We start from the raw sequence: 55,052 nt of genomic DNA on the forward strand, positions 1-55,052 counted from the left end.
GCCGTCAGGGAGCGAGACGAGCTGCGCTCCTCGACGCTCCGGCTGACGCTCGCCGCGATCACCAAGGAGGAGGTCGCGGGCAAGACGAAGCGCGAGCTCTCCGACGACGAGGTGCAGAAGGTGATCGCCAAGGAGGCGAAGAAGCGCCGTGAGGCGGCCGACGCCTTCGCGCAGGGCGGTCGGGCCGAGAGCGCCGAGCGGGAGAAGGCGGAGGGCGTGGTGCTCGCCGAGTACCTGCCCAAGCAGCTCGGCGACGAGGAGCTGGAGCAGATCGTCGCGCAGGCCGTCCAGGAGGCGAAGGCGGCCGGGGCCGAGGGGCCGCGGGCCATGGGTGCCGTCATGAAGATCGTGAACCCGAAGGTGGCCGGCCTGGCCGAGGGCGGCCGCGTCGCCGCGGCGGTCAAGAAGCTGCTCGCCGGCTGAGCGGCTCGCGCCTGTACGGCTACGCACCCGCCGTACGACGAACGGCTCCTCGCCTCCCTACGGAGGTGAGGAGCCGTTCGTCATGTGGATCAAGAACCTCGACGGACCGCGGCCCGGCGCTTCAGGACCTGTCAGGCCAGGACCGGCCCGGCGCTTCAGGACCTGTCCGCCCAGGACCGGCCCGGCGCTTCAGGACCCGTCAGGCGCTAACCGCGCCCCCCGTTCCCGTTCCCGTTGTTCCCCCCGTCCTGTCCCTGGATGAAGCCCTCAGGGATGGAGAAGGTCGGGTCGGGGGTGGTGCCCCCGTCGGTTCCGCCGTCGTTGCCGCCGACCGTCAGGCCGCCGATGAGGCCGCCGTTGTCGTTGCCCTGGTTGTCGCCGTTGTCACCGTCGTCGTTCCCGTCGCCCTTGTCCTTGGGCTTGTCCGGCGGGATGTAGGCGAGGCTGAGGTTCTCCACCGGCTTGCCCTCCAGCGCGCCGTTCATCATGTCGCGCCAGATCGGACCGGGCACCTCACCGCCGTACACCTTGGCGTGCGAGACACCGCCGATGGTGATGTTGGTCATGCGCCGGTCGTGGGCCGGGTCGCCGACCCAGACCGCGGCCGCCATGTTCGGGGTGTAGCCGACGAACCAGGCCGCGTAGCGGTTGTCCGTCGTACCGGTCTTGCCGGCGCTCTGCCGGCTGCTGAGGCCAGCCTCGGAACCCGTACCGTCCTCGACCACGCCCTTCAGGAGCGTGCTGACGGTGTCCGCCGTGGTCTCCGACATCGCCCGCGAGCAGGTCGACTTGGGCACCTGGAGCGACTTCTTCTGGTTGCCGACGGTCTGCGTGATCGACTCGATGGCGACCGGCGTGCAGTACATGCCGCGCGCGGCGAAGGTCGCGTACGCGTTCGCCATCGTCAGCGGCGACATCTCCTGGGTGCCGAGCGCGATGGACGGGGCCTGGACGATCTTGTCGCCGTCCGCCCGGTTCACGCCCATCTTCTTGGCCATGTCGACGACCGGGCAGATGCCGATGTCGCTGATCAGCTGGACGTAGTAGGTGTTGACCGACTTCGCGGTCGCCACCCGCATCGAGTACGGGCCGTGCTCCGACTCGTCCTCGTTGGTCAGCTTGGCCGGGTTGTTCGGGTCCGTGCGCCAGGTCTTGTCGTCACAGATCGACACCGGGCTCGGGTAGTTCATCTCGTACGGCGACGAGAACTGCTGGTTCGACGGCGTGCCGCCCTCCAGCGCGGCGGCGGCCACGATCGGCTTGAACGTCGAACCGGGCTGGTAGCCGGCGCCACCGCCCATGTCCTGGTCCACCGAGAGGTTGATCGTGGTCTGGTGGGCCTTGGTGTCGATGCCGTACGGCCGTGACTGGCCCATCGCCAGGATCTTGCCGGTGCCGGGCTGGACGATGGTGGCGGCGGTCGCCACCTCGTCGCTCTGGTAGACGTGCTCCTTGATGGACGCCTGGGCCGCTTCCTGCGACTGCGGGTCCAGCGTCGTACGGATCGTCAGACCGCCCTGGTTCCAGATCTTCGCGCGGGCCGCGCTGGTCTTGCCGAAGACCGGGTCGTTGAGGAAGACCTCGCGCACGTAGTCGCAGAAGAAGCCGGCGCCCTTCACGGCGGTGATGCAGCCGTTCTTGGGCTTGCTGACCTTCAGGCCCAGCGGGGCCTTCATGGCCTTGTCGGCCTCCGCCTTGGAGACGTCGCCGACCTCGGCCATGCGCGCGAGCACGGTGTTGCGGCGCTTGGTGGCCTCGGCCTCGTCGTTCACCGGGTCGTAGCGGGTCGGCGACTGCACGATGCCGGCCAGCAGCGCCGACTCCTGGAGGTTCAGGTCCTTGGCGTGCTTGGAGTAGTAGCGCTGGGCGGCGGCCTCGACGCCGTAGGCCTGCTCGCCGAAGAACGTGATGTTCAGGTAGTTCTCGAGGATCTTCTTCTTGCCCAGCTCCTCCTCGACCTGGATCGCGTACTTCAGCTCCTTGATCTTGCGGCCGAGGGTCTGCTGGGTGGCCTGCGCGACCTTCGTCGGGTCGTCGCCGGCCTCCTCCACGAAGACGTTCTTCACGTACTGCTGGGTGAGCGTGGAGGCGCCCTCGGCGACCCCGCTGCTCTGCACGTTCTTGTTGAGGGCGCGCAGCACGCCCTTCAGGTCGACGGCCCCGTGCTGGTAGAAGCGCGAGTCCTCGATCGCGACGATCGCCTTCTGCATGTACGGCGAGACGCTCTTGAGGTCGACCACCGTGCGGTTGCGGGAGTAGACGGCCGCGATCTGGCCGCCCTCGGCGTCGAGGATCGTCGTGCGCTGGCTCAGCGGCGGGGTCTTCAGATTGGCCGGGAGCTCGTCGAAGCTCTCCACCGAACCCTTCGCCGCGAGGCCGAGCGCGCCGAAGGCAGGCAGCGCGATGCCGGCCAGGACGCCGCCCGCGAGGACACTGACACCGAGGAACTTGGCGGCCTGTTGTGTGGGTGACAGACCACCGCCCGAACGCTTCTTTGGCATGGGGGCAGCCTACGTTCTCATTCGCCGGACACGCGTATATGCCTTGGCCTAAGCTGCTCTCAACTGTCACAGCAGTAGGTCCACGTATCAATACGTCCGGCGACCCCGAATCGTTCCGGAGGTTCCCCGACTTTCTGGTGGGGGCGTGTCCGAATCCGCCTTGTGTGTCACCAGGTGCCCGTTGTGACTCGGCTGAACTGTCCCGGTTTTCCGGGAAAGTCACGTATGTCACCAGCTCACTCCCCCGGGTGATCTGCCGCTTACGCATAGTCCGTTCGGGCCATTCAAGATTGGGCCCGAAGGGGGTGTTGCGCTGTGCCCACCTTCCGTAACGTCCTCAACTGGCAGCGGTGAATATGCCGCTGCCGCCGTGGGGGAGCCTCGATTCGGGAGAGGACGGCGCCGGTATGGGCTGGGTAACCGACTGGAGTGCGCAGGCCGCCTGCCGCACTACCGATCCGGATGAACTGTTCGTGCAGGGAGCAGCGCAGAACCGGGCCAAGGCGGTGTGCACCGGATGTCCGGTACGCACCGAGTGCCTGGCCGATGCGCTCGACAACCGCGTCGAGTTCGGCGTGTGGGGAGGCATGACGGAGCGGGAACGCCGCGCACTGCTGCGCCGGCGGCCGACCGTCACCTCGTGGCGCAGGCTGCTGGAGACGGCTCGTGTCGAGTACGAGCGCGGGGTGGGCATCCTGCCGCTCGACGACGACGAGATCTACGAGAACTACGCGGCGGTGAGCTGAGGCGACCCCTCGGCACCTCGTCGCCCCAACAGCACCACGCCTCAACAGCCGTTGCCGTCGGCTCAGTCGCCGTCGGTCTCGGGCAGCTCCGGCCGGTTGGCCGCGAGCCGGTCACCGATGTCCCGCAGACCCACGAGGTCGTGCACGTCACCGGGCAGCGCGGCCACTTCCGTCACCGCCACCTCGGGGTGGCGAGCCGTGAAGCGGTCACGTGTGCGCTGCTCGCGGGAGAGCACGTGCATACGATCGGCGTGCAGCCTCAACAGGCCCGCGGTGAGCCGGTCGACGCTCTGGTCCTCCTGATCCGGACCGGGGGAGCCGGGATCGGACGTGGTGGACCCGTCGGTCGCGTCGTCGGCGGTGTCACGGGCTGTGGATGCGGGAGATTCTGAACTGCCGTACGTGTCGGGAGAGTTACGAAGACCAGCTTTCCCGCCGTGCTGATCGACAATGCGGGGCTCCGCAAGATTTTCCGCGGCGGCGAGCGCACGCTCGGCCGACAGCCGGTCGGCGCCGCTGCCGTGGACCCGGTTGAGCACCAGTCCGGCCAGCGGCATGTCCTCGGCCGCCAGCCGCTCCACGAAGTACGCGGCCTCGCGCAGCGCGTCCCGCTCGGGCGCCGCGACCACCAGAAACGCCGTCCCGGGCGCCTGCAACAGCTTGTACGTGGCATCCGCGCGCGTGCGGAAGCCGCCGAACATCGAGTCCATCGCCGCCACGAACGTCTGCACGTCCTTGAGCAGTTGGCCGCCGAGGAGCTTGCCCAGGGCGCCGGTCATCATCGACATCCCGACGTTCAGGAACTTCATCCCCGCGCGTCCGCCCACCTTGGCGGGCGCGAGCAGCAACCGGATCAACTTGCCGTCCAGGAAGGAGCCGAGCCGCTTGGGCGCGTCCAGGAAGTCGAGCGCCGAGCGGGAGGGCGGGGTGTCGACGACGATCAGGTCCCACTCCTCCTTCGCCCGCAGCTGCCCGAGCTTCTCCATCGCCATGTACTCCTGCGTGCCCGCGAAGCCGGCCGACAGCGACTGGTAGAAGGGGTTCGACAGGATCGCGGCGGCCCGCTCGGGATCCGCGTGCGCCTCGACGATCTCGTCGAAGGTGCGCTTCATGTCGAGCATCATCGCGTGCAGTTCGCCGCCGCTGCCGGAGTCCTCGATGCCCTTGACCCGGCGCGGGATGTTGTCCAGCGAGTCGATGCCCATGGACTGGGCGAGCCTGCGGGCCGGGTCGATGGTCAGGACGACCACCTTGCGCCCGCGCTCGGCGGCCCGCAGCCCCAGTGCCGCGGCCGTGGTGGTCTTGCCCACCCCGCCCGAGCCGCAGCACACCATGATCCGCGTCTTGGGGTCGTCGAGCAGCGGGTCGATGTCGAGCACGCGCGCGGGGGAGAGCCGGTGGCGTGCGTTCTCCTGGGCGTCGGTGTTGGCCGCCTCCGGGCTCATGACATCCCCTGCTTCCCCTGGTCGCGCTGCTTCCGACTCGTGCTCCGGCCCACGGACCGACTTCCGCCCCGACTCCTGCGCCGGCTCATGACATGCCCTGCCGGCGCAGCTCCCTGGCCAGCCCGTACAGCCCTCCGAGGTCCATGCCCTCGGCGAGCAGCGGCAGTTCGTGCAGCGGCAGGCCCAACTCGGCCAGGACCGACCGCTGTTCAGCCTCCAGCGCGTACCGCTCGGCGTACTCGCTCGCCTCCGCGAGCAGCGGGTCCACCAGCTTCTCCGCGTTCCCCCCGCGCCGCGCCCCGCCGAGGCCCGCGGCGGACAGGGACTTCGCGAGGGCCGTACGCGGTGTGCTCCCTACGAGTTCCAGGTCTGCCGCGTCCAACACCTCCGGGCGCACCATGTTCACCATGATCCGGCCCACCGGCAGCCGCGCGGCGCGCAGTTCGGCGATTCCGTCGGCGGTCTCCTGGACGGGCATCTCCTCCAGGAGCGTCACCAGGTGCACGGCCGTCTCCTTGGACTTCAGCACCCGCATCACGGCCTGCGCCTGATTGTGTATCGGGCCGATCTTCGCCAGACCCGCCACCTCGTCGTTCACGTTCAGGAAGCGGGTGATGCGGCCCGTAGGAGGCGCGTCCATGACGACGTAGTCGTACGCGAAGCGTCCGCTCTTGTCCTTGCGGCGCACCGCCTCGCACGCCTTGCCGGTCAGCAGGACGTCCCGCAGGCCCGGCGCGATGGTGGTCGCGAAGTCGATCGCGCCGAGCTTCTTCAGGGCCCGTCCCGCGCCCCCGAGTTTGTAGAACATCTGGAGGTAGTCCAGAAGGGCCAGCTCGGGGTCGATGGCGAGGGCGTACACCTCCCCGCCACCCGGAGCGACCGCGATCTTCCGCTCCTCGTAGGGCAGCGCATCGGTCTCGAAGAGCTGCGCGATGCCCTGGCGGCCCTCGACCTCGACGAGAAGCGTCCGCTTCCCCTCGGTCGCGAGGGCCAGCGCGAGTGCGGCGGCGACCGTCGTCTTGCCGGTCCCGCCCTTGCCGCTGACGACCTGGAGCCTGCTCACGTCTTCGAGCCTAACCAGTCTGTGCGCAAGCTACGCGGCAGCCTGTGGACAACGTGGCGACAGTCGCCCCCTGAGCCCTGTGGACCAGCCGCTAAAGTCGGCCACATGACCAAGTGGGAATACGCAACCGTGCCGCTGCTCGTCCACGCCACGAAGCAGATCCTGGACACCTGGGGCGAGGACGGCTGGGAGCTCGTCCAGGTCGTGCCCGGGCCCAACAACCCCGAGCAGCTGGTGGCCTACCTGAAGCGGGAGAAGGCATGAGCGCCGTCGAGGCGAAGCTGGCCGAACTCGGCCTGACCCTGCCCGAGGTCGTTCCGCCGCTCGCCGCCTACCAGCCCGCCGTGCTGTCGGGCGTCTACGTCTACACCGCGGGCCAGCTCCCGATGGTGGAGGGCAAGCTGCCCGTCACCGGCAAGGTCGGCGCCGAGGTCACGCCTGAGGAGGCCAAGGACCTCGCCCGCATCTGCGCCCTGAACGCGCTGGCCGCCGTCAAGTCCGTGGCCGGCGACCTGGACCGCATCGCCCGCGTGGTGAAGGTCGTGGGCTTCGTCGCCTCGGCGTCGGACTTCACCGGCCAGCCGGCCGTCGTCAACGGCGCCAGCGAGCTGCTCGCCGCCGCCCTCGGTGAGAAGGGCGTGCACGCGCGCAGTGCCGTCGGCGTGGCGGTGCTGCCGCTGGACGCTCCGGTGGAGGTCGAGATCCAGGTCGAGCTGGCCCCGTAACCCGCTCTGACCTCGGGCACCTCTCGAACATTCGCGCACCAGGGGATAGCCTCCGCCCATGGCGAATGGGCAGTGGTTCCCCCAGGACTGGCCGGACCGCATCCGCGCGCTGGCGGACGGCACGCTCACCCCGGTCACCCCGAAGCGCGCGGCCACCGTCATGCTCCTCAAGGACACCGACGGCGGCCCCGCCGTCCACATGCTGCGCAGACGCGCCTCCATGGCTTTCGCCGGAGGCGCGTACGCGTATCCGGGCGGCGGCGTCGACCCCCGCGACGACGAGCACCACATCCGCTGGGCGGGCCCCACGCGCGCGTGGTGGGCGAAGCGGTTCGGCGTCGACGAGACGGAGGCGCAGGCGATCGTCTGCGCGGCCGTCCGGGAGACGTACGAGGAGGCGGGCGTCCTGCTCGCCGGTGAGACGCCCGACTCCGTGATCGGCGACACGACCGGCCCTCAGTGGGAGACGGACCGGGCGGCCCTGGTCGACCGCGAGCTGTCCTTCGCCGAGTTCCTCGACCGCCGCGGCCTGGTCCTGCGCTCGGACCTGCTGGGCGCCTGGACCCGCTGGATCACCCCGGAGTTCGAGACCCGCCGCTACGACACCTGGTTCTTCGTGGCCGCCCTGCCGCACGGCCAGCGCACCCGCAACGCCTCCACGGAGGCCGACCGCACGGTGTGGATCCGACCGGAGGAGGCGGCGACCTCGTACGACAAGGGCGAGCTGCTGATGATGCCGCCCACCATCGCGACCCTGCGTCAGCTGCTGCCGTACGCCACGGCGGCCGAGGCGCTCGCCGCGGCCCCCGACCGCGACCTGACCGCCGTCCTGGCCCGCGCCCGGCTGGCGGACGGCGAGATCGTGCTGTCCTGGCCGGGCCACGACGAGTTCACCAAGCACATCCCGACCGACCATCAGACCGACCTCTCGACCGGTGGAGCCACGGCATGACGGACGCAGCAGCCCTTCCCGGTCAGCCCAGAGGCGGGGTCCTCTCGGGTCCCGCCACCGCCCGCGCCGTCAACGTCCTGGCGCCCAACGCCTCCGCGATGACCCTCGACGGCACCAACACCTGGATCCTCGCCGAGCCCGACTCGGACCTGGCCGTCGTCGTCGACCCGGGCCCCCTGGACGACGGGCACCTGCGCAATGTGATCGACACCGCCGAGAAGGCCGGCAAGCGGATCGCGCTCACCCTGCTGACCCACGGCCACCCGGACCACGCCGAGGGAGCCGTCCGCTTCGCCGAGCTCACCGGCACGAAGGTGCGGGCCCTCGACCCGGCACTGTGGCTGGGCGACGAGGGGCTGGGCGCCGGGGACGTCGTCCGGGTCGGCGGCCTGGAGCTGCTGGTCGTCCCGACCCCGGGGCACACCTCGGACTCCCTGTGCTTCCATCTCCCGGCCGATCGGGCGGTCCTGACCGGGGACACGGTCCTGGGGCGCGGTACGACGGTCGTGGCCCACCCCGACGGCCGCCTCGGCGACTACCTGGACTCCCTGCGCCGCCTCAGATCCCTCACGGTCGACGACGGCGTCCACACGGTGCTCCCGGGCCACGGGCCGGTCCTGGACGACGCTCAGGGCGTCGTCGAGTTCTACCTCGCCCACCGCGCCCACCGCCTCGCCCAGGTCGAGACGGCCGTCGAGAACGGCCACCGCACCGCGTCCGAGGTCGTCACGCACGTGTACGCGGACGTGGACCGTTCGCTGTGGCCGGCGGCGGAGCTGTCGGTGCGGGCGCAGATGGACTACCTGAAGGAACACGGCCTCATCTAGGCGCCTTTGCCCACTCAGGCGCTGTGCGCACGCGAAAACGGGGCCCCTCTTAAAGAAGGGCCCCGAAGTCGTACCGCCAAGACCGGCGTCAGCGCGACCGCTTGGCCAGCCGCTCGACGTCCAGCAGGATCACCGCACGCGCCTCCAGGCGGAGCCACCCGCGCTGGGCGAAGTCGGCGAGCGCCTTGTTCACGGTCTCGCGGGAGGCGCCGACCAGCTGGGCCAGCTCCTCCTGCGTGAGGTCGTGGACGACGTGGATGCCCTCCTCGGACTGCACGCCGAAGCGGCGGGAGAGGTCCAGCAGGGCGCGGGCGACGCGGCCGGGGACGTCGGAGAAGACCAGGTCGGACATCGCGTCGTTGGTCTTGCGCAGTCGGCGGGCGACGGCGCGCAGCAGGGCGCCGGCCACCTCGGGGCGCGCGCTCAGCCAGGGCTGGAGGTCGCCGTGGCCGAGGCCCAGGAGCTTGACCTCGGTGAGCGCGGTGGCGGTTGCGGTACGGGGGCCCGGGTCGAACAGCGACAACTCGCCGATCAACTCGCCGGGGCCGACGACGGCGAGCATGTTCTCGCGGCCGTCGGGGGAGGTGCGGTGCAGCTTGACCTTGCCCTCGGTGACCACGTAGAGCCGGTCTCCGGGGTCGCCCTCGTGGAAGAGCGAGTCTCCGCGCGCGAGGGTCACCTCGCTCATGGAGGCGCGAAGCTCCGTGGCCTGCTCGTCGTCGAGCGCCGCGAAAAGCGGGTTCCGCCGCAGAACGTCGTCCACGAGTTCTCTCCTTGTCGACCTGCGCAGGGGATCTTGCGCCCCCTTGGTACCAGGGGACCGTGCTCCCCATCTTGCCGGACGGTCCAAACAGTGTGATCTGTCACAAGGATGCCGCACTGGTGTCCCGAGGTAAGCGGCAGGGGTCCAATTGGGGGCTGATCTCCTGGGTCCGGGGCGGATGTCAGTGTCGGGCTCTAGGCTGGCCGGGTGTCCAAATCGCCGGTGAGAGCACAGGCCAAGGGGGCTGGGCGGGTGGCTGTACGTCGTGATTCCGCTGTGGGCGAACAGGACCCTGGTGGCGGAAAGAAACCGGCAAAAGTGACAAAGAAGGCTGCGGTGAAGAAGGCGACTCCGGCGACGAAGACGACGGCCACGACGAAGACGACGGCCACGAAGAAGGCGGCGACGGCGAAGAAGGTCGCGCCCGGCACGAGGACCACGGCCGCGAAGAAGGCCGTACCGGCGAAGAAGGCGGCGCCCGCAAAGAAAGCCGCGGCTGCGAAGAAAGCCGTACCCGCGAAGAAGGCGGCCGCCGTCGCCAAGCCGGCAAAGGCCGAGTCGCACACCGCCCTCGTCCGCCGGGCCCGCCGGATCGACCGCGAGCTCGCCGAGGTCTTCCCGTACGCCCACCCCGAGCTGGACTTCGAGAACCCCTTCCAACTCGTGGTCGCCACGGTCCTGTCGGCCCAGACCACCGACCTCAGGGTCAACCAGACGACACCCGCGCTCTTCGCCAAGTACCCCACCCCCGAGGACCTGGCCGCCGCCAACCCCGAGGAGGTCGAGGAGATCCTCCGCCCGACCGGTTTCTTCCGGGCCAAGACCAAGTCGGTCATAGGGCTGTCCAAGGGGCTGGTGGAGCAGTTCGGCGGCGAGGTCCCCGGCCGCCTCGAAGACCTCGTCAAGCTGCCCGGCGTGGGCCGCAAGACCGCCTTCGTGGTGCTGGGGAACGCGTTCGGGCGGCCCGGCATCACCGTGGACACCCACTTCCAGCGGCTGGTGCGGCGCTGGCAGTGGACCGATCAGACCGACCCGGACAAGATCGAGGCCGCCGTGGGAGCGCTCTTCCCCAAGAGCGACTGGACGGACCTCTCGCACCACGTGATCTGGCACGGCCGCCGGATCTGCCACGCCCGCAAGCCCGCCTGCGGCGCCTGCCCCATCGCCCCGCTCTGCCCGGCGTACGGAGAGGGCGAGACGGACCCGGAGAAGGCCAAGAAGCTCCTCAAGTACGAGAAGGGCGGCTTCCCGGGCCAGCGCCTCAACCCCCCGCAGGCCTACCTGGACGCGGGCGGCAAGGCGGCACCGCCGCTGGGGGCGGCCGGATGACGGACCGCTCGCCGGGTTCGCCGGGTTCTCTGGAGGCCGCACACTGTCCGCCGGGGACCCGGACTCCGTCTCAGGGGTGTTCTCGGGGGCGATCTCAGGGTCGTCGACTGGAACGATCAAGGGGGCGGCGGGCGTTGGAACCAGCAGGACTTCGGGGGTGGCGATGACGCGTGCGAGCAATACGCGGGGCGGGCCGGTGACGCTCAGCAAGGAAGGCCTGCCCGGCTGGCTGGAGCCGGTGGTGCGGGCGGTGGAGACGGTGCAGCCGCCGCAGCTCAGCCGCTTCCTGCCGCCCGAGGACGGGGGCGGCCGGCAGTCGGCGGTCCTCGTGCTGTTCGGCGAGGGCGAGCGCGGCCCCGAGTTGCTGCTCATGGAGCGGGCCAGCTCGCTGCGCTCGCACGCCGGCCAGCCGTCCTTCCCCGGTGGCGCCCTCGACCCCGAGGACGGCGATCCGGCGACCGACGGGCCGTTGCGGGCCGCCCTGCGCGAGGCCGAGGAGGAGACCGGGCTCGACCCCTCGGGCGTCCAGCTTTTCGGCGTGCTGCCCCGGCTCTACATCCCGGTCAGCGGCTTCGTCGTGACCCCTGTGCTGGGCTGGTGGCGCGTGCCGACCCCGGTCGGGGTGGTCGATCCGAACGAGACGGCGCGGGTCTTCACGGTCCCCGTGGCGGATCTCACGGACCCGGCCAACCGCGCCACGGCCGTGCACCCCCAAGGCCACCGAGGTCCGGCATTCCTGGTCGAATCGGCCCTGGTGTGGGGCTTCACGGCCGGAATCATCGACCGACTGTTCCACTACGCCGGCTGGGAGCGCCCCTGGGACCAGGACAAGCAGGTCCCCCTCGACTGGAGGTCATGACAGGGTGTCTGCCGTGAACGTGCTGGACATCCTGTTGCTGGTCGCCGCCGTGTGGTTCGCGATCGTCGGTTATCGCCAGGGCTTCGTCGTCGGAATCCTGTCGGTGATCGGTTTCCTGGGCGGCGGTCTCGTGGCGGTGTATGTGCTGCCCGTCATCTGGGACGCGCTGACCGACAACGCGGAGGTGAGCACGACCGCCGCCGTCGTCGCGGTCGTCGTCGTCATCGTCTGCGCCTCCGTCGGCCAGGCCCTGACGACCCATCTGGGCAACAAGCTGCGCCGGTACATCACCTGGTCCCCGGCCCGCGCCCTGGACGCGACCGGTGGCGCCCTCGTCAACGTCCTGGCCATGCTCCTGGTCGCCTGGCTGATCGGCTCCGCCCTCGCGCAGACCACCATGCCGACGGTCGGCAAGGAGGTCCGCAGCTCCAAGGTGCTCCTCGGGGTGTCCGAGGTGCTGCCCACCCAGGCCGACACCTGGTTCAAGGACTTCACCTCGGTCCTCGCGCAGAACGGCTTCCCGCAGGTCTTCAGCCCGTTCTCGAACGAACCGATCAAGGAGGTCCAGCCGCCCGACCCGGCGCTCGCCAACAGCCAGGTCGCCACCGGCGCCAAGCGATCCATCGTCAAGGTCATGGGCACCGCCCAGAGCTGCGGCAAGGTCCTGGAGGGCTCCGGCTTCGTCTTCGGCGACCGCCGCGTGATGACCAACGCGCACGTTGTCGGAGGCGTGGACGAGCCCACCGTCCAGATCGGCGGCGAGGGCAGGAAGTACGACGCGACGGTCGTCCTGTACGACTGGAAGCGCGACATCGCCGTGCTCGACGTACCCGATCTGAAGGCGCCCGCGCTGAAGTTCACGACCACGGACGCGAAGAGCGGCGACGGCGCGATCGTCGCGGGCTTCCCGGAGAACGGGTCGTACGACGTCCGGGCGGCACGCGTGCGGGGGCGGCTGCCGGCCAGCGGTCCGGACATCTATCACCGCGGCACCGTCCGCCGTGACGTCTACTCGCTGTTCGCGACCGTCCGTCAGGGCAACTCCGGCGGCCCGCTGCTCACACCGGAAGGCAAGGTGTACGGCGTGGTGTTCGCCAAGTCGCTCGACGACGCCGACACCGGATACGCCCTGACCGCGGACGAGATCCAGGAGGACATCGTCAAGGGGCGTACCGCCAACCAGCAGGTGGACAGCGACAGCTGCGCGCTGTAGACCGCCGTACCGGGAAAGATTTTCGAAGCCCTGCGAGGGGCTCGGAGAAGAAGGCGCTCAGCCTCGGGGATGGCGCAGGCGCACCGAGACCCAGCGGGCCCGGCGGCGCAGGATGCGCGGAATGCCCACCCGGAGATCCGTGCCCGCCATCTGCGGGGCGCTGCCTCGCTGGTGGGGACTCAGGCCGCCCACCGAGCGGCGACTGCGTGCTGTGTCACTGTAGTCGTGCGTCCAGCCCATACCCCGACGTCTGCCCCTGCCCCAAGGTCGATAACCGCCCCAGGGGCCCCCAATCGGCCTATGCGTCAGGCAAGTGGCTGTTCGTAGGACAGGTGTTCAGTTCCGGATACCGGGCGCATCGGCGCGGTCACCGATCGGGTTCGGGGTCCTTCAGCCAGTTCACCAGTTCTGTACTGAAAGCGACCGGATCCTCCTCGTGCGGGAAGTGCCCGAGGCCGTCGAACAGCCGCCAGCGGTAGGGCGCTTCGACGTACTCGCCGGAACCGGCCGCGCTGCGGGTGCGCATCACGGGGTCCAGCGAGCCGTGGAGGTGGAGGGTCGGCACGCGCAGCGGGCGCTTCATGCGCCGGTTGAACTGGATGCCGTCCGGGCGGGCGATCGAGCGGACCATCCAGCGGTACGGCTCGATCGCGCAGTGCGCCGTCGAGGGGATGAGCATCGCGCGGCGGTAGGTGTCCACGGCCTTGTCGTCCGGGGCGTTCGGCCCGGACCACTCCCGGATCAGCTCGGCGACCAGCGCGCCGTCGTCGGCGGTCAGTTGCCGCTCCGGCAGCCAGGGGCGCTGGAACCCCCAGATGTAGGAACCGGCGCGCGTCTGCTTGACGTCGGAGAGCATCGCCGAGCGCCAGCGCCGGGGATGCGGCATCGACGAGACCGCGAGCCGCCGCACCAGCTTGGGGCGCATCACGGCCGCCGTCCAGGCCAGATATCCGCCCAGATCGTGGCCGACCAGTGCGGCGTCGGGCTCGCCGAGGGAGCGGATCACGCCGGTGATGTCGAGCGCGAGGTTGGCGGGGTCGTAGCCGCGCGGGGTGCGGTCGCTGCCGCCGACGCCCCGCAGGTCCATGGCGACGGCCCGGAAGCCGGCGTCGGCGAGGGCCGTCATCTGGTGCCGCCAGGTCCACCAGAACTGGGGGAAGCCGTGCACCATCATGACCAGCGGCCCGTCGCCGATCTCCGCGATGTGGAAACGTGCGCCGTTGGCGGCGACGTCCCGGTGCGTCCAGGGGCCGTCGACTCGGACGACCGACGTCGGTTGCGCCGAAGGTGTGGCGGGGTCCGTCATGATGACGAGCGTGCCACAGCCTCGAGGGCCGCGGGCGCACGGTCCTCCAGAGCCGGGGCCTCCGGACGTGTGTGCGGCTTCGCGTTCTGCAGCACGCCGGCCGTCTCCTTCACCGACGCGGCCACCTTCTGCGGGCCCTTGCCCTTGGCGGCCTTCTTCGCGAAGACCACGCCGACCAGCACGAGGACCACCGCGACCAGTACGTTCGCCGCGAAGGACAGCAGGAAGCAGATCGCCAGGTTCCAGTCGCTCCAGGTGCGGATGCCGTACGCCAGCGCGAAGTTGAGCATCGGCAGGGAGAACACCAGTACGCCGGCGGCCACCGTGAACGCGCCGCCGCTCATCGCGCCGCGGATCACGTCCTGCTTGAGCTGCGCCTTGGCCAGCGCGATCTCGTCGTGCACCAGCGCAGACATCTCGGCCGTCGCCGAGGCGAACAACTGACCGATGCTGCGTTCGGCGCCGACCGGGCTGCCCTCGGGTGCGCTCATCGCCGTCTCCCTCGTAAGTCTTTTGTACCGTCCCGTCAGATCATGCCGGACGGTGGTCCTCGACGCCTGCCCCGCCCGCCACTTCGGCAAGCCCGCGTCGTCCCGGTCGCCTACCGGGCCTCGGCCTCCCCGCGCGCCTCGGCCTCCTTGAGCGCGGCGATCCGGCGGTGCTCGGCGGCCTTGCGGTCGAAGATCTCGGCCATCCGCAGGTGGTACGCCGGGTCGTCCTGCTCGTAGATGTCCGGGATCCCGTCGAGGTCCTCGTCGCGCTCCTCGTCCTCGCACATCCTGCGGTACTTGGCGTTGCGGACCTTCAGCAACACGGTCGCGAGGACGGCCGCGATCAGCGAGGCGGTCAGTACGGCCGCCTTGACCTCGTCGGTCAGTACGGCATCGCCGTCGAAGGCCAGTTCGCCGATGAGCAGCGACACGGTGAACCCGATGCCGGCCAGGGTCGCCACCGCGAACACGTCGGCCCAGGCGAGTTCCTCGCTGAGCGAGGCCCTGGTGAAACGTGCCGTCAGCCACGTACCGCCGAAGATCCCGACCGCCTTGCCGACGACCAGGCCGAGGACCACGCCCAGCGTCTCGGGCCTGGTGAAGACATCGCCCAGCGCGCCGCCCGACACGGTGACACCGGCGCTGAAGAGCGCGAACAGCGGGACGGCGAGGCCCGCCGACAGGGGGCGCACGAGGTGCTCGACGCGCTCGCCGGGCGCCCGCGCCTCGCCCTCGTGGCGGTGGCAGCGCAGCATCAGGCCCATGGCGACGCCGGCGATGGTGGCGTGGACGCCGCTGTTGTACATCAGCGCCCAGATGACGAGCGCGAGCGGGACGTACACGTACCACCCGCGTACGCCCCTCCGCAGCAGCAGCCAGAAGACGACCAGGCCCACGGCGGCGCCGCCGAGCGCGGCGAGGTCGATGTCGCTGGTGAAGAAGATCGCGATGATCAGGATCGCGAAGAGGTCGTCGACGACGGCGAGCGTGAGCAGGAAGGCGCGCAGGGCGCTCGGCAGCGAGGTCCCGATGACCGCGAGCACGGCGAGCGCGAAGGCGATGTCGGTGGCGGTGGGCACCGCCCAGCCGTCCAGGGAGCCGTTGCCGGTGAGGTTGGTGAGCGTGTAGACGAGCGCCGGTACGGCCATGCCGCACAGGGCCGCCACGACCGGGAGCGCGGCCGCCCTGGGGTCGCGCAGGTCACCTGCGACCAGTTCGCGCTTGAGCTCGATGCCGGCGACGAAGAAGAAGACCGCGAGGAGGCCGTCGGCGGCCCAGTGCGCGACGGAGAGGTCCAGGCCGAGGGCGGAGGGGCCGAAGTGGAAGTGGCTGACGCTCTCGTAACTGCTGTGCAGCGCCGGGATGTTGGTCCAGATCAGCGCGGTGATCGCGGCCACGAGCAGCAGCACACCGCCGACCGTCTCGGCGCGCAGGGCGTCCGTGACGAAGGTCCGCTCGGGCAGGGACAGCCGTCCGAGGACCTTGCGGGCGGGGGTGGTGCGGGGCGCGCTCACGGGTGGCCTCCGGGTGGTGGGCAGGGTTGAACCGTTCGCCGACCAGACTTCCCGGCACACCTTGAGGGTCACGCAGTTTTGCTTAGTTTACCTAAAAGGGGCGCCCGGCGCTTTTCGCACCGGGCGCCCCTCGTACGGTCGTACGTCTTACGGTCGTACTGCTCCTGCTCAGTCCTCGCTGGGCGCGGCCGGCAGCTTGGCCTGGATGAGGTCCATGACCGTCGAGTCGGTCAGCGTCGTCACATCGCCGAGCTGACGGTTCTCGGCCACATCACGCAGCAGGCGGCGCATGATCTTGCCGGAGCGGGTCTTCGGCAGCTCCGCGACCGGCAGCACCCGCTTGGGCTTGGCGATCGGGCCGAGGACGCTGCCGACGTGGTTGCGCAGGTCGTTGACCAGGTTCTCGTCCTCGGCGTTCGCCGTGCCGCGCAGGATCACGAAGGCGACGATGGCCTGCCCGGTCGTATCGTCGGCGGCACCGACGACGGCCGCCTCGGCGACGGCCGGGTGCGAGACGAGCGCCGACTCGACCTCCGTGGTCGAGATGTTGTGGCCGGACACCAGCATCACGTCGTCGACCCGGCCGAGCAGCCAGATGTCGCCGTCGTCGTCCTTCTTCGCACCGTCGCCGGCGAAGTACTTGCCCTCGAAGCGCGACCAGTACGTGTCGAGGAAGCGCTGGTCGTCGCCCCAGATGGTGCGCAGCATCGACGGCCACGGCTCGGTCAGGACCAGATAACCGCCACCGCCGTTCGGGACCTCGTTGGCCTCGTCGTCGACGACGGTCGCGGAGATGCCGGGCAGCGGGGTCTGCGCGGAACCGGGCTTGGTCGCCGTGACGCCCGGCAGCGGCGAGATCATCATGGCGCCGGTCTCGGTCTGCCACCAGGTGTCGACGATCGGGGCCTTGTCGCCGCCGATGTGCTTGCGGTACCAGATCCACGCCTCGGGGTTGATCGGCTCACCCACGGACCCGAGGACACGGAGGGAGGACAGGTCGAACTTCGCGGGGATGTCGTCGCCCCACTTCATGAACGTACGAATGGCCGTGGGCGCCGTGTACAGGATCGTCACCCCGTACTTCTGCACGATCTCCCAGAAGCGGCCCTGGTGCGGGGTGTCCGGGGTGCCCTCGTACATGACCTGGGTGGCGCCGTTGGCCAGCGGCCCGTAGACGATGTACGAGTGGCCGGTCACCCAGCCGACGTCGGCTGTGCACCAGTACACGTCCGTCTCCGGCTTGAGGTCGAAGACGGCGTGGTGGGTGTAGGACGCCTGGGTGAGGTAGCCGCCGGAGGTGTGCAGGATGCCCTTGGGCTTACCCGTCGTACCGGACGTGTACAGGATGAAGAGCGGGTGCTCGGCGTCGAAGGCCTCGGGGGTGTGCTCGGCCGACTGGCGCTCGACGATCTCGTGCCACCACACGTCCCGCTCGCCGTCCCAGGCGACCTCCTGGCCGGTACGGCGGACCACGAGCACGTGCTCCACGTTGTCGACCTTGGTGACCGCCTCGTCGACGGCCGGCTTGAGTGCGGACGGCTTGCCGCGCCGGTAGCCGCCGTCGGTCGTGATGACGACCTTGGCGTCGGCGTCCTGGATGCGGGTCGCGAGCGCGTCGGCCGAGAAGCCGCCGAAGACCACCGAGTGGGCGGCGCCGATGCGGGCGCACGCGAGCATCGCGACCGCCGTCTCCGGGATCATCGGCATGTAGACGGCAACCCGGTCGCCCTTCTGAACTCCCAGCTCCAGCAGGGCGTTCGCGGCCTTGGAGACCTCGTCCTTGAGCTCGGCGTAGGTGATCGCGCGGCTGTCGCCGGGCTCGCCCTCGAAGTGGATGGCGACCCGGTCGCCGAGCCCGGCCTCCACATGGCGGTCCACGCAGTTGTACGCGACGTTGAGCGTGCCGTCCTTGAACCACTTGGCGAACGGCGGGTTCGACCAGTCCAGCGTCTCGGTCGGTTCCTTGGCCCAGGTCAGCCGACGGGCCTGCGCGGCCCAGAAGCCGAGCCGGTCAGCCTTGGCCTGTTCATACGCCTCCGCCGTGACGTTGGCGTTCGCCGCCAGGTCCGCGGGGGGTGCGAACCTGCGTTCCTCTTTGAGCAGGTTGGAGAGGGAGGACGACTCACTCATACTTCCCTCTCCTCCCGCAGCAGGTTGGCCAGGCTTTCGTTGCTCACGGCATCTGCCTTTCCCAGGGTGTCCGTTGTGTCCCGGGCCAGCTCATCAGACCCGGGGGTCCGATGACAAGAGTCGACCTGGAATTGGTTTAGACCTGTCATCGGACTTGTGCGGCCAGGGGTTGTCCATAGCCACGGACGCCGGGTGAGGGGGGTTCAGGCGAGGGTCCGGGCGGAGGCTCAGGCCGGAAGGTCCGCCGCGCTCACGTGGTCGAACACCTCGTCCTGGTTCTCCGTGTTCTCCCCGTTCTTCGGAGTCCCCTCGGTCAGCAGATAGGCCTGTGCCTCGCCCACGTGGAAGTACATCCCGTGCAGCTCCAGCGCCCCGTCCCGCAGCGCACGCGTCACCGACTCGTGCGCCCGCAGATGCTCCAACTGCTGGACCACGTTGGTCAGCGACAGCTGCTCCACGGCGTCGGCCGGCGCCCGCCCGGCGAGCCGCGCCCACGGTCTGCCGTCGTCGGCCATCCGCTCCAGACTCGGCAACCCGTGCCGCAGCCACCGCTTGAGCGGCGTACGCGCTGCCCCCGGTTCCGAGTTGAGCAGCGCCTGCATGGCCCCGCACCCGGAGTGCCCGCACACCGTGATGGACCGCACCTTCAGCACGTCCACCGCGTACTCGATCGCGGCCGCCACCGAGTCGTCGCCGCCCTCGTCGCCGGGCAGCGGGACGAGGTTGCCCACATTGCGCACCACGAACAGGTCGCCCGGACCACTGGAGGTGATCATCGAGGTCACCAGCCGCGAGTCGGCACAGGTGAGGAAGAGCTGCGAGGGCCGCTGTCCCTCTTTCGCCAGCCGAGCCAGCTCGCCCCGCACGAGCGGAGCGGTGTTGCGCTGGAACGCGCTGATGCCTTGGGCGAGTTGGCGCCCACCGCTGCCGACGCCGTTGCCTGAGGTGCTGGTGCTGGTGCTGGTGCTGGTGCTGTGGTCGGGGTCGGGGTCGGTGCTGGTGTCGCCCGGCTTGGAGGTGCCGGACTTGGAGCTGCCGGGTGCGGAGCTGTCGGTTGCCGCACCAGGGTGTCCGCTCGGCGGCGCGGACTCCAGGGGTTCGCATTGGTGGTTGCGCCAAGGTGTCCAGGGTCGGCAGCGGCAGCCGGGGGAGGCCGTCTGCTCACCGGTCGGGATCGCTTCGCTCCCGGCTCCGGTGACGGCGGCCCCGGCGACGCGCGTGCCCGTACGCCGCCCGGTCAGTTCGGCGGAGCCGCCCTGCGCGGTGTGCGTGCTCTGCCAGTCGTGCAGGGACTCGTACGCCGCGTGGTCCATGAACGAGCCGTCCAACTCCACGACGGCGTGCGCGCCTTGGGGTACGAGATGCAGGGCCCGGCTGAGGCGCGGCACCGCGAGGAACGTCAACTGGCCGCGGACCTGGACGTGATGGACTCCTTCCTTCTCCTCGTGGGTGATGCGGGTGCGGGCGAGGCGGTGCATGGCGACGGCCACGGCGACGGCGATCCCCAGCGTGACGCCCTCCAGGACGCCGAAGACGACCACGCCGAGGGTGGTGACGGCGTAGACCAGCACTTCTCGGTGGCGGGTCACCGTGCGGATGTGGTGCAGGGACACCATCTGGATGCCGACGGCCATCACCAGGGCGGCGAGTGAAGCGAGTGGGATGAGCTCCAGGATCGGGACCATCAGCAGCGCGGCGATCACTACGAGAACGCCGTGCAGCAGCGTGGAGTTCCGGCTCACGGCACCCGCGTTGACATTCGCCGCGCTGCGTACGGCCACTCCGGCGACCGGCAGTCCGCCGAGGGCGCCGGAGACGATGTTGGCGGCACCCTGGCCGAGCAACTCGCGGTCCAGGCGGGAGCGGCCGACGCGGGCGGTGAGACCGGGCCGGGAGGCCATCATCTTGTCCACGGCGACCGCGCCGAGCAGCGACTGCACGCTGCACACCAGCGTGGTGGTGAGCACTGCGGCGGTGATGCCGAGCACCGGGCCCTCGGGGAGTCCGGCCAGGGCGTGGCTGCTCCAGGACGGCAGGTCGACCTTGGGCAGGCTGAGGCCGGTGAGCGAGGCGGCGGTGGTGGCGCCGGCGACCGCGACGAGCGCGGCGGGGATCTTGCGCAGCAGCTGTCCGACCCGGCCCGGGATCCGCGGCCAGAGCAGCAGCAGGGCCAGCGTCAGCACGCTCACCGACACGGCGGCCGGCTGCAGCCGCGCCAACTGGGCGGGCAGGGCACGGAGGTTGGCTAGGACGGAGCTCTGCGGGGTGCCGCCCAGGACGATGTGCAGCTGGGCGACGGCGATGGTGACGCCGATGCCGGCGAGCATGCCGTGCACGATGGCGGGGCTGACGGCGAGCGCGGTGCGGGCCACGCGCAGGCAGCCGAGGCCGAGTTGGGCGAGACCGGCGAGGACCGTGATGGCACAGGTCGTGCGCCAGCCGTAGCGCTGGATGAGGTCGGCGGTGACCACCGTGAGCCCGGCGGCCGGGCCGCTGACCTGGAGCGGGCAGCCGCCGAGCCAGCCGGCGACGAGACCGCCGACGGCGGCGGCGACCAGGCCCGCCTGGAGCGGGGCTCCGGTGGCGAGGGCGATGCCCAGGGAGAGCGGAAGGGCGATCAGGAAGACCGCGATGGAGGCCGACACGTCGGCGCCCGCGAGCCGGAAGCGGCGGGGCGGGGTCGGGGGCGGGCTGTGGGGTCGGTGGGTGCGCTCGGTACGGGTCGAGTGGCGGTCGGTGGCGTGAGTACGTACGCAGGCTGACATGTTTCCCGTCTCCTCCGGGGCAGCGCGGTCGCGGAACAGGGGTCCCCGTCGGTGGCGGGGTCGGGTCGCGGCCGTGGGTCACGGCGTGCAGCGGCGGGATGAAATCAACGCTCGGTAAACGAATCGTAATGCAGAGTAAAGGCTAGGCATGAACTTTCCTGGCAAATAGCCCTATAAGTCACCCGGAAGAGCGAAGCAACTATTTGATCGGCTTGTCGTACTAATTCCTTCTCGGCCCCGTGCGACCTTGGCGGCGCTGCCGGGCCTTCCCGGCACATCACCAGAAAACGCCCTCAGCGGCGTTGGCCTGAGAGAAGGAAGAAGGTGGGCGGAACATGGCCGCCACCCAGAGGATCGCCGCGGGTGCCGTGATCGCCGCGGTCTGTGCCGCGTCGCTCGCCGGCTGCGGGATCGGCTCCGACAGTTCCAGGACAGGTGCTCCCGGTCCGCAGAAGGCCAAGCCGGCCCAGCCGCCGAAGAACGTGGTCCGGCTGATCGGCGACGGCTCCACCTCGTACACCGGGGCGCAGCCGCATCTGCCCAGGCCGGAGCGGCTCAAGCCCGGCCAGAAGCCCCCGCAGTTCGTCGTCTTCTCCTGGGACGGCGCCGGCGAGGACAGCCAGCAGCTGTTCTCCCACTTCCGCAAGGTCGCCAAGGCCAACCACGCGACGATGACGTACTTCCTGAGCGGCGTGTACATGCTGCCGGAGGACAAGCGCGACGAGTACAAGCCGCCGCAGCACTCACCGGGCCGCTCCGACATCGGCTTCAACGACACCAAGGGCATCGCCGACACCGTCAAGCAGCTGCGCCTGGCGTGGCTGGAGGGCAACGAGATCGGCACCCACTTCAACGGCCACTTCTGCGGCAAGGACGGTGGCGTCGGCGAGTGGTCGGTCGCGGAGTGGAAGGACGAGATCGCCCAGGCGAAGCAGTTCGTCAAGTCCTGGAAGACCAACACCGGCATGAAGAAGGCGGCCGCGCTCCCCTTCGACTACGACAAGGAGCTCGTCGGGGCCCGCACGCCGTGTCTCGAAGGCCAGCAGAACTTCATGAAGGCCGCCCGTGAGCTGGGCTTCCGCTACGACACCAGCGGTGTCAACGACCAGCTCTGGCCGAAGAAGAAGGAAGGCCTGTGGGACCTGTCCATGCAGCTCGTGCCCTTCCCCGGGCACTCCTACGAGCAGCTCACCATGGACTACAACTTCATGGTCAACCAGTCCGGTACGCAGACCCAGGGTGACCCCGACAAGTTCCAGTACTGGGGCGACCAGATGCGCGACGGCCTCCTCAAGGGCTTCCACCGCGCCTACGACGGCAACCGCGCGCCCCTCGTCATCGGCAACCACTTCGAGTCCTGGAACGGCGGCACCTACATGCGTGCCGTCGACGAGGTCGTCGAGAACGTCTGCAACAAGCCCGACGTGCGCTGTGTGTCCTTCCGGCAGCTGGCCGACTGGCTGGACGCCCAGGACCCGCAGATCCTGGCGAAGCTGCACGGCCTGAACGTCGGCGAGGCCCCGAAGCAGGGCTGGGCGTCCTTCCTGTCGGGCCGCCCCGCCCCCGCCCCGAAGGGCGTGCCCGGAGCGCCGGCGGCCAAGCAGTAGCCGTCGCCGGCGGGCTCGGCCGTCGTCGCGCGCGAGCGTCACACGGCGGTGGTGAGCCCCTCATACGGCGGTGGTGAGCCCCTCGCCGAGCACGAATCCGGGGTCGACCTGCGCCGCCAGGTCGACCCCGGTGCGCTCGTTGCCCCAAGAGGCCGCGTTCTTCAGATGGAAGTGCACCGTCTGGCGCGTGTAGCGCTCCCAGTCGCGCAGGTCGTACGTCGCGTCGGCGGCGACCTGAAGGGTGCGCAGGGCACGGCGGTTGACGTCCTCCAGGAGCTCGAACCGGGGCGGCCGGCCCTTCTCCATGGCGCGCACCCAGTCCGAGTGCCCGACGGTCACCAGCAGGTCGTCCCCGACCTCGGCGCGGAGGAAGTCGAGATCGTCCTGCCCCTGCACCTTGTTGCCGACGACTTTCAGTACGACGCCGAAGTCACGGGCGTACTCCTTGTACTGGCGATAGACGGAGACCCCCTTCCGGGTCGGCTCGGCGACGAGGAACGTGATGTCGAAGCGGGTGAACATGCCGGAGGCGAAGGAGTCCGAGCCCGCCGTCATGTCCACCACGACGTACTCGCCCTGCCCGTCCACCAGGTGGTTCAGGCACAGCTCCACCGCTCCCGTCTTGGAGTGGTAGCAGGCGACCCCCAGGTCGGCGTCCGTGAAGGGGCCGGTGACCATCAAACGGACGGCGCCGCCGTCGAGTTCCACCGGCCGCGCGCAGGCCTCGTACACCGGGTTGTCCTCGCCCACGCGCAGCAGCCGGGAGCCCTCGCCGGGCGGGGTCGTCTTGATCATCGTCTCGGCGGACGCGATACGCGGATTGGAGCCGCGCAGGTAGTCCTTGATCAGCGGCAGCCGCTCACCCATCGCGGGCAGCCCGGCCGCCTCGGTGTCGTCAAGGCCCAGCGCGGCACCCAGGTGCTGGTTGATGTCGGCGTCGACCGCGACGACCGGCGAGCCGGCCGCCGCGAGGTGGCGGATGAACAGGGAGGACAGGGTCGTCTTGCCGCTGCCGCCCTTCCCGACGAAAGCAATTTTCATGTTCACGAAGGGTAGTCGGGAGGTAGCTGTAGGTGTCAGGCGTACGTGAAGAAGACCACTCCTTCGTGGGGCCCGCGCCCAGGGTGCGTAGGGTCGTACTCATGAGTACGACAGGCGCGACCGCTGATCCGCTCGCGGCCCTGGGCGCACTGCCCGGCGTGGCCGAGTCCGTGGAGTCCGTGCGCAAGTCCGTGGACCGCGTCTACGGGCACCGGATCATGCGGCGCCGCAGCAACGAGATCACCTCCGAGGCCGCACTGCGCGGCGCGCGCGGTTCCGCGGCGCTGTCCGGCGCGGACTGGGCGCTCGAAGAGGTGCGCAGGCGGACCGACTTCAGCGGCGACACGGACGCGCGTGTGGTGGGCGCCGCCCTGCGGCTGACCGCCGAGGCGGGTCAACTCCTGTCCATCTGGCGGCAGTCGCCGCTGCGGGTGCTGGCCCGGCTGCACCTGGTGGCCGCCGCGAGTTCCGACGACACGGTCGGACGACCGCGGCAGCAGGGGGAGCCGGTCGACGAGCCGCTCGTCGAACTGCCGCTGCCGGACGCGGCCGAGGTGCACGGACGCCTGGAGGGCCTCTCCGAGCTGATCATCAAGGGCAGTTCGGCGCCCGCCCTGGTGACGGCGGCGATCGTGCACGGCGAACTGTTCGCCCTGCGCCCCTTCACCTCGCACAACGGCCTCATCGCGCGCACGGCCGAACGCATCGTCCTGGTGGGCAGCGGCCTCGACCCGAAGTCCGTGTGCCCCGCGGAGGTCGGCCACGCCGAGCAGGGCCGCGCGGCCTACCTCGCGGCGCTCGACGGATACGTCTCCGGCACCCCGGAGGGGATGGGCGCGTGGATCGCCCACTGCGGCAGATCGGCCGAACTCGGTGCGCGCGAGTCGACGGCGGTGTGCGAGGCGCTTCAGCGCGGGGCGGCGTAAGGAGCCTGCGGGGCCTGGGAGTTCGCGGAACTTTCGGAGTTTCCGGCGTTCTTGGAGTTCCCGGACAAGAGTTGCGGCGGTACGAGGATTCGTACCGCCGCTGGCATGTTCACCGGGTTACCAAGCGTCCTCGAAATATTGCCCATCAGGTCGGGAACGTGGCCCGTCACCTGGTGCGGCTGGCCCGTAATCGACGGGTCGACGTCGCGTGGGTGCCCTGTGTTCATGCGCGGTCCGTGGGGCCAAATGCGATTAATGAAGGTGATCCTCTCGGATGTCCTTGGCTTCGCGGGCCGGTAATCCCTTTGTACTCCAGGACCGAAGCAAGCGGAACCCCCGGCTGTGCTTCTTTACTTTTACTCTCAATCAGGTCCAAAAAGGGCGGCGTGATCAGGCAGTTGCCGCCCGACGTCGGCTGGCGTACCAGACCAGGCCCGCGGTGGCCGCCGCGGCACCTATCGCCGCGGCCGCGACGAGCGCCGGGCGGGGCGGTACGGAGAGCGTCGGGATGCGCTGCTTGAGCCGCACCGGGCGGTGGAAATCGAGAATGGGCCACCCGCGCGCGAGTGCTTCGCGCCGCAGCGCCCGGTCCGGGTTCACGGCGTGCGGATGGCCGACCGTCTCCAGCATCGGCAGGTCGGTCGCCGAGTCGCTGTAGGCGTAGCAGCGCTCCAGGTCGTACCCCTCGGACTCGGCCAGCTCCTTGATGGCCTCGGCCTTCGTCGGGCCGTACGCGTAGTACGCCACCTCTCCGGTGAAGCAGCCGTCCTCGCCGACGACCATGCGGGTCGCCACCACTCGGTCCGCGCCGAGCAGTTCACCGATGGGCTCGACCACCTCGGCGCCCGACGTCGACACGATGACGACGTCCCAGCCGGCGGTGTGGTGCTCCTCGATGAGGGAGGCGGCCTCGTCGTAGATGATCGGGTCGATCAGGTCGTGCAGCGTCTCGGCGACGATCTGCTTGACCTGTTGAACGTTCCAGCCGCGAACCAGTGCGGACAAGTACTCCCGTGTGCGCTCCATCTGGTCGTGGTCCATACCGCCGACGAGGAAGACGAACTGGGCATAGGCGCTCCGCAGGGCGTCCCTGCGGTTGATCAGGCCGCCTTGGTAGAACGACTTGCTGAACGTGAGCGTGCTCGACTTCGCAATGACCGTCTTGTCCAGGTCAAAGAAGGCGGCTGTGCGGGGCAACGAGTGGTTTTCCACGACCCCGAGCATAGGCGCAGCCCATTCGGCGTAAGGTGTGGCGCGTGGGTTTGCCTGAGAGGGCCTTCGGGTACACCATGGAAGTCACGGATCGTTCGCGACCGTGCTAACGCGGTCCGGCTCCTCCCCCCCCCGAGTCGGCCGTGAAGGCGACCCCCACTCTCCCCCCCGGTGGGGGTCGTCGCATGTCCGGGTGGGTTTCTCCCTTGTTGTAGGCGGTCGTTCGGCCGTGTCGAGGCGGCTGCGGCCGCCTCTTTCGCATGTCCGCAATCCGTCACTGTGCGTAGCCGTCGGGCTGCTCTGCGGAGGGTTTCCTGGGCAGTCCGGGGCGGCCGGGGCCGCGGTACAGGCATTGGTACAGGCCTCACCGGTATGGGTGACGGCGATATTCACAGGCTTCGAGTTGTCCACAGATTTCGACCAAGATCCACAAGATTTTCAGGATCGCTGCACCGTGATTCAAACGCGTCCCGCCGGCACCGAGTTCATGACCGGAACCGCGGTTTGTCGGGCGGGTTTGGCCGGTTCCTATCGGCCGTTCATATGGAGGGCCTCTCACCGGTTCTTCACGCGTTTGGGAATCGCGTGGCCGCAGGGGCTGCGCGAGAGATGCAGCGAAGGGGGATGGAGATCGTGGCCGGAGCCGTCACACACGAACCACCGCCCGCCGCCTCGGGGCGGCAGGCCGGACCGTTGATCGTCACGGAGGACGTGGGTCTGCTCGACGACCTGCTGCGTCTGTGCGCCGCGGCCGGCGCGACGCCGGAGGTGCACCACTCGGTGCCGGAGCGCGCGGGCGGCTGGGAGGCCGCGCCGCTCGTACTGGTCGGCGACGACGCCGCGCGGCGGGTGCGCGGAGCCGCCCGCAGGCGTGGAGTGGTGCTGGTCGGGCGCGATCAGGACGACTCGGGGGTCTGGCGCCGGGCCGTCGAGATCGGCGCCGACCATGTCCTGATGCTGCCCGACGGGGAGCAGTGGCTGGTCGACCGCATCGCGGACGTGGCCGAGGGCGTCGGACGCCCCGCCCTCACGGTCGGCGTCATCGGTGGCCGCGGCGGAGCGGGAGCGTCCACGCTCGCGTGCGCCCTCGCCGTCACCTCCGCGCGTGAGGGGCTGCGGACGCTGCTGGTGGACGCCGATCCGCTCGGCGGCGGACTCGATGTGCTCCTCGGCGGCGAGACCGCGGAAGGGCTGCGCTGGCCCGCGTTCGCAGCCTCCCGCGGGAGGGTCGGCGGCGGCGCCCTGGAGGAGTCGCTGCCCGAACTCCACTCCTTGCGGGTCCTCAGCTGGGACCGCGGCGACTGCGTCGCCATCCCGCCGCAGGCCGTGCGGGCGGTGCTCGCCGCCGCCAGACGCCGGGGCGGCACGGTCGTCGTCGATCTGCCGCGCCGCGTCGACGACGGCGTAGCCGAGGCCCTCGCCCAGCTCGACCTCGGGCTCCTCGTCGTCCCCGGCGAACTGCGCGCCGTAGCGGCGGCCGGCCGGGTGGCCTCGGCGGTGGGGATGGTCCTGCGCGATCTGCGGGTCGCGGTACGGGGGCCGTACGCACCGGGGCTCGACGACCGCGAGGTGGCGAGGCTGCTCGGCCTGCCACTGGCGGGCGAGGTGCCCGTCGAGTCGGGACTGCGGCGCGCGGGCGAGGCGAAGGCGCCGCCGGGTGGGGCGGGGCGCGGTCCGCTGGCGCGGTTCTGCAAGGAGTTCTGGGAGCGGGCGTTGCTGGAGGTGGGGAGCGCGTGAGGACGGGTTCAGGGTCGGGGGTTGGGCAGATGGGCAGGGGGGGAGGCGCGGGCCGAGGCGGCGGGGGCCGAGGCGGTGGAAGCCGGGACGAGGGAGGCCGAGGCGGGGGCGGAGACCGAGACGGGGTTGGGGGCCGAGGCGGGGGCGCAGGTCGAGGCGGGGTTGGGGGCCGAAGCGGGGGCGGAGACGGTTCGGCGGTTGGCGCGGTGCGGGTGTCTGCGGGAGTGGCTGCGCGGGTGCCTTCCTGGGCGTCGGCGGGGGTGCCGGATGAGGTGCCTACGGGGATGTCGTTCCGGGCGGCGTCGGCGGTGCCGTTCCGGACGGCGCCGGGAGCGCCATTGCAGGCGTCGGCGGGAGTGCCGTCGCGGACCTCGCCGGGGCTGCCGTCCCGGGATTCCTCAGGGGCGCCCTCGCGGGCTTCTTCTAGGGTGGCGCCCCGGACTTCCTCGGGAGCGCCGTGGGGGTCGAGCGGTGGGTCGGACGGCTGGTCGGCAGCTGCGGTGGCTGCGCCTGAGATTCCGTCCGGGCTGCTCGACGGGGTGCGGCAGTGGCTGGTCGAGAGTGGGGCCGAGCCGACTCCCGCGCGGGTGGCGCAGGCGCTGCGAGAGCAGGGTCGGGTGCTTGGGGACGCCGAAGTCCTGGGGGCGGCCGAGCAGTTGAGGTCCGAACTGGTCGGCAGCGGTCCGCTGGAGCCGTTGCTCACCGATCCGTCGGTGACCGACGTGCTGGTGTCGGCGCCGGACCGGGTCTGGGTGGACCGGGGCGGCGGACTGGAGTTGACCTCCGTGGCCTTTCCGGACGCGGCGGCGGTACGTCGGCTCGCGCAGCGCCTGGCGGCGGTGGCCGGACGCCGACTCGACGACGCCCGGCCGTGGGTGGACGCACGGTTGCCCGACGGGACGCGTCTGCACGCGGTGCTGCCACCCGTGGCCGTCGGCTGCACCTGCCTGGCCCTTCGGGTTGTACGGCCCCGGGCCTTCACGCTCGACGAACTGGTCGCGGCGGCCACGGTGCCGCCGGGCGGGGACCGGGTGCTGCGGGCGCTCCTTGAGGCACGGCTGTCCTTCCTGATCAGCGGGGGTACCGGCACCGGCAAGACGACTCTCTTGAGCGCGCTGCTGGGACTGATCGGGCCCGGCGAGCGGATCGTGCTCGCGGAGGACTCGGCGGAGTTGCGGCCGGACCATCCACACGTGGTCCGACTGGAGACCAGACCCGCCAACCAGGAGGGCGCGGGCCTGGTCACCCTCCAGGACCTGGTCCGGCAGGCGCTGCGGATGCGACCCGATCGGCTGGTCGTGGGGGAGGTGCGCGGAGCCGAAGTAGTGGATCTCCTGGCCGCGTTGAACACGGGCCATGAGGGCGGCTGCGGCACGGTCCACGCCAATGCGGCCGCGGACGTACCGGCGCGGTTGGAGGCGCTCGGCGCGGCGGCCGGGCTCGATCGGGCGGCGCTGCACAGCCAGTTGGGGGCTGCGTTGGCGGTGGTCCTGCATCTCGTGCGCGACCGGACCGGACGGCGGCGGATCGCTGAGGTGCATGTGCTGGAGCGGGACCAGTCCGGGTTGGTGCGGACGGTGCCGGCGCTGCGGTGGGGGGAGGCGGCGTTTGTGTACGAGCGGGGGTGGGAGCGGTTGCGGGGGTTGTTGGAGGGCGGGTTCATCGATGGGGGACGTGATGGGTGAGGCGGCGATGGCGGGGATGACGGAGGCCGTGGTGACGGAAGCCGTGGTGACGGAGGCGGGGATGGCGGGGATCGGGATGGCGGAGACGGCGATGGGGGCGGCCCTGGTGTGTGCCGGTGCGGTCGTGTGGCTGTTGGGCGAGCGGCAGTCGGGGGCCCGGCGGGCGCAGTTGCTGTTGGCGGGCGGCGGGGCGGTAGGTAGCGGGCTGCCGTTCTGGCGGGAGGTGTTGGGGGAGTTGCGGCGGCTTCGGGGGCGGCTGGGTGCTGAGTGGTGGGCGCCGGTTGCCGGGCTGGTGGTGGCTGTACTGGGTGGGTCGGTGTTGCCGCTCGTTGCGGGGGCGGCTGGGGTGCCGTTGCTGCGGCGGGTGCGGGTGGCGAGCGAGGCTCGGCGTTCCCGGGAGCACCGGGCGGACGCGGTGATCGCGCTGTGCGGGGCGGTCGCCGGGGAGGTGCGGGCGGGGCGGCAACCGGGGGAGGCGTTGCTGCATGCCGCGCGTGACTCCGGCGGGCTCGGGGACGGGCAGGCCGCGGTGCTGGCGGCGGCGCGGTTCGGCGGCGACGTCCCCGGGGCGCTCGCGGCGGCGGCCCGGCAACCGGGTGCGGAGGGCCTGCTGGGCCTGGCCGCGTGCTGGCGGGTGGCGGTCGGTCAGGGGGCGGGCCTGGCGGCCGGACTCGACCGGCTCGAAGGGGCGTTGCGTGCGGAACGGGACCAACGTGCCGACCTTCGCGCCCAGTTGGCCGGCGCGCGATCGACGGCCGTGATGCTCGCCGGCCTGCCGGTCCTGGGCCTCCTGCTCGGCGTGGCCCTGGGCGCCGACCCCCTGCACGTCCTGCTGCACACCGGCGCGGGGTTGGGGTGCCTGGTGGTCGGGGGCGTGCTGGAGGGGGTCGGGATGTGGTGGGCGATGCGGATCGTGAAGGGGGCGGAGGCGGTGTGAGGGCGGGAGCGGGCGTGATCAGGAGGCGGTGTGAGGGCGGCCGTATGACGTGGGCGAGAGGTGGCGGCGTGGTGTCGGGAGTGGGGCTGGAGTGCGGAAGGGGCTGGGCGGTGTGAGTGCGGAAGTTGTCCACAGGGTGGGGGTGACCTTGGGGGTGTTGTTCGTCCTGGGGTGGCTGTTGCGGTGGGTCGAAGGGGTTCGGCGTGAGCGGAGGGTGCGGCGGCGGGTGGCCGAGTTGCTGGCCGCTGCGGAGCTGACGTCCGGGCGTCCGTGGGGCGAGGTGCGGGCGGGGGCGTGGCGGCAGTTGCCCTTGGTGGCGGTGGGGTGCGCCGGGTGGGTGCTGGTCGGGGGTGTGGCCGGTGTCGTCGCGGGGCTGGTCTTCGCGGCCGGGCTGTGGTGGTGGCGGGAGCGGCAGTCGGCGGCGGGTGGTGTGCGGGCGTACGACGAAGGTGAGGCGGCGCGTCAATTGCCTCTCTCGTCCGACCTGTTGGCCGCCTGTATCGCCGCGGGCGCCGGTCCCGTGGTCGCCGCTCAGGCGGTGGGCGAGGCGCTCGGTGGGCCCGTCGGGGAGGCGCTCGCTCGGGGTGCGGCGGAGGTGCGGCTCGGTGGGGAACCGGCCGAGGCCTGGCGGAGGTTGGCCGCGCTGCCCGGCGCCGGGGCTCTGGCCCGGTTGCTGGAACGCGCCGATGTGTCCGGGCTCCCCGCCGCGGGGCCGGTCGCCCGGCTGGCGGCGGAGGCTCGCGCCGAGTGGACGCGTTCCGCGACGGCGCGGGCGAGACGGGCGGCCGTGATGGTCACCGTGCCGGTGGGGCTGTGCTTCCTGCCCGCGTTCATCGCGGTCGGCGTACTGCCCGTGGTGATCGGGCTGGCGGGTGGGGTGCTGGGAGGGGGTGGTGGGTGACGAGGGGCGAGTAGCCGTCGCTGGCGGACGAGATTGGTAGGCCGGAGGGCCTGCACCGAGAAGCGCGGCGCCGACCAGCGCCGCAGCAAGACACAGAACGTCAACAGGACTGATTCCTCACGGGGGTTGAGATGTACAAGGTGATGCGGGCGCGGCTGCGTGCCCTGGTGTGCGGGGCGTGGGCGGCGCGACGGGATGCCGGGATGGTGACGTCGGAGTACGCGATGGGGATCGTGGCCGCGGTGGCCTTCGCGGTGGTCCTCTACAAGGTGGTGACCAGCGGGGAGGTGAGCGCCGAGCTGCAGGGCATCGTGAAGAGGGCGCTCAATGCGGGGATGTGAGCGCGGAAGAAGGAGCGGCCGTGAGGAGGGCGCGGACCGGGGGTTCGTGACGGCGGAGTCGGCCGTGGTGCTGCCCGTGCTGGTGCTCTTCGCGATGGGGCTGGTCTGGGGGCTGTTGGTGGTGGCCGCGCAGATCCAGTGCGTGGACGCGGCGCGTGCGGGAGCCCGCGCCGCTGCCCGCCAGGATCCGGCCGACGCGGTGGCGGAGGTGGCCCGTGGGGTGGCACCGGGCGGTGCGAGCGTCACGGTCAGCCGGGAGGGGGACCGGGTTCGAGTGGCCGTGGTGGCCAAGCCGCCGGCGCTGAGCGGTCTGCCTTTCGAAGTGCGGGAGGAGGCCGTGGCGGACGCGGAGGAGACGGTGGGGGTCGGGGGATGAGGAGCAGGACAGTGATGCCGGCGGACGCCGATCGGGGTTCCGCCACCGTCTGGAGCCTCGGTGCCATCGCGGTGCTGTGCGTGGTGTTCGGGATCGTGCTCGCGATGGGGCACGCCGTCGTGACCCGGCATCGCGCGGCCGGCGGTGCGGATCTCGCGGCGCTCGCGGCGGCGGACCACTGGGCGCAGGGTGCCGCGGCGGCCTGCGCCCGGGCGGACGAGGTGGCCCGTGCGCAGGGCACCCGGCTCGTGCGGTGCGCGATCGTCGGCGATACCTCGGACGTGACGGCGGCGTCGGGGCGGGGTCCGTTCGCGGCGGAGGTCAGGGCACGGGCGGGGCCTGCGGGTCCGGACCCGGCGTCGGTCCCTCCACCGGCAGGTCTCGCGGGTCCGGTTCCACCACCGCCCCCTCCACCGGCAGGTCTCCCGGGCCCGGTTCCACCACCGCCCCCTCCAGGAGCTGCTCACCAGGCCGCTCCCCAGCCCCAGCCCCAGACTCAGCCTCAGCCTCAGCCTCAGCCTCAGCCTCAGCCCTAACCTCCCCCTCCTCCCCGGCCTTCTCCTCCGGCGCTCCCCGAAGCAGCACCGTGAGAAGGCGCACAGCCCCCCGCTTGTGCAACGGATCGTTGCCGTTGCCGCACTTGGGGGACTGGATGCAGGACGGGCAGCCGGCCTCGCACTCGCAGGAGGCGATGGCCTGGCGGGTGGCGGTCAGCCAGGCGGCGGCGGTGTGGAAGGCGCGCTCCGCGAAGCCCGCGCCGCCAGGGTGGCCGTCGTAGACGAAGACCGTGGGGAGCAGGGTGTCGGGGTGCAGGGGGACCGAGACTCCGCCGATGTCCCAGCGGTCGCAGGTCGCGAAGAGGGGGAGCATGCCGATCGAGGCGTGTTCGGCGGCGTGCAGGGCGCCGCCGAGGATCTCCGGGTTGATCCGGGCCTCGTCGAGCTGGTCCTCGGTGACCGTCCACCACACCGCGCGGGTGCGCAACGTACGAGGAGGGAGGTCGAGTTTGGTCTCGCCCAGGACTTCGCCGGTGATGAGCCGGCGGCGCAGGAAGGAGACGACCTGGTTGGTGACCTCGACGGAGCCGTAGCACAGGCGGCCGTCGCCCCAGGGGATCTCGGTGTCCGTGGACAGGACGGAGATGGCGGTGGTGTCGCGGGCGACCGTCGAATAGGACGGGTTGGCCTGCTCCACCAGGGCCACCGAGTCCTCCAGGTCCAGGGAGCGCACGAGGTAGGTGAGGCCCTGGTGGAGGTGGACCGCGCCCTCGTGGACGGTCGTGTGGGCCGAGCCCGCGTCGACCGTGCCCATGAGGCGGCCCGTACCGGCTTCCACTATCTGGACCGGGCGACCGCCTTCGCCACGGATGTCGGCCAGGTCGGCGGCCCGTTCCCGGCGGGTCCAGTGCCAGGCCTTGGTCCGGCGGCGCAGGAGCTTCGCGGCCTCCAGCTGGGGGAGCAGTTCCTCGCAGGCGGGGCCGAAGAGGGGCAGGTCGTCGTCGGTGAGCGGGAGTTCGGCCGCGGCCGCGCACAGGTGCGGGGCGAGGACGTACGGGTTGTCGGGGTCGAGGACCGTGGATTCGACGGGCTGGTCGAACAGGGCCTCGGGGTGGTGGACGAGGTAGGTGTCCAGGGGGTCGTCGCGGGCGACCAGGACGGCCAGCGCGCCCTGTCCTGAGCGGCCCGCGCGGCCCGCCTGCTGCCACAGGGAGGCACGGGTGCCCGGGTAGCCGGCGATCACGACGGCGTCCAACCCCGAGACGTCGATGCCGAGTTCGAGGGCGGTGGTGGCGGCGAGGCCGAGGAGTTCGCCGGAGTGGAGGGCCTGTTCGAGGGCGCGGCGTTCCTCGGGGAGGTAGCCGCCGCGGTAGGCGGCGACGCGCCGGGCGAGGGAGCGGTCGATCTCGGCGAGGCGCTCCTGGGCGATCACCGCGATCAGCTCGGCGCCGCGCCGGGAGCGGACGAAGGCGACCGAGCGCACGCCCTGCAGGGTGAGGTCGGTCAGCAGGTCGGCGGTCTCGGCGGTGGCCGTGCGGCGGACCGGGGCGCCTCTCTCGCCGTGCAGTTCGGTGAGCGGGGGTTCCCAGAGGGCGAAGACCAGTTCACCGCGCGGTGAGGCGTCGTCGGCCACCTCGACCACCGGGAGGCCGGTGAGGCGGCGCGCTGCGACCGAGGGCTCAGCGGCGGTCGCGGAGGCCAGCAGGAAGACGGGGGAGGAGCCGTAGCGGGCGCAGAGGCGGCGCAGTCGGCGCAGGACCTGGGCGACGTGCGAGCCGAAGACGCCGCGGTAGGTGTGGCATTCGTCGATGACGACGTACTTCAGCGACTTCAGGAAGGAGGCCCAGCGGGGGTGGGACGGGAGGATGCCGCGGTGGAGCATGTCCGGGTTGGTCAGGACATAGTTCGCGTACTGGCGGATCCACTCGCGTTCCTCGAACGGGGTGTCACCGTCGTACACGGCGGGACGTACCGCATTTCCCAGAGGTTGTGAAAGTTCCTTCACGGATCGCCGCTGGTCTGCGGCGAGCGCCTTGGTCGGGGCGAGGTAGAGAGCGGTGGCGCCGCGGCCGTTCGGGGCCTCGGAGCCGTCCAGGAGGGTCGAGAGCACCGGGACCAGGTAGGCCAGCGACTTGCCGGAAGCAGTCCCTGTGGCGACGATCACGGATTCGCCGTCCAGGGCGTGCTCGGCGGCCCGTGCCTGGTGGGCCCAGGGGTGTTCGATACCGGCCGACTGGACGGCGGCGATGACTTCCGAACGAATCCGGTCAGGCCAGACGGCATGACGGCCCTCACGTGGGGGCAAGTGCTCCGTATGAGTGATGCGCGAGGCCCGGCTCGGCCCGGAAGCGAGTCGGCCCAGGACCGTGCCCGGCGAGAGCCGGGAAACGGGGTCCGTCGGGGATCTGTCGGATCGATGATTCTTGGCCATCGGCACCGAGTGTGTCACTGGCGTGACGGACAATGGGACCAAGGCGTCGTGCACGCCTGCCGGTAAGTGATTGAATGCCATCGCGGCTGGCGATCCGTTCCGGGGGCTCTGCCGAGGTGTCCCGAGGGGCGACCGCTCGATAGCAAGGTGCTGGAGGATCCGTGGACCTGTCCCTGTCGACCCGTACCGTCGGCGATCGTACGGTCGTCGAGGTCGGTGGAGAAATCGACGTATATACCGCGCCAAAGCTGCGCGAGCAGTTGGTCGAGCTGGTGAACGACGGGAGTTTCCACCTCGTCGTCGACATGGAGGGCGTCGACTTCCTCGACTCCACCGGGCTCGGCGTGCTGGTCGGCGGCCTGAAGCGGGTGCGTGCCCATGAGGGCTCGTTGCGCCTGGTCTGCAACCAGGAGCGCATTCTCAAGATCTTCCGCATCACCGGCCTCACCAAGGTGTTCCCGATCCACACCTCGGTCGAGGAAGCGGTGGCGGCCACCGACTGACCACCGTCCCACGGAGCGGGAAAGGACCGCTCCAGGACGGAAGAAGTACCAACAGGGGGTCCGGGCTTTCGGCGGCCCGGTCCCCCGACAGCACGCCCGAAGTCTTAGGGGGATGCATGGCCACCGTTGAACTCCGCTTCAGCGCGCTGCCCGAGCACGTCAGGACCGCCCGACTGGTGGCGGCAGCGGTGGCGCGCAGGGCCGGAGTGGACGAGGCCGTCCTCGACGAGGTCAGACTCGCGGTCGGCGAGGCCTGTACCCGTGCCGTGGGGCTGCACCAGAGCGGTGGCATCACCGCCCCCGTGAAGGTGCTGCTGATCGAGGAGGAGAAGCAGTTCTCCATCGAGGTCGGCGACGAGGCGCCGCATGCGGCCCCCGGTGACAGCGCTTCGGGATCGGCGGGCGACGATGTGGACATCGAGGAGGACGAGATGGGTCTCGCTGTCATCAGCGGGCTCGTCGACGATGTCGAGGTGACCGCAGGAGAGCACGGCGGACTGATCCGCATGACCTGGCCGACCACGCCGCCGGCCGCGGTCCTCTCCTGAGTTCACCCCAGTTCAGCCATTGAACTAACTCTCGTACGATCTTCAAGGGCCCTGCTGAGCAGGGCCCTTGGTGTTTTTCAGTCGCACCCCGGGAATTCGTGAATCTATTCACGATCAATGGCCCGATAATTCGATCAAGCGCCGACGCAGGCGTCAATGCCTTCGGGGCATTACTCCATTCGGGTTCCGTGGCGTGTTGTCGATCATTTGCTGTAGGGCATGTGAAGGCTAATTCCGTTTACCGCGCTCTGTTTTGATCAGGTGCGGGTACCTAGAATCCGTCCACATCTTGAGCTCAGCACAGGCGTCAAGGAGGACGAATGGCGGGGCTTTCTACCCCTCAGCAGTTGGATCACCCCACAACCCTCGCAGCAGCGGTACTGACCGACGGCAACCGGGTCATCGTGATCGTGATCGCGGTGGTCGCCCTGGCCGCGCTCGTGGTCGCGGGCGTCCTGGTACGCCAGGTGCTCGCGGCGGGCGAGGGCACCGACAAGATGAAGGAGATCGCGTCGGCGGTCCAGGAAGGCGCCAACGCCTATCTGGCCCGACAGATGCGCACACTGGGCGTATTCGCCGTCGTGGTCTTCTTCCTGCTCATGCTGCTGCCCGCGGACGACTGGAATCAGCGCGCCGGACGATCGGTGTTCTTCTTGATCGGCGCGGGTTTCTCGGCGGCCACCGGCTATATCGGCATGTGGCTCGCCGTGCGCAGTAATGTGCGGGTCGCCGCGGCGGCCCGGGAAGCGACCCCGGCGGAGGGAGAACCCGAAAAGGATCTCATCACCGTCTCGCACAAAGCCATGAAGATCGCTTTCCGCACGGGCGGCGTCGTCGGCATGTTCACGGTGGGGCTCGGTCTGCTGGGCGCCTCGTGCGTGGTGCTGGTGTACGCGGCCGACGCGCCGAAGGTGCTCGAAGGCTTCGGCCTCGGCGCGGCCCTGATCGCGATGTTCATGCGTGTCGGCGGCGGCATCTTCACCAAGGCCGCCGACGTCGGCGCCGACCTGGTCGGCAAGGTCGAGAAGGGCATTCCGGAGGACGACCCGCGCAATGCCGCGACCATCGCCGACAACGTGGGCGACAACGTCGGCGACTGCGCGGGCATGGCGGCCGACCTCTTCGAGTCGTACGCCGTGACCCTGGTGGCCGCGCTGATCCTCGGCAAGGCCGCCTTCGGCGACTCCGGACTGGCCTTCCCGCTGATCGTGCCCGCGATCGGCGTCGTCACCGCCATGATCGGCATCTTCGCGGTCGCCCCGCGCAGGACCGACCGCAGCGGCATGTCCGCGATCAACCGCGGCTTCTTCATCTCCGCGGTGATCTCGCTCGTACTGGTCGCGGTGGCCGTCTTCGTCTACCTGCCCGGAAAGTACTCGGACCTGGATGGCGTCACCGATGCCGCGATCCGGGCCAAGGACGGCGATCCGCGGATCCTCGCGGTCGTCGCGGTGGCGATCGGCATCGTGCTGGCGGCCGTCATCCAGCAGCTGACCGGCTACTTCACCGAGACCACCCGCCGCCCGGTGCGCGACATCGGCAAGACCTCGCTCACGGGGCCCGCCACCGTCGTTCTCGCCGGAATCTCGCTGGGTCTCGAATCGGCCGTCTACACCGCCTTGTTGATCGGCCTGGGCGTCTACGGTGCCTTCCTGCTCGGCGGTACGTCGATCATGCTCGCGCTGTTCGCGGTCGCGCTGGCCGGCACCGGCCTGCTCACCACGGTCGGCGTGATCGTCGCCATGGACACCTTCGGGCCGGTCTCCGACAACGCGCAGGGCATCGCGGAGATGTCCGGCGACGTCGAGGGCGCAGGCGCGCAGGTGCTCACCAACCTGGACGCGGTCGGCAACACCACCAAGGCCATCACCAAGGGCATCGCCATCGCCACCGCCGTCCTGGCCGCGTCGGCGCTCTTCGGGTCGTACCGGGACGCGATCACCACGAATGTGGCGGACGTGGGCGAGAAACTCACCGGGGCGGGTGCGCCACTGACCCTCTCCATGGACATCTCGCAGCCCAACAACCTCGTCGGGCTCATCGCGGGCGCCGCGGTCGTCTTCCTCTTCTCGGGGCTGGCGATCAGCGCGGTCTCGCGGTCGGCGGGAGCGGTGGTCTACGAGGTGCGGCGGCAGTTCCGCGAGCACCCCGGGATCATGGACTACACCGAGAAGCCGGAGTACGGGCGAGTCGTCGACATCTGTACGAAGGACGCTCTTCGGGAGCTGGCCACACCGGGTCTGCTCGCCGTGATGGCGCCCATCTTCATCGGGTTCACGCTCGGTGTCGGCGCGCTCGGCTCGTATCTCGCCGGCGCGATCGGCGCGGGCACGCTGATGGCGGTGTTCCTCGCCAACTCCGGTGGCGCGTGGGACAACGCCAAGAAACTCGTCGAGGACGGTCACCACGGCGGCAAGGGCAGTGAGGCCCACGCCGCCACCGTGATCGGCGACACGGTCGGTGACCCCTTCAAGGACACCGCTGGACCTGCGATCAACCCGCTGCTGAAGGTGATGAACCTGGTGTCGCTGCTCATCGCGCCCGCGGTCATCAAGTTCAGTTACGGCGCCGACAAGAATCTCGGCGTCCGGATCACGATCGCGGTCCTGGCGTTCCTGGTCATCGTCGGGTCGGTCTACATCTCCAAGCGGCGCGGGATCACCATGGGCGACGAGGAGGAGGACGGGGACCAGACGGCCAAGTCGCCGGATCCCGCGGTGGTTTCGTAGGCGGTCCCACGACACGGTCCGACCAGGTCGGCCCAAGGGGCGGGCGGGAGGCGCGCGTTGACGCGTCGACCGCCCGCCCTCGTGTGTGTGCGCCCTTTTCGTGAGCCTTCTCTCGCCTGGTGCAAATGGCTTCAAAAGCGTCTGTAGTGGACGACCGGCATACGGCTGACGTGTGCGCGGCGTGTATGTTCCGGGGCCGAGAGCCATGGAAGGGACCAATCCGGTGAACAAGAAGCTCACGGCCGCGCTGTCCGGCGGTGCGGTACTGGTACTGGCGCTGTCGGGATGCAGCAGCGACGACAGCAACGAGAAGCTGGATGCCTGGGCCAAGCAGGTGTGCGACGCGGTGCAGCCGCAGGCCAAGAAGATCGAGGCCGCGAACGCCGCGATCCAGCAGCAGACCTCGGACAACAGCACTCCGGAGGACGTCCAGAAGACCGACGCGCAGGCGTTCCAGGACATGTCCGACGCCTACAAGGCGATCGGGGACGCCGTGGAGAAGGCCGGGGCGCCGGATGTCGACGACGGTGCGAAGAAGCAGACGGACGCGGTGAAGGAGCTCGACGGGATCGCGACGTCGTACGGCTCCTTGAAGGCGCAGGTCGACAAGCTCGACACCAAGGATCAGGCGAAGTTCGCGGACGGTCTCAAGGACATCGCGACGTCGTTGGACAAGCTGGGGCAGAGCGGGAACGACGCGCTGAAGACGTTGGAGGAGGGGGACGTGGGGAAGGCGATGGCCAAGCAGGCCACTTGTAAGAGTGCGTCGGCTTCTTCTTCGTCCACGGCCAGCTGAGGCGTGTAGTGGGCGCGGATGCGGGTGTGTGAGTGCGGGTGGGCTCGGCGTTGAGGTTGGAGCGTGTTGAGCCGGGGCCCGGCGTTGCAGGCTGTGCCCACCCGTTCCGCCCTGCGGAACGACTGCCCACAGCCGGAGCGGCGCGGGTACGGCTGCGGGTACGGCTGTCGTAGGCGTACCGCTACGCGGTTACTCGTCTGCCCGGACACAATGGGGGCGTGAGTAATTCAGGTCTGCCCACTCTGCCCGCTTCCGATCGTTCCGATGTTGCCGCTCGGCTGCGGGACGCCCTGCTCGACGCGTCCTTCACCGCCGATGGACTGCTCGATCTGCTCGGGGCGCCCGCGTATGCGGCGCTGGCCCGGAGTGAGACCGTGCCTGCGTTGAGGGCTACCAGAGGGGACACCCCGCTCGCGGTGCTCGTGCGGTTGTTTCTGTTGCAGCAGCCTGTGCCGCACGCACGCGTGGAGGGCGTTCTGCCGGTCGCCGCGTGTCTGGAAGCCGGGTGGCTCGTCGCTGTCGGCGCTGACGAGGTCGCCGCGACCGTGGACGTGCGGCCGTACGGCGGGCCCGGCGATGAGGACTGGTTCATCGTGTCCGACCTGGGGTGCGCGGTCGGCGGGGCCGGCGGCATCGGCAGCCGCGAGGAGGGCGTCGTCCTGGGCGTCGGCGGCGCGTCCACCACTCTCGCGGGCATCACCGTGCGTACGCCCGTCCCGGCCGCCCTCGACCTCGGTACCGGCTCCGGCATCCAGGCGCTGCACACCTCACGGCACGCCACGCGCGTGACGGCGACCGACGTCAACCCGCGCGCGTTGCACATCACCGCGCTCACGCTGGCGCTCTCCGGCGCGCCGGCCGCCGAGCTGCGCGAGGGCTCGCTGTTCGAGCCGGTCAAGGACGGGGAGACGTACGACCTGATCGTGTCGAACCCGCCGTTCGTGATCTCGCCGGGCGCGCGGCTGACCTACCGCGACGGCGGGATGGGCGGGGACGATCTGTGCCGCACGCTCGTTCAGCAGGCGGGGGAGCGGCTGACCGAGGGCGGGTTCGCGCAGTTCCTCGCCAACTGGCAGCACGTGGAGGGGGAGGACTGGCAGGACCGGCTCCGCTCGTGGGTGCCGCGCGGCTGCGACGCGTGGATCGTGCAGCGCGAGGTCCAGGACGTCACGCAGTACGCCGAGCTGTGGCTGCGGGACGCCGGCGACCACCGCGAGGACCCGGCCGAGTACCAGGCGCGGTACGACGCGTGGCTGGACGAGTTCGAGGCGCGCAAGGTGCGGGCCGTCGGCTTCGGCTGGATCACCCTGCGGAAGACGGATGCCGCCGAGCCCTCGATCCTCGCGGAAGAGTGGCCGCACTCGGTCGAACAACCGCTCGGGGACGCCGTACGGGCGCACTTCGAGCGGCTCGACTACCTGCGGGCGCACGACGACGCGGCGCTGCTCGAAGAGCACTTCAGGCTCGCCGTGGAGGTCATCCAGGAGCAGGTCGGGCTGCCCGGTGCCGAGGACCCCGAGCATGTGGTGCTGCGCCAGCACCGCGGGATGCGCCGGGCGACCAAGGTGGACACGGTCGGCGCGGGGTTCGCGGGCGTGTGCGACGGCTCCCTGAGCGCCGGTCGCATCCTGGACGCGATCGCCCAACTGGTCGGCGAGGACCCGGTCCTGCTGCGCGACCGCACACCGGCCCAGATCCGACTCCTGGTGGAGCAGGGCTTCATCGAACCGGCCTGATTCCGGTCGGAGCACGGCTCGGTTCGGGTCCGGGTGTGACGGGTGCGCGTCACGGCTGGGGCGCGCCCGCACCCCTGATGCCCCTGTGTCCGACCTGATGGGACTGGCCCCGAAAAGGGCTGCTGTCAGTGGCGGGTGCGAAGCTATCTTCGTGGGACAGGCCGCACGCGTTCTCGGGGGAGGCGCGCTGTCTCGGGGGAGGCACGATGGCGGGGGAGACGCCGGATCAGGGCGAGGACAGGATCATCAACGGCCGGTACCGGCTGACGCGGACGCTCGGTGCGGGCGGCATGGGTCGGGTCTGGCTCGCGTACGACGAGGAGTTGGCCTGCGAGGTCGCGATCAAGGAGATCGCGCTCGCGGACGTGCCGATGGACCCGAGCGCGCCGTCCCAGCGCATCGCGCGCGCCCGTAGCGAAGCCCGGCACGCGGCCCGCCTGCGCGGCCACCCGCACGTGGCGACCGTGCACGACGTGGTGATGCACGAGGGGCTGCCCTGGATCGTCATGGAGTACGTGCCGGATGCGGTCGACCTCCAGGCGGTCGTACGGCGGACGGGGCCGCTGTCGCCCGTCCAGACGGCCCGCATCGGGCTCGCCGTGCTCGACGCGCTGACCGCCGGGCACCGCATCGGCATCCTCCACAGGGACGTGAAACCGGCCAACATCCTTCTGGCCTCTGACGCTTCGGGCGAGCCCTACGCGCGCGTGCTGCTCACCGACTACGGCATCGCGCTCCAGCCCGAGTCCCGCGAGCCGCGCCTGACCGCCACCGCCGGCATCCTCGGCACGCCCGGCTATCTCGCCCCGGAGCGCGCGCGGGGTGAGCCGCCGACACCGGCCGCCGACCTGTTCTCCCTGGGTGCCACGCTGTACGCGGCCGTCGAGGGCCGCGGCCCCTTCGACCGCCACGGCGACTACGCCACCCTGACGGCCCTGCTCGGCGAGGAACCGACCCCGGCGCAGCGGGCCGGTGAACTGACCCCGGTGCTCCAGGGGTTGCTGGTCAAGGACCCCGTTCGCAGGTCGTCGCCCGAGACGGCCGCGCGGGGGCTGGAGCGGGTGGTGCGGGGGGCTCCGCAAGGGGCGGCCGACGGGGGCGGAGGAGGGGGATTCGGGCCACCTGTCGGGTACGTCCAGGGTGTGCCGCCCGGGTACGTGGGCGGTCCGGTGCCGGGGTACGTCAGCAGTCCTGAGCCGGGATACGTCGGCAGTCCTGAGCAGGGTTACGTCGGCGGCCAGCCGCCGGAGTACGCGGCCGGCTGGAGTGGCGGTCCCGGGGCGGGGGCTCCGCAGACTCCGGGTGCGCCCCAGGGCCCGAACTCCCCACAGACACCGCACACTCCGGCGGGCGGTCCTGCGGGTCCTGCCGGCCCGCCCACGCCCGGCGCCACGCCGGGGGCGCCGCCCGGGGCATCGGCCTACGACATGTGGGCGCCGCCCACCCCGCAGCGCGCCGTGGATCCGGCCAACCCGTACGCGCAGCCGGCGCCCGAGGGTGTCACTCCGGCGTCCGCTCCAGGGAGTGCGGGTTCGGGGCCGTACGGCGGAGGAGGCGTCCCGCCGACGTACGCGCAGGGTGGCGCACCGCCCTACCCAGGCGGCGCCCCTACACCGCCGTATCCAGGCGGCGGCCCGACACCGCCGTATCCAGGTGCCGGCACGACACCGACCCACGCGAGCGGCGGCCCAGGTGGTTATTGGAGTTCTGCCGCCCCTACGGCTCACGGGCCCGGTGGTCCGATCGGGCCCGGTAGCGGTGGGCCCGCGTTGCCTCCAGGGGCGCCCGGGAAGCGGCGGTTGGCGGTGGTCGCGCTCGTCGTGGGGGTCGTGCTCGTCATCGCCGGTGGTGCGTGGGGGGTTGTCTCCCTGGTCGGCGGGGACGGTGGCGGGGGCAAGAACAGTGCGGCGACGAAGAAGTCCGCGTCGCCGAGCGTGTCGCCGAGTTCGGCGGCGCCGACCGGGCCGGTGCTGCCGTACGGGGATGTGGTGGGGCTCAGCCGGCCGCTGGAGACCGGGGACTGTGTGAAGGCGGTCTGGTCGGGGACGCCGTTCGAGTCGGCGCCGAACCTCGGGGTCGTGGACTGCAGGAACGACTGGCCCGACGGGCAGGTCGTGGCGGTCGACACGGCCACCGATTACGCCGACGCCCGCGCTCAGGGCGCGCGGCGCTGCGAGAGCCAGAGCAGGGCGGTCGTGGACGCGCTGCCGGACGCGGCCGGGTACGCCGTCGTACCGACGAAGGAGGGGTTCGGGGCGGCCGACAGCGGTACGGCGTGTCTCGTACTGGGACGGCATGCGGCGATCGGCGGCGAGGTGGGCAGTTTCCGGGACGCGGGTTCGAATCTGTGGGTCGGTCAGATGAGTGTCGGCGACTGCTGGGAGTACGTGGAGGTGGAGGACGGCTACAAGGCGCCGCTCACCGACTGCGCCGAGCCGCACACCGACCAGGTCATAGGCGCTGTCCAGGCGCCGGAGAAGATGAGTTTCAAGAAGGGGTCCGAGAACGCGACCAAACTCTGCGGCAACAAGTTCGAGTCGACCTGGGCGCCGGGGTCGGAGCGGGTCGTGTACGGCTGGGTGGCCGATCAGGACGACTGGGACCGGGGCTTCAGCAAGGTGGTGTGCACGGTGAGTCGCTCGGACAACACGAAGACGACCGGAAAGATACCTGTGCCCGGCTCCGTATGAGCCGGGTGCGGGACGGGTGCTCCGGTGAGCCCACAGGCGCGTCGGCCCCGCGTTCACCTGGGGTTCGTCTGTGCGCCGTCCGCTCGTGTCAGCCTCCACGGGCCGGGCACGCGCGGACGGGAGAAAAGGGGCAACGGGAGCATGGAGAGCGGACCTGCGATCTTCGCGGGAGTGGTGTTCGCCCTGTTCGGAGGCGGGCTGCTGGTGTGGACGGTGAGCCGGGCGCGGCAGGGGGAATCGGTCGCGCAGGGTGTGAGTCCGGTCGCATCGGTGACGATCGCGAGCCTCGCGTCGCTGATCGCGCTGGTTCTCGGCGTCTGGTGCTTCACAAGGGTCTGAAAGCGGGCCCGGAGCTGGGACTCCGACAACTGGGAGGCGACCCTCCGGTCAGGCGCGAAAGAGCCGGTGGGTACTCCGGGCGGCAGGAATGGCGGTAGTCGGGTTACCGTTCGAGTGGCCGTTGCGGGCTTTTCCCGTTTGACACGGGGGCGGGATGTACCGTCACACTCCGCAGCGTCACCATGACCCGACCCCGGCTGGAACGCCTGGGGAGGCCCCAGCGTCGACCGGAGAGAAGAGCGAAGTTGTCCCCGACCAGCGAGACCGCACACGGCGGCCGCCGACTCGTCATTGTCGAGTCGCCCGCCAAGGCGAAGACGATCAAGGGCTACCTTGGCCCCGGATATGTCGTCGAGGCGAGTGTCGGGCACATCCGCGACCTTCCCAACGGCGCCGCGGAGGTGCCCGAGAAGTACACGGGCGAGGTCCGTCGGCTCGGCGTGGACGTCGAGCACGACTTCGAGCCGATCTATGTGGTCAACGCCGACAAGCGGGCCCAGGTCAAGAAGCTCAAGGACCTGCTCAAGGACTCCGACGAACTCTTCCTGGCCACCGATGAGGACCGCGAGGGCGAAGCCATCGCGTGGCACCTCCTGGAGGTCCTGAAGCCCAAGGTCCCGGTCAAGCGCATGGTGTTCCACGAGATCACCAAGGACGCGATCCGCGCCGCCGTGGCCAACCCGCGCGACCTCAACCAGCTGATGGTCGACGCCCAGGAGACCCGACGCATCCTCGACCGCCTCTACGGCTACGAGGTCTCGCCGGTCCTGTGGAAGAAGGTCATGCCGCGCCTGTCGGCCGGCCGTGTCCAGTCCGTCGCGACCCGGCTCGTGGTGGAGCGGGAGCGCGAGCGCATCGCGTTCCGTTCCGCCGAGTACTGGGATCTGACGGGCACCTTCGGGACCGGCCGGGCCGGTGACGCGAGCGACCCGTCGTCCCTCGTCGCCCGACTCCAGGCCGTCGACGGCAAGCGGGTCGCCCAGGGCCGTGACTTCGACTCCCTGGGCCAGCTCAAGAGCGCGAACACCCTCCACCTCGACGAGGCCAACGCCCGCGCGCTGGCCGCCGCTCTGGAGAACACGCGGTTCGCCGTCCGCTCCGTCGAGTCGAAGCCGTACCGCCGCTCGCCGTACGCGCCGTTCCGTACGACGACGCTCCAGCAGGAGGCCAGCCGCAAGCTCGGTTTCGGCGCGAAGGCCACGATGCAGGTCGCGCAGAAGCTGTACGAGAACGGCTACATCACCTACATGCGTACGGACTCCACGACCCTGAGCGAGACGGCCGTCAGTGCCGCCCGCGCCCAGGTGACGCAGCTGTACGGCGCCGACTACCTGCCGGCCCAGCCGCGTGTGTACGCCGGGAAGGTCAAGAACGCGCAGGAGGCGCACGAGGCGATCCGCCCGTCGGGTGATCGTTTCCGCACGCCCGCCGAGACCGGCCTGACCGGCGACCAGTTCCGGCTCTACGAGCTGATCTGGAAGCGGACCGTCGCCTCCCAGATGAAGGACGCGGTCGGCAACAGCGTCACCGTGAAGATCGGCGGCACCGCGGCCGACGGCCGGGACGTCGAGTTCAGCGCCTCCGGCAAGACGATCACCTTCCACGGCTTCCTCAAGGCCTACGTCGAAGGCGCGGACGACCCGAACGCCGAGCTGGACGACCGCGAGCGCCGGCTGCCCCAGGTCGCCGAGGGCGACGCGCTGACCGCCGAGGAGCTCACGGTCGACGGGCACGCCACCAAGCCCCCGGCCCGCTACACCGAGGCCAGCCTCGTCAAGGAGCTCGAAGAGCGCGAGATCGGCCGCCCGTCGACGTACGCGTCGATCATCGGCACGATCCTCGACCGCGGCTACGTCTTCAAGAAGGGCACGGCCCTGGTGCCGTCCTTCCTGTCCTTCGCCGTGGTCAACCTCCTGGAGAAGCACTTCGGGCGGCTCGTCGACTACGACTTCACCGCCAAGATGGAGGACGACCTCGACCGCATCGCCAGCGGTGAGGCGCAGGCCGTGCCGTGGCTGCGGCGCTTCTACTTCGGCGAGGGCGAGGCGCGCGGCGCCGCCGAGGCCGGCAACGGCGACGGCGACCACCTGGGCGGCCTCAAGGAGCTCGTCACCGACCTGGGCGCGATCGACGCCCGCGAGGTGTCGTCCTTCCCGGTCGGCAACGACATCGTGCTGCGCGTGGGCCGCTACGGCCCCTACGTCGAGCGCGGCGAGAAGGACTCCGAGAACCACCAGCGCGCCGACGTGCCCGAGGACCTCGCGCCGGACGAGCTGAGCATCGAGCACGCGGAGGAGCTGCTCGCCAAGCCGAGCGGTGACTTCGAGCTGGGCGCCGACCCCGAGTCGGGCCACCAGATCATCGCCCGCGACGGCCGCTACGGCCCGTACGTCACCGAGGTGCTCCCCGAGGGCACCCCGAAGACCGGGAAGAACGCCGTCAAGCCGCGTACGGCCTCGCTGTTCAAGTCGATGACCCTCGACACGGTGACGCTGGCCGACGCGCTCAAGCTGATGTCGCTGCCGCGCGTCGTCGGCACGGACGCGGACGGCGTGGAGATCACCGCGCAGAACGGCCGCTACGGCCCGTACCTGAAGAAGGGCACGGACTCGCGGTCGCTGACGGCCGAGGACCAGCTCTTCACGATCACGCTGGAAGAGGCGCAGGCGATCTACGCCCAGCCCAAGCAGCGGGGCCGCGCCGCCGCCAAGCCGCCGCTGAAGGAACTGGGCACGGACCCGGTCAGCGAGAAGCCGGTCGTGGTGAAGGACGGCCGCTTCGGGGCGTACGTCACCGACGGGGAGACCAACGCGACCCTGCGCTCCGGCGACAGCGTCGAGGAGATCACCCCGGAGCGCGGCTACGAGCTGCTCGCCGAGAAGCGCGCCAAGTCGCCCGCCAAGAAGACCGCGAAGAAGGCGCCCGCCAAGAAGGCCGCACCGGCCAAGAAGGCGACGGCGGCCAAGAAGACCGCGGCGAAGAAGACGACGACGGCCGCCAAGAAGACGACCACGAAGAAGGCCGCCACCAAGACGGTCGCCAAGAAGGCGACGGCTTCGAACTCGGCCGACGACTGACAGAGGTTCAGGGCAGGCGTTCAGGGCGGGGCCTTTTGTGGGCCCCGCCCTTCACGTTCCGTTCGCGAAACGAACGCCTCGGCATCAGTTTGGTGTCGGGGCGTGCGCACGTTCGGGTGGGCGCCGTGTCCTGTCAGTCCGTCCCGATAGGCTGAAAGCATGACGCGAGCCGAGCAGCCAACGGCCCACCACCCGGCCCCCGACGACGCCCTTGTCGCGGACTCCCGCGAGCGCGCCGTCCGCGCCCTGTTGCGCCAACCGCAGTTGAAGCGATTGTGGAGCGCACAGTTCGTGGGGTCCGTCGGCGACACCCTCGCCCTGCTGGCGCTGGTGCTCCTCGCCCTGCAGGCGGCGATCGCCGAGGGCTCTTTCGGCGGCGGCTACCGAGGCGTGGCGTTCGCAGTGGCGACCGTTTTCGCCGTGCGCGTCCTCGCGACGCTCCTCTTCGGCGCCGTGCTCCTGGGCCCGCTCACCTCGCTGACCTCGCACGAGGGCCCGCTGGACCGCCGCTGGACCATGGTCGGCGCCGACGGACTGCGCGCCCTGGTGCTCATCGTCGCGCCCCTGTGGATCGACTGGACGCCGGACGACGCACTGGCCGTCCTCCTGGTCACCGCCTTCGTCACCGGCGTCGCCGAGCGCTTCTGGACGGTGTGCCGCGAGAGCGCGGCCCCCGCGCTGCTGCCGGCCCCGCCCCTGGAGGGCGCGACGGTACGACCGCTGCCGGACCACATGGACGCGCTGCGCCGCCTCTCGCTGCGCACGACCTTCGTGGCGATTCCCGCCGCGGCCGTCGTGCTCGTCGTCGCGGGGCTCCTCAACAACCTGCTGGGCACCGGGATCGAGTGGTTCGCGCAGCACCAGGCGGCCCTCGCGTCGTACGTCGCGGCCGGACTGTTCGCCGCGTCCCTGTCCGTGGTGACCTTCCTGGAGCTGCCCGACGCCCGTACGCCACGCGCGCGTTCACCGCTGGAGGGCCTGCGCCGCCCCAAGACGGGCAGCGGCGTCGACAAGGGCCGCACCGGAGCCATCCCGCTGCTGGTGCCGGCCACCGCCGCGATCGCCGGTGCGATCGCCGCGGCCGTCTCCGTGTCCGTGCTGCACGCCAAGGACCTGGGCGGCGGCCCGGTGACGTACGGGCTGCTGGTGTTCGGGCTGACCGGCGGTGTCGTCGTCGGCATCCGTACGGCGCCCAAGGTGCTGGTGTCGCTGTCGCGGCGCCGGCTGCTCGCGCTGGCGATCGCCTTCACCGGCGTCGCCCTGCTGGCCGCGGGGCTCGTCCCGGACGTCACCACGGTGCTGCTGATCGTCGCGCTGGCCGGCGTCGGCGCGGGCGTGGCCGCCAACACCGGGCACACCCTGCTCGACCAGGAGGCCGAGGACTCCCGGCGCGCCCGCACCACCGAGCATCTGCACGCGGTGGTACGGGTCTTCGTGGCGCTCGGCGCGGTGATCGCCCCGCTGGTCGCCGCCGGAATCGGGCCGCACCGGCTTGAGAACGGCAAGTTCGTGTTCGCGCACGGCGGCGCCGCCTTCACCCTGATGCTGGTCGGCGCGCTGCTGCTGCCGCTGGCCGCGATGGTGCTTGCCAAGGCCGACGACCGCTCCGGGGTGCCGCTGCGGCACGACCTGCGCGACGCGCTGCTCGGCGGCGACGACCCGGTGACGGTGCCCGCGACGAGCGGTTTCTTCATCGCCCTTGAGGGCGGCGACGGCGCCGGGAAGTCCACCCAGGCCGAGGCGCTCGCCGAGTGGATAAGGGCCAAGGGCCACGAGGTCGTGGTGACGCGCGAGCCCGGGGCGACGCCGGTGGGCAAGCGCCTGCGGTCGATCCTGCTGGACGTGTCGAGCGCGGGACTCTCGCACCGCGCGGAGGCGCTGCTGTACGCGGCGGACCGCGCGGAGCACGTGGACACCGTGGTCAGGCCCGCCCTTGAGCGCGGCGCGGTGGTCGTCTCGGACCGCTACATCGACTCCTCGGTGGCCTACCAGGGCGCGGGCCGCGACCTGTCCCCGACGGAGATCGCCCGCATCAACCGCTGGGCGACCGACGGCCTCGTACCGCATCTGACCGTCCTGCTGGACGTGTCCCCGGACGTCGCCCGCGAGCGCTTCACCGAGGCGCCGGACCGACTGGAGTCCGAGCCCGCCGAGTTCCACGCGCGTGTGCGCTCCGGCTTCCTCACGCTGGCCGCGGCCGACCCCGGGCGCTACCTCGTCGTGGACGCGGGCCAGGAGCCCGAAGCCGTCACGACCGTCGTACGCCACCGGCTCGACCAGATGCTGCCGCTGTCCGAGGCCGAGGTGAAGGCCCAGGAGGAGGCGCGGAAGAAGGCCGAGGAGGACGCCCGGCGCAGGGCGGAGGAAGAGGCCGCGCGCAAGGCGGAGGAGGAGCGGCTGGAGCGCGAGCGCCAGGAGCAGTTGGAGCGGCTGCGCGCCGAAGAAGAGGAGCGCAAGCGGCGCGAGCTGGAGGAGGCGCAGCGGCGCGAGGCCGAGCGGCAGGCGGAGGAGGCCCGGCTGCGCGCCGAGGAGGCCCGCCGCCGTGCCGAGGAGGAGCGCGTCCGGCTCCTCGCGGAGGAGAAGGCCCGCGCCGAGGAGGAGGCCCGCCGCAAGGTCGAGGAGGACCGGCGCCGCAAGCAGGCCGAGGAGGAGGCCCGGCTGCACGCCGAGGCCGAGGCCCGACGCCTGGAGAAGCAGCGCAAGGCGGAGGAAGCGCTGCTGCGGGCCGAGGAGGCACGGCGACTGGCGGAACGGGCTGCGGCTGCGGCGGAGGCGGGGCCGGGGACTGCGACAGGGCCGGCGACGGGGTCGGGGCCGGCGGGTGCCGGGGGTTCGGCCGGCGCGGCTGCGTCAGGGGCGGCTGCGGCTGCTTCGGGGGCGCGGCCGGAGGCGACGACTGTGCCGACGCCGGTTGTGTCGCCGACGGAGGCCGCGGATGGCGTGAAGGGGTCCGGCGGGGCTGAGGCTTCTGGTGGGCCGGCCAAGTCCGGTGGGGCGGCGGACGATACGGCTGTGCTGCGGCCGGTGCGTGAGGACGACGCCGATGGTTCTGGTGGCGGGCGCGCAGGCAAGGAGTCCGCGTCCGAGGTGACGGCGCAGTTGCCGCAGCCACCGGCTCCCGCGGGGGCCGCCGACGAGACGGCGGTACTGCCGCCGGTTACGCCGGGTGCGGCTGATGAGACGGCCGTGTTGCCCTCGGTCGGGTCGGGTGCGGCGGACGAGACGGCCGTGCTGCCGCCCGTGCCGCCGGGCGCGGCCGACGAGACCGCCGTACTGCCTCCCGTCCGGGACGACGCGCCTGCAGATCGGGTTCCGCCGGGATTCTTCCGGGAGGGGCCGGCCGAGGCGCCGCCCGAGCGGGGCGAGGACCGTACGCGGGAGATGCCCCAGGTCGACGCCGAGGGCGCGCCCAAGCGGCGGCCGCGGTCGGACTGGGCCGAGGAGACGCCGTTGGACGATCTGCCGTCGCTGGCGGACGAGTTGCTCGGTCCGCGGGACGACGACGAGATCGACGAGGGGCGTGGACGGCGTTGGGGGCGGCGGGGCTGAGGCCGCTGTCCGCGGGGGCCCGGGTTGACGTTGGTTGTTCGGTCGGCTGCGTTGCGGCCGGCCGCTGCCTTCGCTGCTTCCGCTGACTCCGTTGCTGGGTCGGCGTCCTGGCTCGGGGCGGCGCAGAGCCCCGTTCGGAGGCGGCTCGCAGGCTCGTTCGGAGCCGGACCGGCGCCCGTCCCGGACCCCGTTGTCAGTGGTGGCCCGCACAATGGAAGCCGCATCGCGAAACGTGACGGAAGGGCGGGGTGAGGCATGACCGTCTGGGACGACCTCGTCGGCCAGGAGAAGGTGGCCGAGCAGCTCGCCGCCGCTGCCCGGGACGCCGACGCCCTGGTCACGGCGGCCGGTACCGACACCCCGCCGCCCGAGGCGTCGAAGATGACGCACGCGTGGCTCTTCACCGGGCCGCCGGGCGCCGGGCGTACGCAGACGGCAAGGGCGTTCGCCGCCGCCCTGCAGTGCGTGTCCCCGGACCGGGCGCTCGGCGGATCCCCGGGCTGCGGGTTCTGCGAGGGCTGTCATACGGCGCTCATCGGCACGCACGCCGACGTCACCACCGTCGCCGCCGTGGGCACGCAGATCCTCGCCGACGACATGCGGGACACCGTCCGGAAGTCGTTCACGTCACCGGCGACCGGCCGCTGGCAGATCATCCTCGTCCAGGACGCCGAGCGGCTGAACGAGAAGTCGGCCAACGCCGTCCTCAAGGCCGTCGAGGAACCCGCCCCCCGCACGGTCTGGCTGCTCTGCGCGCCCTCGCTGGAGGACGTGCTGCCCACCATCCGCTCCCGCTGCCGCCACCTCAACCTGCTGACGCCCTCGGTCGACGCCGTGGCCGACATGCTCGTACGGAGGGAAGGGATCGAACCGGCCGTCGCCGCCGCCGCGGCCCGCGCCACCCAGGGGCACGTCGACCGCGCCCGCCGCCTCGCCACCGACCCGGCCGCCAGGGAGCGGCGCACCGCGGTGCTGAAGCTGCCGCTGCGGGTCGAGGACGTCGGCAGCGCGCTCAAGGCCGCCCAGGAGCTCGTCGACGCGGCTGCCGAGGACGCCAAGCAGCTCGCCGAGGAGGTGGACGGCAAGGAGACCGAGGAGCTGAAGGCGGCGATGGGCGGGGGCCAGGGCAGCCGGATGCCGCGTGGCACGGCGGGGGTGATGAAGGACCTGGAGGACAAGCAGAAGCGGCGCCGCACGCGTACGCAGCGCGACAGCCTCGACCTCGCCCTGACCGACCTCACGTCCTTCTACCGAGACGTCCTCGCCCTCCAGTTCGGCTCCCGCGTCGCCATCGCCAACGCGGACGCCGGCGACACCCTGGACCGCCTCGCCCGCGCGGGCTCCCCGGAGTCGACCCTCCGCCGTATCGAGGCGATCGCCGCGTGCCGGGACGCCCTCGACCGGAACGTGGCTCCGCTGCTGGCGGTGGAGGCGATGGCGATGGCGCTCAGAGCGGGCTGAGTCGAGCTGGAAGCGAGTTGGGCTGTGGCGGAGGCGGGCTGAGCCGAGCCAGGGCGGCTCTCGGGCGCCGTTCCCCTCAGCCGGACCTGGCCGATCAACGGGAGGTTGACGACGTAACTCGTACGAGGTTCATCGCACACGGAGAGCATCCGTCGCATCGCGCAGCGTTACGCTCGCGTGATGCACTTCAGGCGCCGCAGCATCCGCCCCGGTCGATCACGGACCGCCGCCGTTCTCCTTGCCACCACCGCCTTGCTCGCCTCCGCCTGCTCGTCCTCCGGTTCGGCGACCTCCGTCGACGGTGCCGCGTCCGTGGCGCTGGCCGCGCTGCCGCGGGCCACGCCGGCATCACTCGCGCCGTACTACGGGCAGAAGCTGAGCTGGCGCAGCTGCGGGGTCCCCGGCTTCGAGTGCGCCACGATGAAGGCGCCGCTCGACTACGCCGAGCCGGACACCGGTGACGTCAGGCTGGCCGTCGCGCGGAAGAAGGCGACGGGCAAGGGCAAGCCGCTCGGGTCGCTGCTGGTGAACCCGGGTGGTCCGGGCGGCTCGGCGATCGGTTACCTGCAGCAGTACGCGGGGATCGGGTACCCGGCCGAGGTGCGGGCCCGTTACGACATGGTTGCCGTCGACCCGCGCGGGGTCGCCCGCAGCGAGCCCGTGGAGTGCCTCGACGGGCGGGCCATGGACACGTACACGCAGACGGACACCACGCCGGACGACAAGAAGGAGACCGGTGAACTCGTCGACGCGTACAAGGAGTTCGCGGAGGGCTGCGGGGAGCGCTCGCCGGAGCTGCTGCGGCATGTCTCCACCGTCGAGGCGGCGCGGGACATGGACATCCTGCGGGCGGTGCTGGGGGACAAGAAGCTGACGTACGTGGGGGCTTCGTACGGGACGTTCCTCGGGGCGACGTACGCCGGGCTCTTTCCCGATCGGGTGGGGCGGCTGGTGTTGGACGGGGCGATGGATCCGTCGCTGCCCGCGCGGCGGCTGAACCTCGACCAGACGGCGGGGTTCGAGACGGCGTTCCAGTCCTTCGCGAAGGACTGCGTGCAGCAGCCGGACTGCCCGCTCGGCCGCAAGGGCACCACGCCCGCGCAGGTCGGCAAGAACCTGAAGGCCTTCTTCCGCACGCTGGACCGGCACCCGATCCCGGCCGGTGACGCGGACGGCCGCAAGCTCGGCGAGGCGCTCGCCACGACCGGGGTGATCGCGGCGATGTACGACGAGGGGGCGTGGGCGCAGTTGCGGGAAGCGCTGACGATGGCGATGAAGGAGAAGGACGGGGCGGGACTGCTGGTGCTGTCGGACAGCTACTACGAGCGGGACGCGAAGGGCGGCTACTCGAACCTGATGTTCGCGAATGCCGCCGTCAACTGCCTCGACCTCCCGGCGGCGTTCTCGTCCCCGGAGCAGGTGGAGGAGTCGCTCCCTGCCTTCGAGAAGGCCTCCCCGGTCTTCGGCGAGGGCCTGGCCTGGGCCTCCCTGAGCTGCGCGTACTGGCCGGTCAAGCCCACGGGCGAGCCGCACCGGATCGTGGCGAAGGGCGCGGCCCCGATCGTCGTGGTCGGCACCACGCGGGACCCGGCGACCCCGTACGGCTGGGCCCGCGGCCTGTCCCGCCAGCTCTCCTCGGCGCGCCTGCTCACCTACGAGGGCGATGGCCACACCGCGTACGGCCGCGGCAGCGACTGCATCGACTCCACGATCGACACCTACCTGCTCCACGGGACGCCTCCGGCGGAGGGAAAGCGCTGCTCATAGGGGGTGCGGTCGGTTTCGTACCGGCCTCGGGGGGCGCTGCTCCGGGGCCGGTACGGAGCACCCCTCGAAACTGTGTAGACTTTCCGACGTTGCTGATCGCACCATGGTGTGACCAGCGCGCCGCCTTAGCTCAGATGGCCAGAGCAACGCACTCGTAATGCGTAGGTCTCGGGTTCGAATCCCGAAGGCGGCTCTGCCGAAGCCTCAGGACTCACTCGCCGTGACCTGGGGCTTTTGCTTTTTTCGGAGGTGGCGGCGGGCGGATCAGCCCGCCATGCCGTCCAGCAGGTGGCTGTGGCGCAGTCGCAGCGCCCGTTCCGTACTGGCTGCCAAGGTGGCGATGCCGAGCGCGATGTTGCCCCACGTCGGCACGTCGACGGGCGAGGTGAAGGTCCCGGTGTGCTGGGCGATGCCCTCGGACTCGGTGAGCTGTTCGGCGAGTTGTGGCACGAGGACGGCCAGGGCGGTGACCAGTACACAGAGGGAGAGGAGACCGATGGTGCGGCTCAGCGTGGGGTGCGCGCGGTCGAGGCGCGCCCGGCGCCCCTCGGCGGAGTCGGGGTCCGGGACCAGTTGGACCTCGCGGCCGTCGTCGGTGACGTAGTGGCAGCGTTTGAGGCCGAATCCGCTCATCCTCACTTCGACGGTGCCGCCCGGGACGGGGAGGACGGCAGGGAGCTTGGACACGGCGTGCAGCCGGCCGTCGCGATACAGGTGGGCCTTGACGTTGCCGGACGACTGGTTCTGCCAGTGCCTGATGTCGACGGCGTAGACCGTCGTCCGGCCGTCGTCGCCCGTGAGGCGCAGAGAGAGCAGCGCGCGGAAGGGCAGTTGCCACCAGCGGAAACGCTTCAGTTCCCGGCCGTCCCCTGGCATGACCCGCTGTACGGCACGACGGCGCCGCCACTCCTTGATCACGAGTCCGCTCCCGTTGCCGCCGCGCAGGCGAGGTCCTCGGCCGGGCGCTGTCCGTCGGTCAGGAACGCTGTCACCGTGTTGTTCGCACAGGTGTTGCGGCCGAACGGGTAGACACCGTGCCCGCCCTGGTCGGCGGTCACCATCGTGGCCCGGTCGCCGAGGGCCCGCCGCATCTTCATGGCGCCGGCCAGAGGTG

42 protein-coding genes, 1 tRNA gene and 2 pseudogenes (1 of these 45 running past the window's edge) are annotated in these 55,052 nt (G+C 71.0%); 30 read left to right on the forward strand and 15 right to left on the reverse strand.

The genetic code is table 11. The annotated features are described in order from the left end of the window. Positions 1–423, forward strand: the 3' portion of a protein-coding gene (locus ACWDR3_RS05415; RefSeq protein ID WP_450350980.1) for a GatB/YqeY domain-containing protein. It extends 45 nt beyond the left edge of the window; 423 of the gene's 468 nt are visible here — the last part of the coding sequence; the start codon falls outside the window, past its left edge; its stop codon occupies positions 421–423. A gap of 206 nt (positions 424–629) precedes the next feature. On the opposite strand, the gene ACWDR3_RS05420 is transcribed toward ACWDR3_RS05415, so the two are convergent. Continuing rightward, a complete protein-coding gene (locus ACWDR3_RS05420; RefSeq protein WP_450350981.1) occupies positions 630–2,924 on the reverse strand; it encodes a transglycosylase domain-containing protein in 2,295 nt (764 codons plus the stop codon). Between the two features lie 407 nt (positions 2,925–3,331). Between ACWDR3_RS05420 and wblA the strand changes: the two genes are divergently transcribed. Beyond that, positions 3,332–3,670: a transcriptional regulator WblA gene (gene wblA, locus ACWDR3_RS05425; RefSeq protein ID WP_401719065.1), complete on the forward strand. Its 339-nt coding sequence runs from the start codon at positions 3,332–3,334 to the stop codon at positions 3,668–3,670. Positions 3,671–3,732: 62 nt separating this feature from the next. Here wblA and ACWDR3_RS05430 read toward each other — a convergent pair whose 3' ends face one another. Together ACWDR3_RS05430 and ACWDR3_RS05435 are read right to left on the reverse strand one after the other, a co-directional pair. Beyond that, positions 3,733–5,115, reverse strand: a complete 1,383-nt coding sequence (locus tag ACWDR3_RS05430; RefSeq protein WP_450350983.1) for an ArsA family ATPase — start codon at positions 5,113–5,115, stop codon at positions 3,733–3,735. Positions 5,116–5,200: 85 nt separating this feature from the next. After that, complete coding sequence (locus ACWDR3_RS05435) at positions 5,201–6,178, reverse strand: ArsA family ATPase (protein WP_450350985.1); 978 nt, start codon at positions 6,176–6,178, stop codon at positions 5,201–5,203. 105 nt (positions 6,179–6,283) lie between these two features. Here ACWDR3_RS05435 and ACWDR3_RS05440 point away from each other — a divergent pair, with 105 nt between their 5' ends. Genes ACWDR3_RS05440 through ACWDR3_RS05455 form a run of 4 tightly spaced genes read left to right on the forward strand, consistent with a single transcriptional unit; the run spans position 6,284 to position 8,682 of the window. Beyond that, positions 6,284–6,442: a DUF4177 domain-containing protein gene (locus tag ACWDR3_RS05440; protein WP_003967454.1), complete on the forward strand. Its 159-nt coding sequence runs from the start codon at positions 6,284–6,286 to the stop codon at positions 6,440–6,442. Then, entirely contained in the window at positions 6,439–6,903 is a 465-nt protein-coding gene (locus ACWDR3_RS05445; protein ID WP_450350987.1) for a RidA family protein, read from the forward strand. Before ACWDR3_RS05440 ends, ACWDR3_RS05445 begins: the two co-directional genes overlap by 4 nt. Positions 6,904–6,961: 58 nt before the next feature. After that, on the forward strand, positions 6,962–7,855 hold the full coding sequence (locus ACWDR3_RS05450; RefSeq protein WP_450350989.1) for an NUDIX hydrolase: 894 nt from the start codon (positions 6,962–6,964) through the stop codon (positions 7,853–7,855). After that, the gene (locus ACWDR3_RS05455) at positions 7,852–8,682 is read left to right on the forward strand and encodes an MBL fold metallo-hydrolase (protein WP_450350991.1); all 831 of its coding nucleotides are present in this window, start codon (positions 7,852–7,854) and stop codon (positions 8,680–8,682) included. The genes ACWDR3_RS05450 and ACWDR3_RS05455 overlap by 4 nt, the downstream gene beginning before the upstream one ends. Positions 8,683–8,770: 88 nt before the next feature. On the opposite strand, the gene ACWDR3_RS05460 is transcribed toward ACWDR3_RS05455, so the two are convergent. Then, complete coding sequence (locus ACWDR3_RS05460; protein ID WP_123998683.1) at positions 8,771–9,445, reverse strand: Crp/Fnr family transcriptional regulator; 675 nt, start codon at positions 9,443–9,445, stop codon at positions 8,771–8,773. A 318-nt stretch (positions 9,446–9,763) separates the two neighbouring features. On the opposite strand from ACWDR3_RS05460, the gene nth reads away from it, so the two are divergent. The 3 genes from nth to ACWDR3_RS05475 all read left to right on the forward strand — a co-directional run bounded on the left by nth (position 9,764) and on the right by ACWDR3_RS05475 (position 12,846). Then, positions 9,764–10,774 (forward strand): endonuclease III, encoded by a 1,011-nt coding sequence (gene nth, locus ACWDR3_RS05465; RefSeq protein ID WP_450350993.1) that lies wholly within the window; start codon positions 9,764–9,766, stop codon positions 10,772–10,774. 163 nt (positions 10,775–10,937) lie between these two features. Continuing rightward, positions 10,938–11,633 carry an NUDIX hydrolase gene (locus ACWDR3_RS05470; RefSeq protein ID WP_450351032.1) on the forward strand — a complete coding sequence of 232 codons (696 nt, stop codon included), beginning with the start codon at positions 10,938–10,940 and terminating at the stop codon, positions 11,631–11,633. Positions 11,634–11,646: 13 nt separating this feature from the next. Beyond that, the gene (locus tag ACWDR3_RS05475) at positions 11,647–12,846 is read left to right on the forward strand and encodes a MarP family serine protease (protein ID WP_450350995.1); all 1,200 of its coding nucleotides are present in this window, start codon (positions 11,647–11,649) and stop codon (positions 12,844–12,846) included. A 57-nt stretch (positions 12,847–12,903) separates the two neighbouring features. Here the strand turns inward: ACWDR3_RS05475 and ACWDR3_RS05480 are convergent, their stop codons facing one another. The 6 genes and pseudogenes from ACWDR3_RS05480 to ACWDR3_RS05505 form a co-directional block, all read right to left on the reverse strand. After that, positions 12,904–13,086: a hypothetical protein gene (locus ACWDR3_RS05480; RefSeq protein ID WP_123998680.1), complete on the reverse strand. Its 183-nt coding sequence runs from the start codon at positions 13,084–13,086 to the stop codon at positions 12,904–12,906. Between the two features lie 127 nt (positions 13,087–13,213). Next, positions 13,214–14,152, reverse strand: coding sequence for an alpha/beta fold hydrolase (locus tag ACWDR3_RS05485; RefSeq protein WP_123998679.1), 939 nt, complete (start codon positions 14,150–14,152; stop codon positions 13,214–13,216). Next, a complete protein-coding gene (locus tag ACWDR3_RS05490) occupies positions 14,149–14,643 on the reverse strand; it encodes a phage holin family protein (protein ID WP_450350997.1) in 495 nt (164 codons plus the stop codon). The genes ACWDR3_RS05485 and ACWDR3_RS05490 overlap by 4 nt, the downstream gene beginning before the upstream one ends. Before the next feature lie 40 nt (positions 14,644–14,683). Then, positions 14,684–16,157 (reverse strand): annotated as a pseudogene (gene nhaA, locus ACWDR3_RS05495) (Na+/H+ antiporter NhaA). Between the two features lie 168 nt (positions 16,158–16,325). After that, entirely contained in the window at positions 16,326–18,287 is a 1,962-nt protein-coding gene (acs, locus tag ACWDR3_RS05500) for an acetate--CoA ligase (protein WP_450350999.1), read from the reverse strand. Positions 18,288–18,514: 227 nt separating this feature from the next. Continuing rightward, a complete protein-coding gene (locus tag ACWDR3_RS05505; RefSeq protein WP_450351000.1) occupies positions 18,515–21,052 on the reverse strand; it encodes a bifunctional SulP family inorganic anion transporter/carbonic anhydrase in 2,538 nt (845 codons plus the stop codon). A 335-nt stretch (positions 21,053–21,387) separates the two neighbouring features. Between ACWDR3_RS05505 and ACWDR3_RS05510 the strand changes: the two genes are divergently transcribed. Next, positions 21,388–22,659 carry a hypothetical protein gene (locus ACWDR3_RS05510; RefSeq protein WP_450351002.1) on the forward strand — a complete coding sequence of 424 codons (1,272 nt, stop codon included), beginning with the start codon at positions 21,388–21,390 and terminating at the stop codon, positions 22,657–22,659. A gap of 60 nt (positions 22,660–22,719) precedes the next feature. Here ACWDR3_RS05510 and ACWDR3_RS05515 read toward each other — a convergent pair whose 3' ends face one another. Further along, positions 22,720–23,700 (reverse strand): ATP-binding protein, encoded by a 981-nt coding sequence (locus tag ACWDR3_RS05515; RefSeq protein WP_450351003.1) that lies wholly within the window; start codon positions 23,698–23,700, stop codon positions 22,720–22,722. A 101-nt stretch (positions 23,701–23,801) separates the two neighbouring features. Here ACWDR3_RS05515 and ACWDR3_RS05520 point away from each other — a divergent pair, with 101 nt between their 5' ends. Continuing rightward, complete coding sequence (locus ACWDR3_RS05520; RefSeq protein ID WP_450351004.1) at positions 23,802–24,626, forward strand: oxidoreductase; 825 nt, start codon at positions 23,802–23,804, stop codon at positions 24,624–24,626. A gap of 390 nt (positions 24,627–25,016) precedes the next feature. Here the strand turns inward: ACWDR3_RS05520 and ACWDR3_RS05525 are convergent, their stop codons facing one another. Next, positions 25,017–25,850 carry an HAD family hydrolase gene (locus ACWDR3_RS05525; RefSeq protein ID WP_450351005.1) on the reverse strand — a complete coding sequence of 278 codons (834 nt, stop codon included), beginning with the start codon at positions 25,848–25,850 and terminating at the stop codon, positions 25,017–25,019. Positions 25,851–26,462: 612 nt separating this feature from the next. Here ACWDR3_RS05525 and ssd point away from each other — a divergent pair. From ssd to ACWDR3_RS05560, 7 genes and pseudogenes are all read left to right on the forward strand, one after another. Continuing rightward, positions 26,463–27,575, forward strand: a complete 1,113-nt coding sequence (gene ssd / locus ACWDR3_RS05530) for a septum site-determining protein Ssd (RefSeq protein WP_450351033.1) — start codon at positions 26,463–26,465, stop codon at positions 27,573–27,575. Positions 27,576–28,075: 500 nt separating this feature from the next. Then, complete coding sequence (locus ACWDR3_RS05535; protein WP_450351007.1) at positions 28,076–29,260, forward strand: TadA family conjugal transfer-associated ATPase; 1,185 nt, start codon at positions 28,076–28,078, stop codon at positions 29,258–29,260. A 91-nt stretch (positions 29,261–29,351) separates the two neighbouring features. Then, positions 29,352–30,197 carry a type II secretion system F family protein gene (locus ACWDR3_RS05540; RefSeq protein WP_450351034.1) on the forward strand — a complete coding sequence of 282 codons (846 nt, stop codon included), beginning with the start codon at positions 29,352–29,354 and terminating at the stop codon, positions 30,195–30,197. A 112-nt stretch (positions 30,198–30,309) separates the two neighbouring features. Beyond that, positions 30,310–31,098, forward strand: coding sequence for a type II secretion system F family protein (locus ACWDR3_RS05545; RefSeq protein WP_450351009.1), 789 nt, complete (start codon positions 30,310–30,312; stop codon positions 31,096–31,098). Positions 31,099–31,229: 131 nt separating this feature from the next. Beyond that, positions 31,230–31,439: a DUF4244 domain-containing protein gene (locus tag ACWDR3_RS05550; RefSeq protein WP_450351011.1), complete on the forward strand. Its 210-nt coding sequence runs from the start codon at positions 31,230–31,232 to the stop codon at positions 31,437–31,439. Next, positions 31,426–31,815: a TadE family type IV pilus minor pilin gene (locus tag ACWDR3_RS05555; RefSeq protein ID WP_450351013.1), complete on the forward strand. Its 390-nt coding sequence runs from the start codon at positions 31,426–31,428 to the stop codon at positions 31,813–31,815. The genes ACWDR3_RS05550 and ACWDR3_RS05555 overlap by 14 nt, the downstream gene beginning before the upstream one ends. Positions 31,816–31,829: 14 nt before the next feature. Further along, positions 31,830–32,096: pseudogene (locus tag ACWDR3_RS05560) on the forward strand (Rv3654c family TadE-like protein); the annotation flags it as partial. A 40-nt stretch (positions 32,097–32,136) separates the two neighbouring features. Here ACWDR3_RS05560 and ACWDR3_RS05565 read toward each other — a convergent pair. Beyond that, positions 32,137–34,824 carry a DEAD/DEAH box helicase gene (locus tag ACWDR3_RS05565; protein WP_450351014.1) on the reverse strand — a complete coding sequence of 896 codons (2,688 nt, stop codon included), beginning with the start codon at positions 34,822–34,824 and terminating at the stop codon, positions 32,137–32,139. A gap of 80 nt (positions 34,825–34,904) precedes the next feature. Here ACWDR3_RS05565 and bldG point away from each other — a divergent pair, with 80 nt between their 5' ends. The 12 genes from bldG (at position 34,905) to ACWDR3_RS05625 (ending at position 54,131) form a co-directional block, all read left to right on the forward strand. Further along, entirely contained in the window at positions 34,905–35,246 is a 342-nt protein-coding gene (bldG, locus tag ACWDR3_RS05570; protein ID WP_003975386.1) for an anti-sigma factor antagonist BldG, read from the forward strand. A gap of 116 nt (positions 35,247–35,362) precedes the next feature. Next, the gene (locus ACWDR3_RS05575) at positions 35,363–35,794 is read left to right on the forward strand and encodes an ATP-binding protein (RefSeq protein ID WP_123998665.1); all 432 of its coding nucleotides are present in this window, start codon (positions 35,363–35,365) and stop codon (positions 35,792–35,794) included. Between the two features lie 320 nt (positions 35,795–36,114). Next, a complete protein-coding gene (locus tag ACWDR3_RS05580) occupies positions 36,115–38,523 on the forward strand; it encodes a sodium-translocating pyrophosphatase (RefSeq protein ID WP_450351015.1) in 2,409 nt (802 codons plus the stop codon). A gap of 205 nt (positions 38,524–38,728) precedes the next feature. Beyond that, positions 38,729–39,319 (forward strand): small secreted protein, encoded by a 591-nt coding sequence (locus tag ACWDR3_RS05585; RefSeq protein ID WP_450351016.1) that lies wholly within the window; start codon positions 38,729–38,731, stop codon positions 39,317–39,319. Positions 39,320–39,537: 218 nt separating this feature from the next. Then, positions 39,538–41,055, forward strand: a complete 1,518-nt coding sequence (locus tag ACWDR3_RS05590; RefSeq protein WP_450351018.1) for a DUF7059 domain-containing protein — start codon at positions 39,538–39,540, stop codon at positions 41,053–41,055. 206 nt (positions 41,056–41,261) lie between these two features. Continuing rightward, on the forward strand, positions 41,262–43,745 hold the full coding sequence (locus ACWDR3_RS05595) for a protein kinase domain-containing protein (protein WP_450351019.1): 2,484 nt from the start codon (positions 41,262–41,264) through the stop codon (positions 43,743–43,745). Positions 43,746–43,886: 141 nt separating this feature from the next. Next, positions 43,887–44,084, forward strand: a complete 198-nt coding sequence (locus tag ACWDR3_RS05600) for a hypothetical protein (RefSeq protein ID WP_450351020.1) — start codon at positions 43,887–43,889, stop codon at positions 44,082–44,084. 245 nt (positions 44,085–44,329) lie between these two features. Next, a complete protein-coding gene (gene topA, locus ACWDR3_RS05605; RefSeq protein ID WP_450351021.1) occupies positions 44,330–47,161 on the forward strand; it encodes a type I DNA topoisomerase in 2,832 nt (943 codons plus the stop codon). Between the two features lie 159 nt (positions 47,162–47,320). After that, entirely contained in the window at positions 47,321–50,710 is a 3,390-nt protein-coding gene (gene tmk, locus ACWDR3_RS05610) for a dTMP kinase (protein WP_450351022.1), read from the forward strand. A gap of 255 nt (positions 50,711–50,965) precedes the next feature. Then, entirely contained in the window at positions 50,966–52,171 is a 1,206-nt protein-coding gene (locus tag ACWDR3_RS05615; protein WP_450351023.1) for a DNA polymerase III subunit delta', read from the forward strand. A gap of 180 nt (positions 52,172–52,351) precedes the next feature. Then, positions 52,352–53,938, forward strand: a complete 1,587-nt coding sequence (locus tag ACWDR3_RS05620) for an alpha/beta hydrolase (RefSeq protein ID WP_450351025.1) — start codon at positions 52,352–52,354, stop codon at positions 53,936–53,938. 119 nt (positions 53,939–54,057) lie between these two features. Then, positions 54,058–54,131, forward strand: a tRNA-Thr gene (locus ACWDR3_RS05625). 71 nt (positions 54,132–54,202) lie between these two features. Here ACWDR3_RS05625 and ACWDR3_RS05630 read toward each other — a convergent pair. After that, the gene (locus ACWDR3_RS05630; RefSeq protein WP_450351026.1) at positions 54,203–54,856 is read right to left on the reverse strand and encodes a hypothetical protein; all 654 of its coding nucleotides are present in this window, start codon (positions 54,854–54,856) and stop codon (positions 54,203–54,205) included. Continuing rightward, on the reverse strand, positions 54,853–55,052 hold a 200-nt coding region (locus tag ACWDR3_RS05635; RefSeq protein WP_450351027.1), incomplete at its 5' end, for an alpha/beta hydrolase. The genes ACWDR3_RS05630 and ACWDR3_RS05635, both read right to left, overlap by 4 nt.

This window comes from Streptomyces sp. NPDC001002 (assembly GCF_053599215.1).

What these genes read in the sequence shown, in the direction of transcription:
- ACWDR3_RS05580 (WP_450351015.1), top strand. Translation starts at nt 36,115, where the DNA reads ATGGCGGGGCTTTCTACCCCTCAGCAGTTGGATCACCCCACAACCCTC.
- ACWDR3_RS05595 (WP_450351019.1), top strand. Translation starts at nt 41,262, where the DNA reads ATGGCGGGGGAGACGCCGGATCAGGGCGAGGACAGGATCATCAACGGC.
- ACWDR3_RS05505 (WP_450351000.1), bottom strand. Translation starts at nt 21,052, where the DNA reads ATGTCAGCCTGCGTACGTACTCACGCCACCGACCGCCACTCGACCCGT.
- ACWDR3_RS05600 (WP_450351020.1), top strand. Translation starts at nt 43,887, where the DNA reads ATGGAGAGCGGACCTGCGATCTTCGCGGGAGTGGTGTTCGCCCTGTTC.
- ACWDR3_RS05515 (WP_450351003.1), bottom strand. Translation starts at nt 23,700, where the DNA reads ATGAAAATTGCTTTCGTCGGGAAGGGCGGCAGCGGCAAGACGACCCTG.
- ACWDR3_RS05430 (WP_450350983.1), bottom strand. Translation starts at nt 5,115, where the DNA reads ATGAGCCCGGAGGCGGCCAACACCGACGCCCAGGAGAACGCACGCCAC.
- wblA (WP_401719065.1), top strand. Translation starts at nt 3,332, where the DNA reads ATGGGCTGGGTAACCGACTGGAGTGCGCAGGCCGCCTGCCGCACTACC.
- ACWDR3_RS05520 (WP_450351004.1), top strand. Translation starts at nt 23,802, where the DNA reads ATGAGTACGACAGGCGCGACCGCTGATCCGCTCGCGGCCCTGGGCGCA.
- ACWDR3_RS05620 (WP_450351025.1), top strand. Translation starts at nt 52,352, where the DNA reads ATGCACTTCAGGCGCCGCAGCATCCGCCCCGGTCGATCACGGACCGCC.
- tmk (WP_450351022.1), top strand. Translation starts at nt 47,321, where the DNA reads ATGACGCGAGCCGAGCAGCCAACGGCCCACCACCCGGCCCCCGACGAC.
- ACWDR3_RS05555 (WP_450351013.1), top strand. Translation starts at nt 31,426, where the DNA reads ATGCGGGGATGTGAGCGCGGAAGAAGGAGCGGCCGTGAGGAGGGCGCG.
- acs (WP_450350999.1), bottom strand. Translation starts at nt 18,287, where the DNA reads ATGAGTGAGTCGTCCTCCCTCTCCAACCTGCTCAAAGAGGAACGCAGG.
- ACWDR3_RS05455 (WP_450350991.1), top strand. Translation starts at nt 7,852, where the DNA reads ATGACGGACGCAGCAGCCCTTCCCGGTCAGCCCAGAGGCGGGGTCCTC.
- ACWDR3_RS05540 (WP_450351034.1), top strand. Translation starts at nt 29,352, where the DNA reads ATGGGGGCGGCCCTGGTGTGTGCCGGTGCGGTCGTGTGGCTGTTGGGC.
- ACWDR3_RS05485 (WP_123998679.1), bottom strand. Translation starts at nt 14,152, where the DNA reads ATGACGGACCCCGCCACACCTTCGGCGCAACCGACGTCGGTCGTCCGA.
- ACWDR3_RS05480 (WP_123998680.1), bottom strand. Translation starts at nt 13,086, where the DNA reads ATGGGCTGGACGCACGACTACAGTGACACAGCACGCAGTCGCCGCTCG.
- ACWDR3_RS05550 (WP_450351011.1), top strand. Translation starts at nt 31,230, where the DNA reads ATGTACAAGGTGATGCGGGCGCGGCTGCGTGCCCTGGTGTGCGGGGCG.
- ACWDR3_RS05440 (WP_003967454.1), top strand. Translation starts at nt 6,284, where the DNA reads ATGACCAAGTGGGAATACGCAACCGTGCCGCTGCTCGTCCACGCCACG.
- ACWDR3_RS05585 (WP_450351016.1), top strand. Translation starts at nt 38,729, where the DNA reads ATGGAAGGGACCAATCCGGTGAACAAGAAGCTCACGGCCGCGCTGTCC.
- ACWDR3_RS05565 (WP_450351014.1), bottom strand. Translation starts at nt 34,824, where the DNA reads ATGGCATTCAATCACTTACCGGCAGGCGTGCACGACGCCTTGGTCCCA.
- ACWDR3_RS05525 (WP_450351005.1), bottom strand. Translation starts at nt 25,850, where the DNA reads ATGCTCGGGGTCGTGGAAAACCACTCGTTGCCCCGCACAGCCGCCTTC.
- ssd (WP_450351033.1), top strand. Translation starts at nt 26,463, where the DNA reads ATGGAGATCGTGGCCGGAGCCGTCACACACGAACCACCGCCCGCCGCC.
- ACWDR3_RS05450 (WP_450350989.1), top strand. Translation starts at nt 6,962, where the DNA reads ATGGCGAATGGGCAGTGGTTCCCCCAGGACTGGCCGGACCGCATCCGC.
- ACWDR3_RS05490 (WP_450350997.1), bottom strand. Translation starts at nt 14,643, where the DNA reads ATGAGCGCACCCGAGGGCAGCCCGGTCGGCGCCGAACGCAGCATCGGT.
- ACWDR3_RS05420 (WP_450350981.1), bottom strand. Translation starts at nt 2,924, where the DNA reads ATGCCAAAGAAGCGTTCGGGCGGTGGTCTGTCACCCACACAACAGGCC.
- ACWDR3_RS05445 (WP_450350987.1), top strand. Translation starts at nt 6,439, where the DNA reads ATGAGCGCCGTCGAGGCGAAGCTGGCCGAACTCGGCCTGACCCTGCCC.
- ACWDR3_RS05510 (WP_450351002.1), top strand. Translation starts at nt 21,388, where the DNA reads ATGGCCGCCACCCAGAGGATCGCCGCGGGTGCCGTGATCGCCGCGGTC.
- ACWDR3_RS05615 (WP_450351023.1), top strand. Translation starts at nt 50,966, where the DNA reads ATGACCGTCTGGGACGACCTCGTCGGCCAGGAGAAGGTGGCCGAGCAG.
- ACWDR3_RS05575 (WP_123998665.1), top strand. Translation starts at nt 35,363, where the DNA reads ATGGCCACCGTTGAACTCCGCTTCAGCGCGCTGCCCGAGCACGTCAGG.
- ACWDR3_RS05470 (WP_450351032.1), top strand. Translation starts at nt 10,938, where the DNA reads ATGACGCGTGCGAGCAATACGCGGGGCGGGCCGGTGACGCTCAGCAAG.